48 protein-coding genes and 1 tRNA gene (1 of these 49 running past the window's edge) are annotated in these 48858 nt (G+C 69.4%); 25 read left to right on the forward strand and 24 right to left on the reverse strand.

The annotated features are described in order from the left end of the window. The 7 genes from ACFWBN_RS16170 to rfbB all read right to left on the reverse strand — a co-directional run. A protein-coding gene (locus tag ACFWBN_RS16170; RefSeq protein ID WP_385176885.1) for a hypothetical protein crosses the window boundary here: on the reverse strand, window positions 1-912 show its 5' portion. 225 nt of this gene lie to the left of the window's left edge; the window shows 912 of its 1137 coding nt (coding positions 1-912); it begins with the start codon at window positions 910-912; its stop codon lies beyond the left edge, outside the window. Between the two features lie 120 nt (window positions 913-1032). Next, entirely contained in the window at window positions 1033-2850 is a 1818-nt protein-coding gene (locus ACFWBN_RS16175) for an ArnT family glycosyltransferase (protein ID WP_385176887.1), read from the reverse strand. Between the two features lie 66 nt (window positions 2851-2916). After that, window positions 2917-3801, reverse strand: a complete 885-nt coding sequence (locus ACFWBN_RS16180) for a glycosyltransferase family 2 protein (protein ID WP_385176889.1) — start codon at window positions 3799-3801, stop codon at window positions 2917-2919. Window positions 3802-3810: 9 nt separating this feature from the next. Then, window positions 3811-4617 carry a glycosyltransferase family 2 protein gene (locus ACFWBN_RS16185; protein ID WP_385176892.1) on the reverse strand — a complete coding sequence of 269 codons (807 nt, stop codon included), beginning with the start codon at window positions 4615-4617 and terminating at the stop codon, window positions 3811-3813. Further along, entirely contained in the window at window positions 4614-5015 is a 402-nt protein-coding gene (locus tag ACFWBN_RS16190) for a DUF2304 family protein (protein WP_385176894.1), read from the reverse strand. Before ACFWBN_RS16190 ends, ACFWBN_RS16185 begins: the two co-directional genes overlap by 4 nt. Window positions 5016-5159: 144 nt before the next feature. Continuing rightward, the gene (gene rfbD, locus ACFWBN_RS16195; protein WP_385176896.1) at window positions 5160-6071 is read right to left on the reverse strand and encodes a dTDP-4-dehydrorhamnose reductase; all 912 of its coding nucleotides are present in this window, start codon (window positions 6069-6071) and stop codon (window positions 5160-5162) included. Next, entirely contained in the window at window positions 6068-7045 is a 978-nt protein-coding gene (gene rfbB, locus ACFWBN_RS16200; RefSeq protein WP_385176898.1) for a dTDP-glucose 4,6-dehydratase, read from the reverse strand. Before rfbB ends, rfbD begins: the two co-directional genes overlap by 4 nt. An 82-nt stretch (window positions 7046-7127) precedes the next feature. On the opposite strand from rfbB, the gene rfbA reads away from it, so the two are divergent. Both rfbA and rfbC read left to right on the forward strand, forming a co-directional pair. Beyond that, window positions 7128-8003 carry a glucose-1-phosphate thymidylyltransferase RfbA gene (rfbA, locus tag ACFWBN_RS16205; protein WP_385176900.1) on the forward strand — a complete coding sequence of 292 codons (876 nt, stop codon included), beginning with the start codon at window positions 7128-7130 and terminating at the stop codon, window positions 8001-8003. Next, window positions 8000-8599, forward strand: coding sequence for a dTDP-4-dehydrorhamnose 3,5-epimerase (rfbC, locus tag ACFWBN_RS16210; RefSeq protein ID WP_385176902.1), 600 nt, complete (start codon window positions 8000-8002; stop codon window positions 8597-8599). The genes rfbA and rfbC overlap by 4 nt, the downstream gene beginning before the upstream one ends. A 185-nt stretch (window positions 8600-8784) precedes the next feature. Here rfbC and tuf read toward each other — a convergent pair whose 3' ends face one another. From tuf to ACFWBN_RS16235, 5 genes are all read right to left on the reverse strand, one after another. Continuing rightward, entirely contained in the window at window positions 8785-9978 is a 1194-nt protein-coding gene (gene tuf, locus ACFWBN_RS16215) for an elongation factor Tu (protein WP_362301459.1), read from the reverse strand. Window positions 9979-10127: 149 nt separating this feature from the next. Beyond that, on the reverse strand, window positions 10128-12260 hold the full coding sequence (gene fusA, locus ACFWBN_RS16220) for an elongation factor G (RefSeq protein WP_385176905.1): 2133 nt from the start codon (window positions 12258-12260) through the stop codon (window positions 10128-10130). 39 nt (window positions 12261-12299) lie between these two features. Next, window positions 12300-12770, reverse strand: a complete 471-nt coding sequence (gene rpsG, locus ACFWBN_RS16225; protein ID WP_007265894.1) for a 30S ribosomal protein S7 — start codon at window positions 12768-12770, stop codon at window positions 12300-12302. Window positions 12771-12772: 2 nt separating this feature from the next. Further along, the gene (gene rpsL / locus ACFWBN_RS16230) at window positions 12773-13144 is read right to left on the reverse strand and encodes a 30S ribosomal protein S12 (protein WP_007265893.1); all 372 of its coding nucleotides are present in this window, start codon (window positions 13142-13144) and stop codon (window positions 12773-12775) included. A gap of 310 nt (window positions 13145-13454) precedes the next feature. After that, window positions 13455-13916, reverse strand: a complete 462-nt coding sequence (locus ACFWBN_RS16235; protein ID WP_385176907.1) for a helix-turn-helix domain-containing protein — start codon at window positions 13914-13916, stop codon at window positions 13455-13457. Between the two features lie 202 nt (window positions 13917-14118). On the opposite strand from ACFWBN_RS16235, the gene ACFWBN_RS16240 reads away from it, so the two are divergent. The 7 genes from ACFWBN_RS16240 (at window position 14119) to ACFWBN_RS16270 (ending at window position 17588) form a co-directional block, all read left to right on the forward strand. Then, entirely contained in the window at window positions 14119-14409 is a 291-nt protein-coding gene (locus tag ACFWBN_RS16240) for a WhiB family transcriptional regulator (protein WP_385176909.1), read from the forward strand. After that, window positions 14402-15112: a hypothetical protein gene (locus ACFWBN_RS16245; RefSeq protein ID WP_385176911.1), complete on the forward strand. Its 711-nt coding sequence runs from the start codon at window positions 14402-14404 to the stop codon at window positions 15110-15112. The genes ACFWBN_RS16240 and ACFWBN_RS16245 overlap by 8 nt, the downstream gene beginning before the upstream one ends. Then, window positions 15109-15327, forward strand: coding sequence for a hypothetical protein (locus ACFWBN_RS16250; RefSeq protein WP_385176914.1), 219 nt, complete (start codon window positions 15109-15111; stop codon window positions 15325-15327). The genes ACFWBN_RS16245 and ACFWBN_RS16250 overlap by 4 nt, the downstream gene beginning before the upstream one ends. 336 nt (window positions 15328-15663) lie before the next feature. Beyond that, a complete protein-coding gene (locus ACFWBN_RS16255; RefSeq protein ID WP_385176916.1) occupies window positions 15664-16071 on the forward strand; it encodes a hypothetical protein in 408 nt (135 codons plus the stop codon). Between the two features lie 109 nt (window positions 16072-16180). Then, a complete protein-coding gene (locus ACFWBN_RS16260) occupies window positions 16181-16783 on the forward strand; it encodes a phage tail protein (protein WP_385176918.1) in 603 nt (200 codons plus the stop codon). A gap of 92 nt (window positions 16784-16875) precedes the next feature. Further along, window positions 16876-17166 (forward strand): hypothetical protein, encoded by a 291-nt coding sequence (locus ACFWBN_RS16265; RefSeq protein WP_385176921.1) that lies wholly within the window; start codon window positions 16876-16878, stop codon window positions 17164-17166. A gap of 188 nt (window positions 17167-17354) precedes the next feature. Next, window positions 17355-17588 carry a hypothetical protein gene (locus ACFWBN_RS16270; RefSeq protein ID WP_385176923.1) on the forward strand — a complete coding sequence of 78 codons (234 nt, stop codon included), beginning with the start codon at window positions 17355-17357 and terminating at the stop codon, window positions 17586-17588. A 33-nt stretch (window positions 17589-17621) separates the two neighbouring features. On the opposite strand, the gene ACFWBN_RS16275 is transcribed toward ACFWBN_RS16270, so the two are convergent. After that, window positions 17622-18491: a hypothetical protein gene (locus ACFWBN_RS16275; RefSeq protein WP_385176925.1), complete on the reverse strand. Its 870-nt coding sequence runs from the start codon at window positions 18489-18491 to the stop codon at window positions 17622-17624. Window positions 18492-18848: 357 nt separating this feature from the next. Here ACFWBN_RS16275 and ACFWBN_RS16280 point away from each other — a divergent pair, with 357 nt between their 5' ends. The 15 genes from ACFWBN_RS16280 to ACFWBN_RS16350 all read left to right on the forward strand — a co-directional run bounded on the left by ACFWBN_RS16280 (window position 18849) and on the right by ACFWBN_RS16350 (window position 32810). Then, entirely contained in the window at window positions 18849-19043 is a 195-nt protein-coding gene (locus ACFWBN_RS16280; RefSeq protein WP_385176927.1) for a hypothetical protein, read from the forward strand. 107 nt (window positions 19044-19150) lie between these two features. Further along, window positions 19151-19759, forward strand: a complete 609-nt coding sequence (locus ACFWBN_RS16285) for a hypothetical protein (protein WP_385176929.1) — start codon at window positions 19151-19153, stop codon at window positions 19757-19759. 49 nt (window positions 19760-19808) lie between these two features. Continuing rightward, complete coding sequence (locus ACFWBN_RS16290; protein WP_385176931.1) at window positions 19809-21008, forward strand: phage tail protein; 1200 nt, start codon at window positions 19809-19811, stop codon at window positions 21006-21008. Next, window positions 21005-22264: a tape-measure protein gene (locus ACFWBN_RS16295; RefSeq protein ID WP_385176933.1), complete on the forward strand. Its 1260-nt coding sequence runs from the start codon at window positions 21005-21007 to the stop codon at window positions 22262-22264. Before ACFWBN_RS16290 ends, ACFWBN_RS16295 begins: the two co-directional genes overlap by 4 nt. 38 nt (window positions 22265-22302) lie before the next feature. Further along, on the forward strand, window positions 22303-23214 hold the full coding sequence (locus ACFWBN_RS16300) for a phage distal tail protein (protein WP_385176935.1): 912 nt from the start codon (window positions 22303-22305) through the stop codon (window positions 23212-23214). 51 nt (window positions 23215-23265) lie between these two features. Next, the gene (locus ACFWBN_RS16305) at window positions 23266-24450 is read left to right on the forward strand and encodes a hypothetical protein (RefSeq protein ID WP_385176937.1); all 1185 of its coding nucleotides are present in this window, start codon (window positions 23266-23268) and stop codon (window positions 24448-24450) included. Window positions 24451-24562: 112 nt separating this feature from the next. Continuing rightward, window positions 24563-25660, forward strand: a complete 1098-nt coding sequence (locus ACFWBN_RS16310) for a hypothetical protein (protein ID WP_385176939.1) — start codon at window positions 24563-24565, stop codon at window positions 25658-25660. Beyond that, window positions 25657-26763, forward strand: coding sequence for a hypothetical protein (locus tag ACFWBN_RS16315; protein ID WP_385176941.1), 1107 nt, complete (start codon window positions 25657-25659; stop codon window positions 26761-26763). The genes ACFWBN_RS16310 and ACFWBN_RS16315 overlap by 4 nt, the downstream gene beginning before the upstream one ends. Further along, window positions 26763-27479 carry a hypothetical protein gene (locus ACFWBN_RS16320; RefSeq protein WP_385176943.1) on the forward strand — a complete coding sequence of 239 codons (717 nt, stop codon included), beginning with the start codon at window positions 26763-26765 and terminating at the stop codon, window positions 27477-27479. Before ACFWBN_RS16315 ends, ACFWBN_RS16320 begins: the two co-directional genes overlap by 1 nt. A gap of 20 nt (window positions 27480-27499) precedes the next feature. Next, window positions 27500-27886 (forward strand): ATP-binding protein, encoded by a 387-nt coding sequence (locus tag ACFWBN_RS16325; protein ID WP_385176945.1) that lies wholly within the window; start codon window positions 27500-27502, stop codon window positions 27884-27886. A 173-nt stretch (window positions 27887-28059) separates the two neighbouring features. After that, entirely contained in the window at window positions 28060-28953 is an 894-nt protein-coding gene (locus tag ACFWBN_RS16330) for a peptidoglycan-binding protein (RefSeq protein WP_385176947.1), read from the forward strand. Window positions 28954-29011: 58 nt separating this feature from the next. After that, a complete protein-coding gene (locus tag ACFWBN_RS16335; protein ID WP_385176949.1) occupies window positions 29012-29293 on the forward strand; it encodes a hypothetical protein in 282 nt (93 codons plus the stop codon). Beyond that, window positions 29290-29553, forward strand: coding sequence for a hypothetical protein (locus ACFWBN_RS16340; RefSeq protein ID WP_385176951.1), 264 nt, complete (start codon window positions 29290-29292; stop codon window positions 29551-29553). The genes ACFWBN_RS16335 and ACFWBN_RS16340 overlap by 4 nt, the downstream gene beginning before the upstream one ends. Window positions 29554-29679: 126 nt before the next feature. After that, window positions 29680-32136, forward strand: coding sequence for a YfhO family protein (locus ACFWBN_RS16345; RefSeq protein WP_385176953.1), 2457 nt, complete (start codon window positions 29680-29682; stop codon window positions 32134-32136). A gap of 203 nt (window positions 32137-32339) precedes the next feature. Then, window positions 32340-32810, forward strand: a complete 471-nt coding sequence (locus ACFWBN_RS16350; protein ID WP_385176956.1) for a hypothetical protein — start codon at window positions 32340-32342, stop codon at window positions 32808-32810. Window positions 32811-32950: 140 nt separating this feature from the next. Here ACFWBN_RS16350 and ACFWBN_RS16355 read toward each other — a convergent pair whose 3' ends face one another. The 11 genes from ACFWBN_RS16355 to ACFWBN_RS16405 form a co-directional block, all read right to left on the reverse strand. Next, entirely contained in the window at window positions 32951-36850 is a 3900-nt protein-coding gene (locus ACFWBN_RS16355) for a DNA-directed RNA polymerase subunit beta' (protein WP_385176958.1), read from the reverse strand. A gap of 97 nt (window positions 36851-36947) precedes the next feature. Next, complete coding sequence (gene rpoB / locus ACFWBN_RS16360) at window positions 36948-40430, reverse strand: DNA-directed RNA polymerase subunit beta (RefSeq protein ID WP_385176960.1); 3483 nt, start codon at window positions 40428-40430, stop codon at window positions 36948-36950. 555 nt (window positions 40431-40985) lie between these two features. Beyond that, window positions 40986-41366, reverse strand: coding sequence for a 50S ribosomal protein L7/L12 (rplL, locus tag ACFWBN_RS16365; RefSeq protein ID WP_385176962.1), 381 nt, complete (start codon window positions 41364-41366; stop codon window positions 40986-40988). Window positions 41367-41476: 110 nt separating this feature from the next. After that, a complete protein-coding gene (rplJ, locus tag ACFWBN_RS16370; protein WP_385176964.1) occupies window positions 41477-42007 on the reverse strand; it encodes a 50S ribosomal protein L10 in 531 nt (176 codons plus the stop codon). Between the two features lie 262 nt (window positions 42008-42269). Further along, complete coding sequence (locus ACFWBN_RS16375; RefSeq protein ID WP_385176967.1) at window positions 42270-43181, reverse strand: hypothetical protein; 912 nt, start codon at window positions 43179-43181, stop codon at window positions 42270-42272. A gap of 49 nt (window positions 43182-43230) precedes the next feature. Then, the gene (locus tag ACFWBN_RS16380; RefSeq protein ID WP_385176969.1) at window positions 43231-44118 is read right to left on the reverse strand and encodes an LppX_LprAFG lipoprotein; all 888 of its coding nucleotides are present in this window, start codon (window positions 44116-44118) and stop codon (window positions 43231-43233) included. A 200-nt stretch (window positions 44119-44318) separates the two neighbouring features. Then, entirely contained in the window at window positions 44319-45047 is a 729-nt protein-coding gene (rplA, locus tag ACFWBN_RS16385; protein WP_266996557.1) for a 50S ribosomal protein L1, read from the reverse strand. Between the two features lie 89 nt (window positions 45048-45136). Next, a complete protein-coding gene (rplK, locus tag ACFWBN_RS16390; RefSeq protein WP_266905484.1) occupies window positions 45137-45571 on the reverse strand; it encodes a 50S ribosomal protein L11 in 435 nt (144 codons plus the stop codon). 170 nt (window positions 45572-45741) lie between these two features. Beyond that, window positions 45742-46659, reverse strand: a complete 918-nt coding sequence (gene nusG / locus ACFWBN_RS16395; RefSeq protein ID WP_385176972.1) for a transcription termination/antitermination protein NusG — start codon at window positions 46657-46659, stop codon at window positions 45742-45744. A gap of 85 nt (window positions 46660-46744) precedes the next feature. Further along, window positions 46745-47026 carry a preprotein translocase subunit SecE gene (secE, locus tag ACFWBN_RS16400; protein WP_030825982.1) on the reverse strand — a complete coding sequence of 94 codons (282 nt, stop codon included), beginning with the start codon at window positions 47024-47026 and terminating at the stop codon, window positions 46745-46747. Window positions 47027-47132: 106 nt separating this feature from the next. Continuing rightward, window positions 47133-47205 (reverse strand) — tRNA-Trp (locus ACFWBN_RS16405). Window positions 47206-47398: 193 nt separating this feature from the next. On the opposite strand from ACFWBN_RS16405, the gene ACFWBN_RS16410 reads away from it, so the two are divergent. Further along, on the forward strand, window positions 47399-48625 hold the full coding sequence (locus ACFWBN_RS16410; protein WP_385176974.1) for a pyridoxal phosphate-dependent aminotransferase: 1227 nt from the start codon (window positions 47399-47401) through the stop codon (window positions 48623-48625). Window positions 48626-48858 lie beyond the last annotated feature (233 nt).

Consider the following 48858-nt stretch of genomic DNA (forward strand, 5'->3'; position numbering starts at 1 on the left):
ATCGGCGACGGAGAAGGTGGCCTCGCGGCGCACGATGGTCCGCGACACCTCCTGGGAGCCCCCCTTGACCTTCGTGAACGGGTAGACGAAGGAGTAGTCCACCTTCACGTTGGCCCGCCCGGCGCTCTCGCCCGGCTCCACCCACATCCGGCCCCGCACCTTGACCGCGTCGCCCACGAGCTTCAGGTCGGCCGGGTCGTACCGGGTGAACAGGCTCAGCGGGTCCAGTTCGAAGGTGGGCCGCTCGAAAGAGGTGGCTATGTCCTTCGGGGTCTTGTCGTCCTTGGGGTCCAGCAGGGCCAGGGCCGCCGCCGGGCGCTCGCCGCGCAGGGTCGCGGGGTCCAGATTGGCCGCGATCAGGAACTGCTTCGTCTTCTCCAGCGCGTCCGCGACCTGCGCCTTGGTCATCCCGCCGACGGCGGTGGCCTCGGGCAGCTCGATGCCGGCCGCGCCGTCGGCCCACTGGAGCGCCGGGGAGCCGCGGAAGGGCTCAGCAAGGGTCGGCTGGTCCGGGTGGGCCGCCGAGGGCGGTGCGGTCGGGCGTATCGATTCTGCGGGCAGCGGAGCGGCGTTCTTGGCGTCCTGGCGGGCCTCCGCCTTGCCCGTGATGCGGTCGATCACCAGTTCCGGCCGTACGGCCACCAGCGCGAGCCCCGCGACGAGGAGGACGGCCAGGGCGGCCTTGAGCCGCCGGTTCCTGCCGCGGCCCCGCATCTCCTGCCACGCGGGCCCGGTCCGCCACCCGGGAGGCTCCTGGCCCTGTTCCCGCCGCAACCGCTCGGCCACCATCCGCGCCCGCGCGGACGGCTCCTTCGGCGCGTCCCCCGCCTCCGCGGCGGCCTGCTCCATGAAGCGGGCCCACTCCTCGTCGGAGTGTCCCGCTCTACCGCTGTCGCCGCTGTTCCCGGCCATGTCCCCCACCCCTGACGCCCCCATGCCGAAAGGCCCCGCACCTTGCGGTGCGGAGCCTTTCACGTGCGACGAACACCAGCCAGGCCGCTGACTGAAATGACTGTGATGTCTGCTATGCGATTAGTTGCGGCGCCAGATCACGTAGTCGTCCTCGGGGACGTGCCGGTCGACGTGCCAGCCGGCCGGGGCCCTGCGCCAGCTGTCGGTGGGCGGGGCCGCGTCGTCGAAGAGGGCGAACACGGCGACGTTGGCCTCGTCCGGCGGCGTCTCGTCCTCGATCAGGGCACGGGTCCAGGTGCGGCCGTCGAGCAGCTCGTAGCCCAGGGTCACCCGGGTCTCCCAGCGGAAGGCCCGGTCCATCACCAGCCGGTCGCCGGGCCGCAGGCCGGCCTTGTCGAGGAATCCCGTGCCGTCGCGGTAGCGCCAGCTGGTGTTGGGCACGGTGATGTTGTCGGTGATGGCAACGGTCGCCGTGCCGGCGAAGACCGCCAGCCCCACCCCGACGGCGCCGGTGGCCAGCGCGATCCGGCGGCTGCCGCCGAGCAGGCGCAGGGCCAGCAGGACGGCGAGCACGATCAGGGCGACCGCGGTGGTGCGCAGCGCGTGGAAGCGTTGCCAGTCCCCCGTCCCCAGGCTGGAGAGGAAGGTCGAGTCGGGCAGGCCCCACACGATGAAGTGGGACTTGCTCCACTGGTGCTGGGCCATGTGGAGCAGCACCGCCGTGAACGCCAGCGTCACGCCCACGGTGGCGGCGGCGAGCGCGGTGATCTTCTTCCAGCCGCGGATGTGGTACAGCACGGCCGCCGCGACCACCACGTACACCGCGACCAGCGGGGACAGGTAGCGGGCGTAGGTGATGGTGTCGATCCGGTGGTCGTTGGGCAGGCCGGCGGCCGCCGCGAGGGCGATGCCGCCCAGCAGCGCGACCATCACGAAGGCCACCACGCGGTTGGCCCGGGTGAAGCGCGCGCTGAACACGGCGCACACGCAGACCACCAGGGCCAGCGCGCCCATGCCCCAGGTGCTGGTCAGGAAGTACCAGATGTGCCCGATCGTGCGCATGATCGTGCGCCGCATCAGGCGGGTGTTCTCCAGGGTCTCGAAGACGACGTTGCCGACCTCGCTCGGCTTGGCGCCGTCTATCCGGGCCATCAGCCAGGAGGTCATCAGCTGCTTGGCGAAGAACATGACGGCCAGCACGGCGAGCCCCAGCGCGGAGGCGATCCGCGGTGCCCACTTGAAGACGAGCGTGACCAGCAGCACCAGCCCGGTGAGCGCGATGATCACGCCGCCGCGGTCATGGGTGAGCAGGCAGTAGCCGGCCGCGAAGGAGCCCAGCAGGCCGAAGAGGATCCGGCGGCGCCGGCTGCCCTCGGAGAGCAGGCCGTGCAGGCCGATCAGCCAGGCCAGCACCAGGGCCGGCAGCGGGGTGTCGGCCATCGCGAACTGCGAGTAGAAGACCACCGGCGGCAGCAGCACCGTGGCGCAGCCGACGACGAAGGCGACCGGCCGGGAGACGTCCAGCCGGCGCAGCGCCCAGTAGGCCAGCGGCAGCACCAGGCAGCTGAGCAGGGCGTTGATGCCCATGACCAGGTGGTACGCGAACACCGGGTCCTGGGTGATCCGCATGGCGGGCGAGATGAACAGCGAATAGCCGGCCGGGATGACCTGTTCGTTGGGGATCTCGGTGGTCGGCCGACCCGCCAGGATCCTGGCCATCACCAGGTACATCGACTCGTCAGGGCTGACCGTCGGGTAGTCCTGCTTGGTGACCAGCGACAGCCGGAACAGCACGTTGAGCACGTAGCCGACGGCCAGCGCCAAGGGCACCACCCACCGGGCGTGCCACCACGCTGCCGGGGTACGGCTGTCCGCCGGAGTCCCGGCGGTCCCCTCCGTCTCCGGGTCGACGGGGGGCATGGGGGCCAATCGGGTCATGAGGTCAGGCTTCCTCGAGGTGTCCATGGGGTACCGGTGCGGCGGTACGGGAGCGAAGCGGCACGCTCAGCGCGTGGCGTGGCGGAGCATGGCGCCGACGCCGGGCCGGCCGCCGTACTTGGCCGCGCCGGGCAGCAGGGTCAGCGCGTGCAGCCGGGAGGAGAGGTGCAGTCGGGAGACCTTCGCGGCGCGCGGCCAGCCGTGCCGGTCCAGTCGGTCTGCGGTCTCCAGGAAGAAGCGCTTGGCCTCCGCGAAGCGGTGGCCGGTGTAGCTCTTGGCCGAGGACACGCTCTCGGCGTGCCGGCGGTAGCTGAAGCAGACCTCCGGCGTGGTGGCCAGGGTCTCCCCCGCCACCAGCAGGTCCACGACCAGGGCGAGGTCCTGGATCACGCCCAGGTCGGCGCGGAAGCCGATGCGCTTGACCGGCTCGGTGCGCCAGCAGATCGACGGGAAGTACAGCCAGTTGCCGCGCAGCAGCCCCGCGGCCAGCTCCTCGCCGCCGAGCAGGGCCCGGCCCTGGCCCCTGGGCGCGTACAGCCTGCGCTTGGTCCGGTCGACGAGGGTGTCGAACGGCAGGCCGTCGGTGCCGATCACCTGGACGCCGGGCTGGATCATCGCGGCGGCCGGCTCGCGGTCGGCCGTGGCCCGCACCACCTGGAGGTAGTTCGGGTGCATGAGGTCGTCGCAGCCCATGAGCACCAGGTACTCGTACTCGGCGAGCTCGACGCAGCGGTTGAAGTTGCCGGTGACCCCGAGGTTGCGCTCGTTGCGCAGGTAGCGGACCCGGGGGTCGGCCAGCTGCTCGAACCACTCGGGGACTCCCGGCTCGCGGCCGTCGTCGACCACGGTGAGCCGCCAGTCGTCGCCGTCCTGGGCGAGGATGCTGCGGACCGCGTCCTGCATCAGCGCGACGTCGCCGTAGTACGGCAACAGGATCTCGAAACGCGGCATGCTCTCCGCCTAGGCCTTGGTCAGCTCACGGCCGACCAGCTCGGCGTTGCGCTGCTGGAAGGCGGTGTACGCCGGGGAGCCGGGCGTGAACATCTTGAGCTCCTGGGGCATCCGGCGGATCATCGCGAGGAGCAGCACCAGGCCGGCCCGGGTGAGGTAGACCATCGCCTTGAGCGGCGAGGCGCTCGGACGGCCGGTGGTCCGTTCCCGCATGGCCACGGGGATCTGGCGGACGGTGAAGCCGGAGCGGGCGGCGCCCACCATGGACTCGATGGTGTCGCCGAGGTACTCCACCGGGTACCAGCGGGCGAAGAACTCGATGAGCGGCCGGTTGCAGGCGCGGAAGCCCGAGGTGGTGTCGGTGAGCTTGGTCCGGGTGATGCGCGACAGCACTACGGACAGCAGCGTCATCGCCCACTTGCGCGGGCCGCGCACCTGGTAGTCGCCGTCGCCGGCGAAGCGGGCGCCTATCACCAGGTCGGCGTCGCCGACGGCGAGCCGTTCGAGCAGCGCCGGCACGTAGGACGGGTCGTGCTGGCCGTCGGCGTCCACCTGGATCGCCACGTCGTAGCCGTGCTGCTGCGCGTAGCGGTAGCCGAGGCGCATCGCGCCGCCGACGCCGAGGTTGAACGGCAGCTGGGCGACGGCCGATCCGGCCGCGCGGGCCACCTCGGCGGTGTCGTCGGACGAGCCGTCATCGACGACGAGGGTGTCGACGTAGGGCAGTTGCTTCTGGATCTCGCGCAGGACGGAGGGCAGGCCCTCTTCCTCGTTCCACGCCGGAAGAATGATCAGAACGCGACGACCGTCGTTCACGATTTCACCTGTGCCTCGATGGCGCCGGAGTCCTCCGTGCGCGGCGAAGTGCTGGGGTATCCGCCCTGCTGGACGAGGTGCGCGCGGATCAGCGCGACGTCCTCCGCGAGGGTGCGGGTCTCCGCCTCCAGCCGGCTGGTCTCCCAGCTGAGGTGCAGGCTGACCAGCAGGACCAGCACGAAGCCGACGAACAGCACCAGGCTCACGCCGGATGCCACGCCGAGGCTTCTGGCGACCGGGTCCAGCAGATCGGGCACGAAGCCGAGCGGGGCGACCAGCAGACCGATCGCGAGCCATATCGCCGCGTACTTCTCCCGCAGTTGCTGGCGGCGCAGCAGCTCGAGGATGTACCCCAGCACCAGCAGACCGGTGATGGAAGTCAGGACGGAGAGTTGCACAGCGGACGGCGCCTTTCGCGCGAAGGGGCCAGCGTCTTTTATGGAGGAAGCATATGGCACGGCTGATGACGCCAACGGGGCCCGGAAGGTTTCATCTCGGAACCCTCCGACAACGTTCGCGTGAAGGCGATCAGCCCTGCCCGCTCAACCCTTCGAGGGGAGTCTGAGCAGGTCAGCGAAGGCCGGGCGGTTGATCGCCTCGGCGAGCTGGACCCGCCAGTCGGACAGCGGCTCCATCCCGGCCGCCGACCAGCGGTCGTGACCAAGGACACTGTAGGCCGGGCGGACCGCGGGGCGGACGAAAGCCTCCGAGGTCGTCGGCCGGATCCGCTCGGGGTCCAGGCCGCTCAGCCGGTAGGCCTCGCGGGCCAGCCCGAACCAGGTGGTCCGGCCGCTCGCGGTGCCGTGGTAGATCCCCGCGGGGGCGCGGCCGGCCAGTGCGGCCCGGCCGAGCTCGACGAGCCGGCCGGCGAGGGCGTAGGACCAGGTGGGCTGGCCGATCTGGTCGTCGACGACTTCCAGGGTGTCCCGCTGGGCGGCCAGCTTGAGCATGGTGGCGACGAAGTTCGTGCCGTGCTCTCCGTACAGCCAGGCGGTGCGCACCACGTAGCCGTCCCGCGGCAGCAGTTCGGCCACGGCCCGCTCGCCGACCAGCTTGCTGCGCCCGTAGGCGTTGACCGGGCCGGTCTCGGCGTCCTCGCGGTACGGCTCGGAGGCGTCCCCGGGCAGCACGTAGTCGGTGGACAGGTGCAGCAGGCGCGCGCCGGCGGCGGCGCAGGCCCCGGCGAGGACGCGTACGCCGGTGCCGTTGACGGCGGTGGCGGCCTCCTCTGCCGTCTCCGCGCCGTCCACGTCGGTCCAGGCGGCGCAGTTGACGACGATGTCCATGCCCTCGACGGCGGCCCGGACCGCGGCCGGGTCGGTGAGGTCGAGGTCGGCGCGGCCGAGGCCCACGGTCTCGATGCCCGCGTCCTTCAGGACGGCCAGGACGTCCTGGCCGAGCATCCCGGCGGCGCCGGTGACGAGCCACCGGGCGGCCACGGCGTCCGCGGTCACTTCTGCAGCGCTGCCTTGGCCTTGAGCGGCTCCCACCAGGCGCGGTTCTCGCGGTACCAGTCGATGGTGGCCTTGATGCCGTCCTCGAAGGTGACCTGCGGGGCGTAGCCGAGCTCGGTGCCGATCTTGCTGATGTCGATGGAGTAGCGGAGGTCGTGTCCCTTGCGGTCCTCGACCTGCTCGACCATCTCCCAGCCCAGGCCCGCGGCCTCCAGCAGGACGCCGGTGAGCTCCTTGTTGGTGAGCTCGGTGCCGCCGCCGATGTTGTAGACCTCGCCGGCGCGGCCCTTGCGCATGGCCAGGTCGATGCCGCGGCAATGGTCGGAGACGTGCAGCCAGTCGCGGACGTTGCCGCCGTTGCCGTAGAGCGGGACCTTCTTGCCGTCCATCAGGTTCGAGACGAACAGCGGGATGACCTTCTCCGGGAACTGGTAGTGCCCGTAGTTGTTGGAGCAGCGGGTGACCACCACGTCCATGCCGTGGGTGCGCGCGTACGCCAGCGCCAGCAGGTCGGAGGAGGCCTTCGAGGCGGAGTACGGGGAGTTCGGCACCAGCGGCCACTCCTCCGTCCAGGAGCCCTCGGCGATCGATCCGTAGACCTCGTCGGTGGAGATGTGGACGAAGCGGCCGACCCCGTGCTTGCGGGCGGCGTCCAGGAGGATCTGGGTGCCCACGACGTTGGTCATCACGAAGGGGCCGGCGCCCGCGATCGAGCGGTCCACGTGGGACTCCGCGGCGAAGTGCACGACGACGTCGTGGCCGGCCATGACCTGGTCGACGGCCTCCGCGTCGCAGATGTCGCCCTTGACGAAGCGGTAGCCCGGGTGGTCCGCGACCGGCGCGAGGTTCGCTTCGACGCCGGAGTAGGTCAGCTTGTCGAAGACCGTGATCTGCGCCGTCGCATCTGCACCGAGCTGCCGGCGCACGAATTCTGAACCGATGAAGCCGGCGCCGCCGGTCACGAGGATGCGCATAGTGCGAGGAGTCTAGCTCCCCGCCGAACGTCACAGGCCCTGAACTCGGATCGCCCTTCTCCTCTCGCATAGGGTGCTTCCCATGCGTGGAATCCTCTTGGCCGGTGGCACCGGATCACGACTCTGGCCGCTGACCCGGGCAGTCTCGAAGCAGCTGCTGCCCGTCTTCGACAAGCCGATGATCTACTACCCCCTCTCCACCCTGGTGATGGCGGGTATCAGCGAGATCCTGGTCATCACCACCCCGGAAGACCGCGACCAGTTCGAGCGGCTGCTGGGCGACGGTTCCCAGTTCGGCCTGCGCCTGGAGTACGCCGTCCAGGAGCGCCCCGAGGGCATCGCCCAGGCCTTCGTGCTCGGCGCCGACTTCATCGGTGACGAGTCCGTCGCGCTGATCCTCGGCGACAACATCTTCCACGGCAGCGGCCTCGGTACCCGCCTCGCCCAGCACACCGACTCCAAGGGTGGCCGGGTCTTCGCTTACCCGGTGGCCGACCCGACCGCGTACGGCGTGGTCGAGTTCGACGAGAACGGCCAGGCCATCTCCATCGAGGAGAAGCCGGTCAAGCCCAAGTCGCGCTACGCGGTGCCGGGCCTGTACTTCTACGACAACCGGGTCGTCGAGATCGCCCGCGGCCTGAAGCCGAGCGCCCGCGGCGAGCTGGAGATCACCGCCGTCAACGACGCGTACCTCCAGGCCGGCGAGCTCAACGTCACCATCCTCGACCGCGGTACCGCGTGGCTGGACACCGGCACCTTCGTCTCGATGGTGCAGGCCTCCGAGTTCGTCCGCGTGATCGAGGAGCGCCAGGGCTTCAAGATCGGCTGCATCGAGGAGGCGGCCTGGCGGGCCGGCCTGATCGACTCCGCGCAGCTGCGCGCGCTCGCCGAGCCCCTCACCAAGAGCGGCTACGGCAACTACCTGCTGACCCTGCTCGACGAGGAAGACGCCCGATGAAGTTCCGCGAGCTCTCCATAGAGGGCGCCTTCGAGATCACCCCGCAGCTGCACGGGGACCCGCGCGGCCTGTTCACCGAGTGGTACCGCTTCGACCGGCTCGCCGAGGTGGTCGGCCACCCGCTGAACCTGGCGCAGGCGAACCTCTCGGTCTCCTCCACCGGCGTGGTCCGCGGCATCCACTTCGCCGACGTGCCGCGCGGCCAGGCCAAGTACGTGACCTGCGTGCGCGGCGCCGTGCTCGACGTCATCGTCGACCTGCGGGTCGGCTCCCCCACCTTCGGCCAGTGGGAGGGCGTCCGCCTGGACGACGTGGACCGCCGTGCGGTCTACATCCCCGAGGGCCTGGGCCACGGCTTCTGCGCGCTGAGCGACGACGCCACGCTGTCGTACCTCTGCTCGGAGACGTACAACCCGACGGGCGAGCACTCGGTCCACCCGCTCGACGCCGACCTGGGCATCGAGTGGCCGGCCGACGTCCCGCTGCTGTCCGCCCGCGACGAGGCCGCCCCGTCGCTGGCCGACGCCATCGCGTCCGGTCTGCTGCCGGACTACGCCGTCTGCAAGGAGTTCACCGAGTCGCTCCGCACGAGCTGACCGGCCTCCGCCGCCGTACGAGTAAGGGCCGCACCCCGTCGGGGTGCGGCCCTTACTCGTACCCGGGGCAGCCGGGGGAACCCGGTAACGCCGAAGGGCCCCGTCCCTCCGCCGGAGCGGTGGGACGGGGCCCTTCAGTGGAACTTGGTGCTCGCGTCAGCGAGCCACCAGGTCAGAGCACGAAATTACTTCGTGATCTTGGTGACCTGGCCGGCGCCCACGGTACGACCACCCTCACGGATGGCGAACTTCAGGCCCTCCTCCATGGCGACCGGCTGGATCAGCGCGACCGTCATCTCGGTGTTGTCGCCCGGCATGACCATCTCCGTGCCGGCCGGCAGGGTGACGACACCCGTGACGTCCGTGGTACGGAAGTAGAACTGCGGACGGTAGTTGTTGAAGAACGGGGTGTGACGGCCACCCTCGTCCTTCGACAGGATGTAGGCCTGGGCCTCGAACTCGGTGTGCGGCGTGACCGAACCCGGCTTGATGATGACCTGGCCGCGCTCGACGTCCTCGCGCTTGATGCCACGGAGGAGCAGACCGACGTTCTCACCGGCCTGGCCCTCGTCGAGCAGCTTGCGGAACATCTCGATACCGGTGACCGTGGTGGTGGTCTTCTCTTCCTTGATACCGATGATGTCGACGGTCTCGTTGACCTTCAGGACACCACGCTCGATACGGCCGGTGACGACCGTACCGCGACCGGTGATCGTGAAGACGTCCTCGACGGGCATGAGGAACGGCATCTCGGTGTCACGCGGCGGGGTCGGGATGGCCTCGTCGACGGCGTCCATGAGGCCGATGAGCTTGTCGCCCCACTCCTTGTCGCCCTCGAGCGCCTTCAGCGCGGAGACGCGGACGACCGGCAGGTCGTCGCCCGGGAAGTCGTACTCGGAGAGCAGCTCGCGGACCTCGAGCTCGACGAGCTCCAGGATCTCCTCGTCGTCCACCATGTCGGCCTTGTTCAGGGCGACGACGATGTACGGAACGCCGACCTGGCGGGCCAGGAGCACGTGCTCCTTGGTCTGCGGCATCGGGCCGTCGGTGGCGGCGACCACGAGGATCGCGCCGTCCATCTGCGCGGCACCGGTGATCATGTTCTTGATGTAGTCCGCGTGACCCGGGCAGTCGACGTGGGCGTAGTGACGCGCCTCGGTCTGGTACTCGACGTGCGCGATGGAGATGGTGATACCGCGCTGGCGCTCCTCAGGAGCCTTGTCGATCTGATCGAAGGCCGAGGCCGCGTTCAGGTCCGGGTACTTGTCGTGCAGCACCTTGGTAATGGCGGCCGTGAGGGTCGTCTTACCGTGGTCAATGTGACCGATGGTGCCGATGTTGACGTGCGGCTTAGTCCGCTCGAACTTCGCCTTCGCCACGGGGGTCCTCCTGAGAGTGGTTCTGTACGCCTTACAGATCGGCGCCAGGTGATCTTTGCTGGATAGCCGGCTCCCCCGGGGCAACGGGAGTTTTGCTCCTGTTGCCCCAGAGGCTCCGGTGGCAAGCCTAAAGCGTGAACTCGGAAGAGTTACTCGCCCTTGGCCTTCGCGATGATCTCCTCAGCGACGTTCCGGGGAACCTCGGCGTAGGAGTCGAACTGCATCGAGTAGCTGGCGCGACCCGAGGTCTTGCTGCGGAGGTCTCCGACGTAGCCGAACATCTCCGAGAGGGGCACGAGGCCCTTCACGACGCGAGCGCCGTGACGCTCCTCCATGGCCTGGATCTGGCCACGGCGGGAGTTGATGTCGCCGATGACGTCACCCATGTAGTCCTCGGGCGTGGTGACCTCTACGGCCATCATCGGCTCGAGCAGCACGGGAGAAGCCTTGCGCGCGGCCTCCTTGAAGGCCTGCGAACCGGCGATCTTGAACGCGAGCTCGGAGGAGTCGACCTCGTGGTAGCCACCGTCGAGAAGAATGACGCGGACGCCAGTCATCTCGTAGCCCGCCAGGATGCCGAACTGCATGGCCTCCTGCGCACCCGCGTCGACCGAAGGGATGTACTCCTTCGGGATGCGGCCACCGGTGACCTTGTTCACGAACTCGTACGCCGGACCGTCGGTCTCGGTGATCGGCTCGATCGCGATCTGCACCTTGGCGAACTGACCGGTACCACCGGTCTGCTTCTTGTGGGTGTAGTCGTGACGCTCGACGCCCTTGCGGATCGTCTCGCGGTACGCGACCTGCGGCTTGCCGACGTTGGCCTCGACCTTGAACTCGCGCTTCATACGGTCGACCAGCACCTCGAGGTGCAGCTCGCCCATACCGCCGAGGATGGTCTGGCCCGTCTCCTCGTCCGAGTGAACGTGGAAGGAGGGGTCCTCCTCCGCGAGACGCTGGATGGCGACACCCAGCTTCTCCTGGTCACCCTTGGACTTGGGCTCGATGGCGACCTGGATGACCGGAGCCGGGAAGTCCATGGACTCCAGGATCACGGGTGCCTTGTCGTCACACAGCGTCTCACCGGTGGTGGTCTGCTTCAGGCCCATGACGGCGACGATGTCACCGGCGCCCACCGCGGCGATCTCTTCACGCTTGTTGGCGTGCATGCGGTAGATCTTGCCGATGCGCTCCTTCTTGCCCTTGACGGAGTTCAGCACCGCAGTGCCGGCCTCCAGGCGGCCCGAGTAAACCCGGACGAAGGTGAGCTTGCCGAGGTGCGGGTCGCTCATGATCTTGAACGCGAGCGCGGCGAGGGGCTCCTCGTCGGACGGCTTGCGCTTCACGACGACCTCGGCGTCGCGGACGTCGTGGCCCTCGATGGCCTCGATGTCCAGCGGCGACGGCAGGTAGCGGACGACGGCGTCGAGCAGGGGCTGAACGCCCTTGTTCTTGAACGCCGTGCCACAGAACACCGCGGTGATCGTGGGCTCGCCCTTGCCCTTGCCGGAGCCGAGGATGATGCGACGGACGGCGGCGTGCAGCTGCTCCACGGACGGCTCGTCGCCGTTCAGGAAGAGCTCCATGATCTCGTCGTCGTTCTCGGCGACGGTCTCGACCAGCTTGCCGCGCCACTCTTCAGCAGCCTCGGTGTGCGTGGCCGGGATGTCGACGATGTCGTACATCTCGCCCTTGGTCGCCTCGGCGGACCAGACGAACGCCTTCATGGTGACCAGGTCGACAACGCCCTGGAAGTCCATCTCGGCACCGATGGGGAGCTGCATGACGATCGGAACCGCACCGAGGCGGTCCTTGATCATGTCGACGCAGCGGTGGAACTCGGCACCCGTACGGTCGAGCTTGTTGACGAAGCAGATGCGCGGCACGCCGTAGCGGTCCGCCTGACGCCAAACGGTCTCGGACTGCGGCTCCACACCGGCGACACCGTCGAACACGGTGACGGCACCGTCGAGGACGCGGAGCGAACGCTCCACCTCGACCGTGAAGTCAACGTGACCCGGGGTGTCGATGATGTTGATGGTGTGGTCGACGTCCTCGAGCGGCCAGTGGCAGGTCGTCGCGGCGGACGTGATCGTGATGCCGCGCTCCTGCTCCTGCTCCATCCAGTCCATCGTGGCAGCGCCGTCGTGGACTTCACCGATCTTGTAAGACACACCGGTGTAGAACAGGATGCGCTCGGTGGTGGTCGTCTTGCCCGCGTCGATGTGGGCCATGATGCCGATGTTGCGCACCTTGGCCAGGTCAAGCGAAGTGGTAGCCATATCGGCTCAGTCTTCTCTCGGTCTCGATGTGGGTTGGGACTACCAGCGGTAGTGCGCGAAGGCCTTGTTGGACTCGGCCATCTTGTGCGTGTCCTCGCGCTTCTTGACGGCAGCGCCAAGACCGTTGGAGGCGTCGAGCAGCTCGTTCATGAGGCGCTCGGTCATGGTCTTCTCACGACGGGCGCGGGAGTAACCCACGAGCCAGCGGAGGGCCAGGGTCGACTGGCGACCCGGCTTGACCTCGACGGGGACCTGGTAGGTCGCGCCACCGACACGGCGGGACTTGACCTCGAGGGACGGCTTGACGTTCTCGAGCGCGCGCTTCAGCGTGATGACCGGGTCGTTGCCGGTCTTCTCGCGGAGGCCTTCCATGGCGCCGTAAACGATGCGCTCGGCGGTGGAGCGCTTGCCGTTCAGGAGGATCTTGTTGATGAGCGAGGTCACCAGAGGAGATGCGTAGACCGGGTCGATGATGACCGGGCGCTTCGGGGCGGGGCCCTTACGAGGCATTCTTACTTCTCCTTCTTGGCGCCGTAGCGGCTGCGGGCCTGCTTGCGGTTCTTGACAGCCTGGGTGTCAAGCGCACCGCGGATGATCTTGTAACGAACACCCGGCAGGTCCTTCACACGGCCACCACGCACGAGCACGATCGAGTGCTCCTGCAGGTTGTGTCCCTCACCCGGAATGTAAGCGGTGACCTCGATGCCAGAGGTCAGACGCACACGCGCGACCTTACGCAGCGCCGAGTTCGGCTTCTTCGGGGTGGTCGTGAACACACGCGTGCAGACGCCGCGACGCTGGGGCGAAGCCTCAAGCGCGGGGGTCTTTGTCTTCTCGACCTTGTCCTGCCGGCCCTTACGGACCAGCTGCTGGATCGTAGGCACTACTTCTCCGGTTTCTGTGTGCCGTGTAGTGAAGCTAACCTGGAACATTTGCCGACCCACGCGGTCGGGTGTGTCGGATCCGGCGGACCTCCGCGCAAGCACGGAAACGCATGGATCGCGGTGGCCGACTCGGCTCACATGCGGTTGATGGACACGCACGGGAGCCTAGGCACACCCCAGGCACAAGGTCAGAGCGTACCTACCTCACAGAGGTAGGTCAAAACAAATGCCCAGCACGAAAACACACCGGGCGCAAGTGGTGGTACCCGACCGAGGCCGGTGCCGCCCGGCCGCGAGAAGGCCGGATCGGTCAGTCCTGCGCCCGGCGGCGCGGCTCCGCGGCGGTCGGCGCCTCGGCGGGAACCTCGCCCGGGGCCGCGTCGGGCTCCAGGAACTGGCTGACGACCTTGACGAAGACCTCGCGGCGCCCCTCGGGGACACCCAGCCACCGGGCGAAGTCCTCGATGGTGGGCGTACGGCCGCCCGGCGGCAGGTCCTGCGCGGCCAGCGGGAGCTCTTCGGGGGCGACCCGGCCGGAGCGGATCAGCATGTCGCGCACGGAGACGCCGAGCAGCGGGGCGATCCGGCGCATGGTCTCCAGGTCGGGCATGCTCTGGCGCTGGAGCAGCCGGGTGACGGCGGCGCGGTGCACCCCGGCCTCGTCCGCGATCCTCGACTTGCCGCCGCCTCGCGGGCTGTCGATGTCGTACCCGCGCTGCCGCATGAGGGTTTCCACCCAGGCCGCGAACGCGTCCAGTTCGAGAGTGCTCATGTGCCGCTCCTCAGTCCGCCGTTCGCAATCCGCACCATGACAGCACACTTTAGCGTGCTTGCGCGCACGGAATTACGACCTCCATAAATAAAGCACAACTTAGGTCAAGGGGAGGCAATGGCCTCTTGATTGCGCGCTCGCACGCAACGTGTCACAGTGGGACGGCCGTGAGCCACGGCCGTCCCACCCCCGCGGAGTCACCATGCCCCTTGCCCTGTCCCCAGCCCCGCCCGCCCCCGCGCCCACCGCCGCCCCCTGGCCCTGGCAGGCCTCCGCCGCGTGCGCCGACCTCCCGCCCGGCGTCGTCTTCGCCCGCCGCGCCAAGGACGCGGCGCCGGCCCTGCGCGCCTGCGCCGTCTGCCCGGTCCGGCGCCAGTGCGAACAAGCCGTCGCTCCGGCCGAGAGCTGGTTCGACGGAGTGTGCGCCGGCCGGCTGTGGCGCAACGGCCGCCCCGCCGCCCACACCTCGCCCTCCGGGAGCTCCCGTGCCTGACCGCCCCACCAGCGACACCGCGCTGTGGATCGCCTCGCTGATCCGCACCTTCCCCGAGCTCTGCGAAGAGCTGGCGCCCGGGCGCGCCGCGGCCTTCTCCGCGCACGTGCCCGCCCCGCGCGGCCCGCGCGACGACGAGCTCGTCCGCGTGGAGCGGCGCGAGGCCCTGCTCCTCCAGCAGGAGCACGGCCTGACCGCCCCCGGCCACGGCGCTGCCCCGATCCGGCTGCACGTCTCCGACACCATCCGGGACGTCACCGACGGCGTGGTCGAGCTGGAGGAGGCGGTGTGCGCCCGGATCGGCATCCCCCGCCCCCGCCGCGCCCCGGTCCCGGAGCGGCTGCGCCGGCTCGCCGGACTGCTGGACGGGATCGAGGCCCATCCGGTGCTCGCGCGGCACGTGCGCGACGAGCTGCGCCGGATGGCCCGCCGCTGCGCCCGCGTGCTCGGCGACACCGAGCAGGTGGTGCGGGTCTCCGGGCGCTGCCCGTGGTGCGACTCGGTGTCGCTGCGCGCCTTCCCCGACCGGCGGGCCGTGCTGTGCGTGAACCCGGCCTGCCGCTGCACCGCCGAGGACTGCGGCTGCCACGACGATCCCGCCTACCGGCACCTGTGGCCCGAGGGCGAGTGGGCCGCGCTGGCCGCCGAGGCGGGCTGCCGTACCGACGAACTCGACTCCGCGATGGAAGGCCCGCACCAGTGACCACTCCGCTCCCCGCCCTCATTCCCGGCCCGGTGGCCGCCCAGGAGGCCGGGGTCGCCCCCGCCACCATCCGCAAGTGGGTCCAGCTCGGCCGGCTGACGGCGGTGGCCAAGGCCGGCCGCGCCCAGCTGTTCCGGCTGGAGGACGTGTTCGCGGCCGAGCGCGCCGCCAGCCGCCGTCCGCCGGTCCCGCGGTCCGGGGGCCCGGCCGCCTGACCGGCCTCCCCGCCCCCACTTCCTCCCCCGCACACCCCGGATGCCCGGCTCCTCTTACGGAGGGCCGGGCATCCGGCGTTTCGGGGCTCGGGGGCTCGGGGGCCCGGAGCCCGGGTGCCACGGGCCCGGCGGCCGCCCGCAGGGGCGCCTCCTCAAAGAGGCCACACGAACTTGTTGCGTGCGCGCGCGCAACGTGTCACAGTTGGTGCAGCGGCAGAGCTGCGCCCGCAGGACGGGCGCCGGCCGGCCGCTCCCCCCGCCGGGCGGTGCCCGTCCCCCGTCCCCCTTCGGGCACCGCCCGGCATCCCCGCCACCCACCAGCTGAGGTGATCCGTCGTGACCACTCCCCCGAGTGCCTTCCCCGACGTCGAGGCCCTGGTCGTCGACGTCCTCAAGGCCGATTCCGCCCTGTCCTCGGCCGCCGTCGCCGTCGGCCCGCCCGCCGGGTTCGACGGCACGCAGCGGGCCGTCCTGGTCAACCGCCGCGGCGGCGCCTGGACCGGCGACCTGCACGTCGACGAACCGCTCATCGAGCTGGAGGTGTACGGCCCGACCAAGGCCGCCGCCCACACCCTGGCCAACGCCGCGCGGCGGGCCCTGCTCGCCACGCTCGGCAAGACGATCGGTTCCAACACCTTCACCGACGTCGAGGAGCAGGACGGGCCGCGCTGGCTGCCGGACTACCTGTACCGCGGCGCGAACCGCTACGTCTGCGTGATCAAGGTGTCCCTCAGCGTCTTCTGACGCACCCACAGACCAAGGCCCTGCCGTCCGGCGGGGCCTTTGCCGTACCCGGACCCGGCCACCTCCGCGGTCCGGAACGGCAGACCCCTATATAAGGAGAAGCATCACCATGGCAGGAAACTCGTCCGAGATCCGCGTGGCCGGCAGCGGTCGCCTCTTCGTCGCCGCCGCCGGTACGGCCCTTCCGACCGCCTTCACCGGCAAGCCGGACACCGACTGGGGCGCCAACTGGAAGGACCTCGGCTACACCACCTCCGACGGCGTCACCTTCTCCAAGAAGGACAAGCTGGAGCCCGTCGACTCGTGGCAGGCCGTCAGCCCGGTCCACTTCACGTACTCCGACCGGGACCTGAGCCTGAAGTTCTCGCTGCTCCAGTTCAACGAGCTGACGCTGCCGTTCTTCATGGGCGGCGGCGCGGTGGCCGACGAGGCCACCCCGTCCAACGGCATCTACCGCTACGACATCGCGGACTCGCCGAAGTCGGACGCCCGCGCCCTCGGCCTGGAGTTCACCGACACCAAGGCCAGTGACGGCTCGGTCGTGACCTACCGCTTCTACATCCCGCGCGGCCAGGTCACCGCCTCCGACGACATCAAGCTGGCCCGCAAGGCGGCCTCCACGCTCGGTGTCACCTTCACCGCGCTGGCCGCGGGCGACGACAAGCCGCTGGCGAGCTTCGTCATGAAGGACGGCGCGTACGCCGCCGGCTGATCCGGCCCCTGACGGGGGCGGGGCGGCCTCCGGGCCGGCCCGCCCCCACCCCCTCTTCCGCTTCACCTTCATCCAGAGGAGAACCCATCACCATGGCAGGCTTCGACGTCAACGCGGCTCGCGCCCAGCGCCAGGAGGCCCTCGGGCGCGCCTGGTCCTTCGAGCTGGACGGCGAGACGTACACGCTCCCCACCGAACTCTCCCGCGCCACCGCCAAGGGCCTGCGCAAGCTCGACGACAACGACGTGGACGGTCTGCTGCGGCTCCTCCTGGGTGAGCAGCAGTTCGCCCGCTTCGAAGAGCACGACATCACGATGCAGGACATCGCGGCGCTCCTGGAGGCCTACGGCAAGGAGACCGGGCTCGGCCTGGGGGAAGGCTGAGCCTCGTCGAGTTCGTCGACGAACACGCCGAGGCCCTCGAAGCGGACCTGCTCCGCTACTACGGCAAGGACCTGCTGGACTGGCACCGCGGGGAGCTCTCCTCGCGGCGCCTGCAGGTCCTGCTCAAGCACCTGCCGCGGGACAGCTCCGTCAACCGGGAGCTGTTCGGTGAGGCCGCCGACTGGTCGGTGACCGACCACCTGCTGGCGGCGACCGTGGACCATCTGGCGGCCGCCAACTGGATGTTCGCCTGCGTCAACACCGCGGAGGACGACGATCCGCCGGAGGCGCCGCAGCCGGTGCCGAGGCCGGACGGCAGGCCGCACGGCAGCGCGGACCCGGAGTCGGGCCCCGACTCGGGCTCCGAGCCGGCCCGCGCCGAGGCGGTGTCCCCGGAGACGCTGGTCCGCTTCTTCGGCTGACGGGGCGTCCCGGCCGGCAGTCAGCGGCTGCGATCAGCGGCCGCGGTCCGGAGCCTCGGGCCGGCCGGTGGCGCCGCCCTGGGACTCCATTCCCTCCGCCAGGGCACGCGCCCTGGCGGCCAGGCTCCGCTTGCCCGGCTCACCCGCCGCCCCCGGCCCGTCCGCCGGGGGGTCGGCGGGGGCGCCGTGCGTGCGGGGCTGTACGGGTACGGAGTCCAGCGGCGGCACGATGGGCCGCCCGTTGCGCCGTACGACCTTCCGGCCGACCGGGGGCGTGCGCTTCTCGCGCGCGTCCGCGGGCGCGCGGGGGACGGGAGCGGTGGTCGCACGGCCCGGCGGGACGGGTTCCCCGGATGGCTCGGTGCCCTGCGGCCGCTCGGCCCCGTCCGAACCGGGCGCATCCGGTCCGGTCCCGTCGTGCCCGGCCTCGTCGTGCGGGCGCGGCTGCCCGGCCTCCGGGTCCGCGTCGGCCTCGGCGTCCGCGGTCTGCGCGTGGTCGCTGTCGGTGCCGGCGCCGGTGTCGGACCGCCGGTCCAGGATCTCCTGGGCTCGGCGCATCCTTTCCTCGGTCTCCACCACGAGGGGCGACGGTTCGAGCAGCGTGGCGAACGGCAGGCGGATCACGGTGGCTCCATGGCCTTCGCCGGGGGTGCGCCGGGCGGCGGCCGTACCGCCTCCGCGTCCGCCACCCGCGGCGTACGCCTCGGCGACCCGCTTCTCGTACTCGCGGCGGATCCGCGGCAGTTCCTCGGACATCGCCTCGGCCCATCCGGCGGTGAAGGCGGCCGTCTCGCGGCGGTCCATCTCGGCCCGGGGTATCAGGACGAGGTCCTCGGGCGCGTAGCCCGCCGCGTGAACCAGTTCCGACAGCCGGGCGAACAAATGGGGCAGGTCAGGGGCCATTTCAAGCCAGTCGATGGCATGGTTACGCCCTCTGGCGCCCGCTTCCCTGTCCATGCGTCAGCACTGCCTTCCCGCCCCCAGGATCCCCTCGCGCCCCGCGTGACACGCGCGTTCCTGGGCGGGGAACAGTGATCCAGCGTACCCGGTCGTCCGGAAACTCCCTGTTCCGAAACTGTGCGTCCCAAGCAGCGGACCACCCACCGGACCCCGGGACGCGCCGAGGGGACTTTCCGGCTCGACAAACGTCGAACGAATGTTCCAAACTCTGTTCGCACACACATTCGACAACCGGTGCCCCCGCTCCCGATCCGCGGCGCCACCACGCAGCAAGGGCAAGCAACTGGAAGGCAGGCGTCCATGACCCAGCAGGCCGAGGGATCACCGCAGATCACGCTTCACGACCGCCTCAGCCAGCTCTTGGACGGACCCGCCCCCCTCGACAAGAGGGCTCTGCTCGGCTCCCTGTACGCCGAGATCACCAGCCGCGAGACCCGCGCCTACACGGCCGGCTGGAACGACGCCCTCTCCGAGTCCGGACGCACCCGGCGGTAGCGCCCGCCCCTGCCCTTCGCACGACCGAGCCCCTGCCGCGTTCCATCCGGCGGGGGCTTTTCGGCACTCAGTCGCCGAACGACACCCCACTCCGCCTAGGAGGGCAGATGACCGACAAAACGCCTGCAGAACTGCAAGAGGAGATCAACGGGCTGCGCGAGCTGGTCAACGGCAAGCTCGACAGCAGCGCCGAGGCCAACCTGGTGAAGCGGTCCCAGCTGGAAGCCACCGTTTTCAGCTCCGATGCGGAGACGGTGGCCACCCAGAAGTGGGTGAAGGACAACCCTCCCGAGAGCAGCTGGTGGGAGAAGCACAAGGAGGAGGTCATCGGCGCCGCCTTCGCCTTGACCATCCTCAAGTTCGAGGTGATGCCCTTCATCAACATCGACCCCGCGATCGAACGCTGGTTCAACACGAAGGGCTGGGAGCGGAACCGGTTCGGAGTCATGTGGAAGGTCTCCCAGGAGGAGATCGCCAAGCGCAAGGAAGAGGCGCTGAGCCACCAGAAGATGATCATCAAGGCCTTCGACAAGATCCGGAACTCCAACATCCGGATTCAGGCCCTCGAGCGCAAGGTCGGAGCGCTCACCACCCGTTCGAACGTCTCCCGCCAGCAGGTCCGCCACATGGAATCCTCACCGGCGCTCCAGGGCACGTCGAGCCAGGTCCAGCTCCTGGAACGGCGCGTCGCCCTGCTCACCGCCGCCCTTTCCTGAGCCCGCGTCCCCGGACGACATCATCAGCCAGCAATAGAGGTGGACGGGCATGTCCCTCGTACGTTCCCTGAAGACCGCATCCGGATCGCTCCAGCAGTTCCGATCCGCATCGAGCACCGCCGACCGCGCGGCCGCCGGCCTCGGCCAGCGGGCCACCACGGCCGGCCGCAACATCAACACGATCAAGGGAGCCGCCCAGGGCTCCACCAGCCAGCTCAAGAACCTCAAGACCGCCGCCGACCAGGCCGAGCGGGCGATGTCCAAGGCCGGCCAGACCGGTCAGCGCGCCGGCACCCAGCTGGGCAGGTTCAAGACCGGCGCCGACCGCGCCGCTTCGGGCCAGGACAAGCTCAACAAGTCCATGAAGGGCAACTTCCTCGCCCGCCTGCTCGAACTGTTCATGCCGCTCATCGAGAAGATCGTCGAAATGGCGAGCCGCTCGAAGGTCATGCAGACCGTGATCCGGACCGCGTTCAACGCCATCCGGACCGTGATCTCCACGGTCATCAAGGTCATCGGCCCGATCATCCGCGGCGCCGGAAACCTGATCAAGTCGGTGTGGAACAGCGTCAAGAGCGCCGTCATGCCGATCGTTTCGGCCATCGGCAACGCCGTGAAGTCCGCCTTCAACGGCATCAAGTCGGTCATCACCACCGTCATGAACGCCGTCCGCTCGGTCATCAGCAGCGTGTGGAACGGCATCAAGGCCGTCATCATGCCGGTGGTCAACTGGATCAAGTCGGCCGTCCCGAGCGCCTTCAACGCCGTCAAGGACCGGATGTCCAGCGCCTGGAACGGGCTCAGGGGCATCGCCGCGGGCGCGTTCGGCGCCATCGTCGGCGCGGTCAAGTCCCCCATCAACTCCGTCATCGGCCTGATCAACTCCATGATCGGCCGGATCAACCGGATCCGCGTCAGCGTCCCCGGCTGGGTGCCCTTCGTCGGCGGCAAGAGCTTCGGCGTCAGCCTGCCCACCATCCCCATGCTCGCCACCGGCGGTGTGGTCATGCCGCGCAGCGGCGGTGTCCCGGCGATCCTCGCCGAGGCGGGCGAGGCCGAAGCCGTGCTGCCGCTGTCCAAGCTCGACCGCCTGCTCGCCCGTACGGCCGCCCGCGCCCGGATGACCTCCGCCGCCCCGGGCTCCGGTGACGGCTCCGCCCTGCACATCGAGCACTACTACGCCGCCCAGAACACCGACCCGCAGCGCACCGCCGACGCGCTGATGTACCTGGCGAAGGCGCGCGGATGAGTACGGCCCTCCCCGCCAACTACTTCGCCGGGTGGCAGCCGGCCCTGGGCGGCCTGCGCACCCAGGCCGCCCAGGCGGCCCGTGCCGTGGAACGGCAGGCCGCCTCGATCCGCAAGGCCGCGACCGGGGCGACCCGGCTGTCCTCCGAGGCCCGACAGACCGGCAAGGTGCTGGCCGGGCTCAGGACCCAGGCCGGCACGGCCGCGCAGTCCGCGGCCAGGCTCGGCCAGTCCGCGACCCGCGCGTCCACCGGCACCAGGCGGGTGGAGTCCGGGGCCCGCGGGGTCGTGGCCTCAATGCGGAAACTGGGCGGGAAGACCGGCGGCGTCCTCGCGATCATGGGCGGCCTCGTCGGCGTCACCGGCATCGTCGGCAACCTGATGAGCACCTTCGGCATCGCCATGACCGTGGGCTCCGTCGTGATGACCGCGGTCAACGTGGCCATGCGGGCCAACCCGCTCGGCTTCGTGCTCGGCATCCTGATCCCGCTCGGCGCCTGGCTCATCGAGCTCGCCATGAACTCCGAGACCGGGCAGCGCCTGATCGAGCAGACGTTCACCGTGGTGCTCAAGGTGTTCGAGGAGTCCCTGAAGTTCCTCACCCCGCTGCTCGCGACCGTCGGCACGATCGTGACCACGTACTTCAAGACGTACTTCGAGGTCGTCTCGGCGGTGGTGGGCGGTCTGCGCGGAGCCGTCAACGGCTTCTCCCAGACCGGAAGTTCCGCCCGCTCGGCGAGCAGCGCGCTGCGCGGCATCGCCTCCGGCGCCTTCAACGCGATCATGGCCCCGATCCGCCCGGTGATCACCTTCCTGACCGGCACCCTGCCCGGGGCCTTCTCCCGGGTGAGCTCGTCGCTGTCCGGTTCCCTCAGCGGTATCGGCCGCTTCGTCACCACCGGCCTGCAAGCCGTACTCGCCGCGGTCACCGGCCCGTTCAACGGCATGATCGCCTTCGCCAACTGGATCATCGACGGCCTGGAGGACCTCAGCTTCGAGATCCTCGGCAAGAAGTTCGGCGTCGACCTCGACAAGATCCCGATGCTCGCCGAAGGCGGCGTCGTCTGGCCGATGTCCATGGGCTCGGCCCCCCGGATCAACCCCGTCTCCGACCTCGACCACCGCCGCGTCGTACCCGCCGCTCCGCACTCCCCGGGCCAGGACCCCCACCGCGTACGGGAGTACCGGGAGGCGGCCGGCGCGGGCCCCCGATCCACCGCCGAGGACCTGCTCTTCCTCGCCGCCGCCCACGCGTGAACCACGCCCCATCCCCGAGAGCGAGGTGACGGCCCGCCATGGCCGACAACACCACAACCGCATACACCGCCGACCACGCACCCGGCTCACTCATCACCCAGGACGGGCAGATGCAGTGGGCCGGACTGCTTCTCGGACCCGGTACCCCCTTCACCGTCGACAAGGCGGGACTGACCGGCTGGGAGGACCTGCCGGAGTTCGACAGCTCCGACGCCGAACGCCCCACCAGCCACGGCTCCTGGCCCGGCGCCCGCTACGCCAAGCCCCGCAAGGTCGGCGGCACGGTGTGGATGCTGCCGGAGCGGGGCGCCTCGCTGGCCACGGTCCGCCTGCTGCGCCAGGCGATGGCCCTGGGCGACGAGGAGCGCTGGCTGGCCGTCCGGCTGCACGGCGAGGTGCTCGCCGTACGGGCCCGGATCAGCCAGCGCGTGCTGCCCGCCGACCGGGTGTACGCGACCCAGGGCGCGGCCAAGGCCTCCGTCCAGTGGACGGCCACCGACCCGCGCCGCTACCTGATCGGCGAACAGTCCGCGATCGTCCCGGCCCCGGAGCCGGAGAGCGGCCTGACCTGGCCGCTGGTCTGGCCCCTCACCTGGGGCCAGGCGGCCAAGACCGGCGACGCGGCGGCCGAGAACACCGGTTCCGCGCCCACCCACCCGGTGATCACCTTCCGCGGCCCCTGCGGCACCCCGTCGGTGACCGAGCGGACCACCCGCCGCCGCCTTCGGTACGCCATCGACCTCACCGCCGGCGACGAGCTGGTCGTCGACACCGCGGCCGGCACGGTCACCCTCAACGGCACCGCGTCCCGCCGCCACACGGCCACCGCGGACAGCAGCCCCGAGGAGCTGTTCGCCTTCGAGCCGGGCAGCTCGGAGCTGTCCTTCCGCCCGGACAGCGCCGCGCCGGGCGCCCTGATGTCCGTGCGCTGGCGCAGCGCGGAGTGGTAGCCGGCACCGCCCCGCCCGCCCGATCCACCCCCCGATGAACGGAGTTACCCCATGACCCTGCACTCCAGCTGGGTGGCCCTGACCGGCCAGACCCGCGAGAACACCCGGCTCACCCAGATCGGCGCGACCACCCCCGCCAATCCGCTCCAGGCCCGCTCCGGCATCCTGCCCGGCTCGTACGACGGCCAGTACCGGGTCTCCGGCTTCTGGCTGGAGGGCACCTCCGCCATGGCCGCCACCCTCCACGAGGGCCGCGCCGTCATCCAGGGGCTGAGCAACCAGGGCGTGTACCCGGTGACCCTGGACGCGACCGTGGTGCTCACCTTCGCCGACGGCGACGCCCTGTCGAACCGCATCGACCTGGTGGTCCTGCGCATCTACGACGGCTCCTACGACACCTCCGGCAAGTACGAGGCCGCCGTCGAGATCGTCCGCGGCACCCCGGCCGCCACCCCGGTCGCCCCGGCGGCTCCCCCGCTCTCCCTCCCCCTCTACAAGGTCGCCGTCCCGGCCGGCACCAGCGCCGGCAAGGGCGGCATCAACTGGGCGACGGCCATGACCGACCTGCGCGTCCCCACCGTGGCCGTCGGCGGGATCCTGCCGACCCTCGGCGAGATCGCGCCCGGCGCCTACCCGGGCCAGTACCAGGACTCCAACGGCTCCCTCCAGCGCTGGGACGGCTCCGCGTGGGTCCCGTACCCGGCCGCGCTGGGCGGCATCGCCCCCAAGGGCACGCTGACGACGGCCAGTTACGTGGGCCAGTACCGGGACACCCCGCAGCGGGTCCTCCAGCGCTGGAACGGCACCGCCTGGCTGCCGGCCGTCCCCGGCCCGCTCTTCGCCGAGAACCTCGACTCCGGCTCCACGACCTCCGTCACCTACACCCGCACCCTGGAGGAGACCGCCGTCCCGCAGGTGCAGGTCACCTTCACGGCGCCTGTCTCGGGTGCCGTACTGCTCACCTACGGGGCCCGCATGGCGCCGGTCGGCAACGCCGGGGCCGCGGCGTTCACGACCGTACGGGTGACCCAGGGGGGCACCGAGATCTGGGCACCGGACGACGAGCGCGCCGTCATCGCCGCCGGCGACCCCGGCACCTCGGCGTCGACCACCACACGCCTCGCGAACCTGACCGCCGACCTCCCGTACTCGGTCACCCTGATGCACCGCGTCAGCATCCCGGGCGTCAAGACCTGGTTCGACAACCTCTTCCTGCGCGTCGAGCCGCTGCTCTGAGGCCCGGCGGCCCCAGCCGCCCTGGCAGCCCGCCGCTCCGCAGGCCCGCCCCTCCCCGTCCCTGCCCTTCCCCGTTCCACCCCGAAAACCCCGAGAACCCCAGGAGTACTCCGTGAACATCCGATCCGCCTGGCTCCCGGTCACCGGCCAGACCCGCTCCGACACCCGCGTCGCCTCCCTCGGCGCCCTCACCCCCACCTCCCCGGTGGCCACCCGGTCCGGGATCCTGCCCGGCTCCGCCGACGGCAAGTGGCGGATCACCGGATTCACCGTCACCGGCACCACCGCGATGGGCGCGACCGTCTACCCGGGCCGCGCCGTCCTCCAGGGCACCGACGCCCAGGGCGCCTACCCGGTCGCGCTCACCCAGACCCAGTCCCTGACCTTCGCCGACGGGCACGCCCAGTACGGCCGCATCGACCTGGTCGTCATACGGGTCTACGACGACGAGCACGACGCCTCCGGCCGCACCGAGGCCGTCGTCGAGATCGTCAAGGGCACCCCGACCCCGACACCGGTCGCCCCCGCGGCCCCCGGGCTCTCCCTCCCGCTCTACACGGTCGCCGTCCCGGCCGGCACCAGCGCGGGCAACGGCGGCATCGCCTGGGCCACCGCACTCGTCGGCCTGCGGACGGCCACGGTCGCCGTCGGCGGCATCCTGCCGGTGACCACCGACGTCTCCATCGGCGCCTACCCGGGCCAGTACCGCGACATCGACGGCAGCCTCCAGCGCTGGGACGGCGCCGCCTGGCAGCCGTACCCGCCGAAGCCCGGCTGGCAGAACTGGACGCCGGTGTGGACCACCTTCACCGGCACCGCCACGCCCTCCTTCGGCAACGCCGAGATCACCGCCCGCTGGATCCAGCAGGGCCCGACCGTGCACATGAACTTCGCCCTCACCTTCGGCACCACCACCAACTTCGGCGCCGGCGCCACCTCCGCCGACAACTGGCGGTTCACCCTGCCGGTCAAGGCCGCCTCCGCGATCAAGTGCATCGGCTTCGCCGACCTGACGATGGGCACGCGGGAGCGCTCCGTCGCCCGGATCCGCTGCACCTCGACCACCTTCTTCGAACTGGAGATCGCCTCCGGCATGCCGTCCGGCGATCCCGTCACGGTCTCCGGCATCGCGGACGGCGTCACCCCGTGGACCTGGGCCGCGGGCCACACCATCCACGGCAGCGCCACCTACGAGGCGGCCACCCAGTGAGCACGGACACCCCGTACCGCGCGATCTTCTGCGATCTGCGCACCGACCGGACCATCGACATCCTGCCCCTGCGGGACGTCTCCATCGACGACTACATCGGCAAGCCGGGCGCCCTGTCCGGCACCATCCCGATCCCGGACTCCGCCATCGCCGCCCGGGTCGCCCGGATCGAGGAAGGCCGCACCTCCGTCTACCTGGAGCGCGGCGGCGACCTGTGGTGGGGCGGGATCATCTGGACCAGCACCCTGCAGAGCAGCGAGCGGGGCGTGGTCTCCCTCTCGATCCAGGCCGCGACCTTCGACTCTTACGCGGGCCGGCGCCGGATCCGCGAGGACATCACCATCCCTCCCTATATGGAGCAGGTGCAGGCCGCCGAGGAGCTGTGGCGCCGGATGCAGGCCTCGGAGGGCGGTGACATCGGCGTCACGTTCGGGCCGCCGGTGATGACCGACCGGTACCGCACGGCGTCCTGGCGGGACGGCGACGAGACCCTGTACTCCGAGGCGATCGAGTTCCTGGCCTCCGGGGAGCACGGCTTCGAGTACTACATCTCCGTCTTCCGCGACCCGGTCAGCGGGGCCCGGACCCGCCTGCTGCGGCTCGGCAGCCCGCGCATCCACACGGGCGTCACCGATCTCGTACTGGACCGGCCCGGCGCGATCCTCTCGTACTCCTTCCCGCGCGACGCCACCCGCGGCGGCACCACTGCCCGGGCCCGGGGCGCCTCGGCCAACACCAACCAGGCCGAGGAGTCGCGGCCGGTGTACTCCCCCGAGCAGGTCGCCCAGGACCTGATCACCGGCGGCTGGCCGCGGATCGACCTGTCCTCGGACCACAACGAGGTCGCCGGCAAGAGCGTGCTGACCTCCCTCGCCAAGGCCGAACTGGCCCGGGCGCGCGGAGCCGTCGTCATCCCCGCGATCACCATCCGCCTGGGCGGGGTGGTCCCCCCGACCCTGCTCGGCCGGACCACCCGCCTCCGGATCACCGACGAGTGGTTCCCCGAGGGCCTCGACGCCCGCTACCGGATCGTCGGCGTCAAGGTCACCCCGCCGGAGCGGGGCCGCCCGGACACCGCCGAGCTCTACCTTGAGGAGGTCTGATGCCCCAGCTGCCCGAGGACATCATCGACCGGCTGACCGCCATGGAACGCCGGATCCAGCAGCTGTCCACGGCCGTCAACAACCGTCCCGCGCTCAACACCGTCTCGGGCGGCGAGGTCAAGATCAGCGACGGCGGCTCGCTGTCCGTGGTGGAGCCGGTGAACGGCACCAAGATCCTCGGTGTCGGGGCCTGGTCCCCGACGGAGTACGGCCTGGAGATCAAGCGCAAGAGCGGCAAGACCGTGCTGAGCGTGCGCAACGTCGTCACCGGCGACTACGACCAGGCCTTCCGGGTGTTCGACTCGTTCAACAACGAGATCGTCGCCGACGACGTGGTCACCGGCGGCCTCGCCCGGCCGTGGCTGTCCATGCTGCCGCCGCAGGACACCAGCACCACCCGATGGCCGCAGACCAACGCGACCGCCTGGACCACCGTCGCCCGCTCGTTCAACCCGCTCTGGCAGCCCAAGATGCGGCTCTACTGCACCACCGCGGCGGCCGCCGGGGTCACCGGCAGGATCCGGGTCCTCGTCGACGGCGAGGTGTGGGGCCCCGAGGTCACCACGCCCAGCGTCTTCGACAACACCGGCAAGGTGGTCGCGGACGTCAACGCCCGCTTCGGCAGCGTGGTCAAGATCGAGATCCAGGCGATGGTCACGGCCGGCACCGGCCTCGTATACGTCCAGCCGATGATGCTCTACGGCACCCAGAGCTAACCCGAATCGAGACGAAACCCATGAACATCGACCCGACCCAGCCCTGGGGCATCGCCATCGACTACGCGGGCCGCGCCACCGTCACCGAGGACGGCCACACCATCCAGGTCCGCGTGTACGACGCCGGCCTCGGCGGCACCCTCGAACCGGACCCGGTCAGCGGCTACCCGGCGGTCTACGTCACCGCCCAGTTCACCGAGAACGGCGACCTCGGCGCCCAACTCCGCGGCTCCGGCCAGGTGATCCTCAACCCCCCGCCCACGGGCCCGGTCCTCCCCGACCAGACCGCCGTCTCCACGGCGATCTCGGCCGCCCTGGCGGACTTCAAAGCCCGCGTAACGGCTTACGCCACCCTCTGCGCGACCTTCACCGCCACGGCCCCGAATTCCAGCCCCGCCGGCGTTTGAGGCGATCTTTCAGCCCCGCCGGCGTTTGAGGCGAGCCTCCAGCCCCGCCGGCGTTTGAGGCGCGGGGTCTGGGGCGGAGCCCCAGCAACGGCGCCGCACCCGCCCGCCCCATCCACACCGAGCCCCGAGCCGAGCCCCCGGCCGGGGCTTTCGCATGCCCGAAGGAGACCCAGATGGCCACCCCACTCACCGCCGACACCCTCCTCGCCGCGCTCCGCGCAGAAGGGGTAACCGTCCAAGAACACCCCGGCTGGCGCACCCACAACCGCAACCACAAGGGCGCCTGGGGCCCGGTCAACGGCATAGTCGTCCACCACACCGTCAGCACCGGCACGACCGGCAGCGTCGCCCTCTGCCGCGACGGCTACGACGAGCTCCCCGGCCCCCTCTGCCACGGCGTCATCGACAAGGCCGGCACCGTCCACCTGATCGGCCACGGCCGCACCAACCACGCCGGCCTCGGCGACGGCGACGTCCTGGACGCCGTCGCCGCCGAGACCTCGCTGCCCGCCCCCCGCCGCAACGACACCGACGGCAACGCCCACTTCTACGGCTTCGAGTGCGTCAACCTCGGCAACGGCAGCGACCCCTGGCCCGACGCCCAGCTCGACGCCATCGAGCGCGCCTCCGCAGCCCTGTGCCGCGCCCACGGATGGCAGGCCGCCTCCGTCATCGGCCACAAGGAGTGGACCAACACCAAGGTCGACCCGCGCGGTTTCACCATGGAGTCGATGCGCTCCCGCGTCGCGGCCCGCCTCTCCGGCGCCCCGGGCCAAGGCGGCGGCTCCACCCCGCCGCCCGCCCCGGACGCACCCCGCCACCAGCCCTTCCCGGGCGCCGGCTTCTTCACCGCGGCCCCGAACTCCCCGATCGTGACCGCCATGGGCCGCCGCCTGGTCGCCGAGGGCTGCTCCGCGTACTCCGTCGGCCCCGGCCCCCAGTGGTCGGAGGCCGACCGCCGCTCGTACGCCCGCTGGCAGCAGAAGCTCGGCTTCCGCGGCGCCGACGCCGACGGCTGGCCCGGCCGTACCTCCTGGGACGCCCTCAAGGTCCCGTACTCCGGCTGACCGGCCCCGCGGCACCACACGAACGCAAGAACGCAAGAACGCACGAAAGAAGGCCCCCATGTCCGAAGCCGGCAAGCGCACCCTGCGCACCGTCCTCCAGACCGCCCTGGCGATAGCCGTCCTGCTGCCCGCCGCCGTGGACGCCTCCGGCATCCCCGCGACCCTCCCCTGGGCGGCCGCCGCACTGGCCGCCGCCGGCGCCCTCACCCGGGTGATGGCCGTGCCGGGCGTACAGGCCCTGCTGCCCGGCTGGCTCCGAACCGAGCAGCCCCACGACGCCGATCGCGAGCTGCGCGTCCTGCTCGCCCGCGACCCGCGGGACGAGGAGGACCGTGCATGATCGAGCCCGCCCAGCCCGACCCGCTGTCCGTCGCCGTGGAACTGGAACGGCTCCGCGGCACCATGGAAGCCGGCTTCGCCCGGGTCGACGGCTCGCTCGCGCTGCTGGTGCAGCGCAGTGACCAGACCGACCGCCAGCTCGCCGACCACGAGTCCCGGCTCGACGCCCTGGAGCGCTCCCGCTGGCCACTCGCGAGCGTGACCGCGCTGGCGGCCGTCTCCGCGGTCGCCGTCACCGCTTGGCAGATCAGCGGCCAGTAGCACGTAAGCCCGGGGTTCCCGGGCGGCCCGCCCCCGCGGGCCGCCCGGCCCGGGCGACCTAAACTGGCCGCTTGCCCCGGCGCGGGGGCGAGACGTCGATCAGCAGGGAGCAGGACATTGGGGACCGTGGCACCGGAGCAGACCACAGTCGAAGCTCCTCCCCCCGATCGGGACCGGCCGCCGGTCCCCCGCCGCGCCGCCCGGCTGTACGGACCCCTGCTGGCCTTCCTGATCACCTCGGCCGCCTTCTGCGCGGCCTGGGTGGCCCGCGGCACCTTCCCCTTCGGCAACACCGGCCGGGCCATCAACGACCAGGCCAACCAGTACGTGCCCTTCCACCGCGCGCTCTGGGACCTGGTCCACGGGCAGGCGGCCGGCGACGTGCTCTTCAGCTGGCGCGGCGGCTTCGGCCAGCAGTTCCTGTCCGACTACTACACGTACCTCGGCAACCCCTTCTCCTGGCTGACCGTCCTGGTCCCCCGCGCCCACGTGGACCTGGCCGTCTTCGCGCTGACCCCCCTCACCATGGGCACCGCCGCCGCCCTGATGACGGTGTACCTCGGCAAGCTCCACCCCGGCCCGTGGTGGCAGCGCGGGGTCCTCGGAGCCACGTACGGCCTGTGCGGCTGGGCGCTCAGCGACGCCTCGTACATCCCGATGTGGCTGTGGGGCCTGGTCGCCCTCCCCCTCCTCGGCATCGCCGTCGAGTGGTGCCTGGAGGGGCGCCGCTGGCCGGGCGTGGCCCTGCTGGTCGCGCTCGCCTGGTTCGGGAACTTCTACACCGCGATGATGGCCACGATGGCCGCCTGCATCCTGCTGGCGATCCGCCTGGCCACCCGCGAGATGACGGCCCGCGACCGGCTGCGTGCCCTGTGGCGGGCGGCGACGGCGGCCGGGACCGGGATCCTGCTGACCCTCCCCCTCCTCCTCCCGTCCTTCCTGTCGAGCGGCGCCGCTCAGCCCACCAAGGCCGCCGCCTTCGATCCGGTCCGCATCGAGGTCTTCCTGGCCGGCATGCTCCCGGCCACCCACCTGTGGGGCGGCCGCCCGCGCCTCTACGTGGCCTCGCTGGGCCTGATCCTGGCCGGCAGCTTCCTCCTCAACACCCGGATCGCGAAGCGGACCCGCCTGGTGTGGGCGGCCGCGATCCTCCTCGTCGCCGCCTCCTTCCAGTTCCCGCCCACGCAGTACGTGTGGCACGGGCTGGCGGTGCCGAACGGCAACCCGTACCGCGAGGCCTTCGTCTTCAGCGGCATGGTGGTGATCGTCGCCTGGCTGGCCCTCGCCAACCGCCCGCGCCCGCTCCACCTGGCCCTGGCCGCCGCCCTGCTGGTCGCGGCCACCTTCGTACTGCGCCACACCGACGACTTCGGCGGCTGGACCTGGCCCGCCGTGCTGGGCGGCGGCGCCGTCTCCCTGCTCGCGCTGCTCCTCCTCTCCCTCGGGGAGAAGCGCCGCTACCTGATCCCCGTCGCGGCCGTCCTCATGGTCGGCGTCGTCTTCGCCGAGTCCACGGTCGCCGCGGCCGGCGCGGACGCCCGCCGGGCCCGCGAGCGCTGGGCGAAGCCGACCGCCACCTCGAACCGGTCGATCACCGACCACTTCGCCGCGGTCCGCGAGGTGTCCGGCTGGCCCGCGTACCGGACCGACTCGGGCGCGCCGCAGACCTCGTACAACGACGCCCTCGCCCTGCAGGCGGAGGGCCCGCAGTACTACAGCAGCTACCTCCCGGAGGCCACCTACCAGGCCCTGGAACCCCTCGGCTTCGGCTTCAAGAACGACGGCCGCACCTTCTTCGGCGCCGACAACCCGGTCCTCGACGCGATCTTCTCGATCGGCGCCCGAGTCCGCCCCGGAACCGCCCCGAACACCTGGACGGCCTCGAAGTTCCCGGCTCCCCCGCTGGTCACGGTCCGCTCGGCCCCCTACACCTCGCCCAACCCGGCGGACAGCATCTACGCCCGCCAGGAGAACGTCCTGGGCGCCACCGTCTACCAGGTCCCGCAGGTCACCCGCGGCGGCAGCGCCACCGACCAGACCTACACGGCCCGCTGCACCCCCGGCTCCGAGGCCTACTGGTACTCCCCGGCCCTCTACGGCACCCTCGCCTCCGGCGGCACCGCAAAGCCCCTGGAGGACCTGATGACGGGGGTCACCCCCCTCGGCAAGGTCCCCGCATCGGGCCAGGTCGACGTCACCGTCAACACCCGCACCCAGAGCGCCACGGCCGGCGACCACCCCCTCGGCTGCCTCGACCGCGCGGCCCTGGACCGCACGGTGACCCACCTGACCACCACCGGCGCCACCAAGGTCACAGCGGGCGGCCACACCATCGAGGCCACCCTCCCCGAAGCCACCACGGGCACGGCCGTCTTCGCCATGACGAACATCCCGGGCTGGCAGTGCTCGTCCCCGATCAAGGACTTCCACGGCCTGGTCTCGCTCCCCCTGGAGCCGGGCACCACCAAGGTCTCCTGCACCTTCACCCCCAAGGGCTTCACCGCCGGCCTGTCGGCCGCCGCACTCGGCCTGATGCTCCTCATCGCCGGCGCGGTGGCCGCGGTACGCCGCCGCCCCGCCTGACCCCGACCGCGGCTTCCTCCTGAGAACCCGTGCCAGACGGAACACGGTCCAGCCCGGCCGTTGGGCCCACAACCCAAGCTCGAAGGCGAAGAGCAGTCGCAGGGCCGGTCGGCCGGCGTTGAAGGGAACGCAAGCCCAGGCAACATCCTGACCTCTTCTTTTATCCCTGAGACCGGGCAGCGACCGTCTCCTATGCTCTGGCCGTGGATGGATATCAGGGCCTGACTGCATTGATCGAATCGGCCTGGGAGGAGCTGAACAGCTCCGATGCGGGCCGCCGGGACCTGTGCCTCGATGTCGTCAGCGACGTCCTGGAGACAGGCCGTCTGGCGCAGAACGACGTCGAGCGGGCCGTCGAGCGTCTCGCCACCGTCGCGCTCTCCGGCGAGAGCTACGAAGTGCGGGAGTCCGCGCTGCACGCAGTCTGCACGGCCTCCACGCACTACGAACTTCCCTACCGAGTGGTGGAGCCGCTCGCAGCCGGGGCAGACGGCTTCGAACCCTTGCTCCTCGCCTACGTCCTGGCCGTCCTCGGCTGCACTCACGACCAGGCAGCGCTGCCGATCGTCGAGCGGTTCCTCCACCACCCCCACTCCGAGGTCCGCCGGGAGGCCTCGGAGGCGGTGACGGAACTCCACTGGCACCGAGAGTCAGCCCAGGACAAGACGGCGTAGTTCCTGCGGCTCAGCGGCTCATGGGTTAAGGCAACTTCATTGGCCGGGGCAGGCCCCCACAACCCCCGCGGGAACGAAGAAGCCCCCCGCCGCTCCTCTCGGAGTGGCGGGGGGCTTCTCACTTACTGCCTTCTGCGACCTCAGCCGTTGTACGGGCCGTAGTCGTAGTCCTCCAGCGGGACGGCCTGGCCGGAGCCGGTGCCGAAGGGCGAGTAGTCGATGTCGTCGTAGCCGACGGCCGAGTACATCGCGGCCTTCGCTTCCTCGGTGGGCTCGACCCGGATGTTGCGGTAGCGGGCGAGGCCCGTACCGGCCGGGATGAGCTTACCGATGATGACGTTCTCCTTGAGGCCGATGAGGCTGTCGGACTTGGCGTTGATCGCCGCATCCGTCAGGACTCGGGTCGTCTCCTGGAAGGAGGCGGCCGACAGCCAGGATTCCGTCGCCAGCGAGGCCTTGGTGATACCCATCAGCTGCGGACGGCCGGAGGCGGGGTGACCGCCCTCGGTGACCACACGACGGTTCTCGGTCTCGAACTTCGACCGCTCGACCAGCTCGCCCGGCAGGAGCTCCGCGTCGCCGGACTCGATGATCGTCACGCGGCGCAGCATCTGCCGGATGATGATCTCGATGTGCTTGTCGTGGATCGACACGCCCTGCGAGTTGTAGACCTTCTGGACTTCGCCGACCAGGTGGACCTGGACGGCACGCTGGCCGAGGATGCGCAGCACGTCGTGCGGGTTGGTGGCACCCATGGTGAGCTTCTGGCCCACCTCGACGTGGTCGCCCTCGTGCACGATGACCTTGGCGCGCTTCGAGATCGGGAACGCCGTCTCGTCGCTGCCGTCGTCGGGCGTGATGACGATCTTCTTCGTCTTCTCGGTCTCCTCGATCCGCACGCGGCCGGCGGCCTCGGAGATCGGGGCGACACCCTTCGGGGTACGGGCCTCGAAGAGCTCGACGACACGCGGCAGACCCTGCGTGATGTCGTCACCGGCCACACCACCGGTGTGGAAGGTACGCATCGTCAGCTGGGTACCGGGCTCACCGATGGACTGGGCGGCGATGATGCCGACCGCCTCACCGATGTCGACCAGCTTGCCGGTGGCGAGCGAGCGTCCGTAGCAGAAGGCACAGGTGCCGACCGCGGACTCACAGGTCAGGACCGAGCGGGTCTTGACCTCCTCGACGCCGTTGGCGACCAGGGCGTCGATGAGCACGTCACCGAGGTCGACGTTGGCCGGCGCGATGACCTTGCCGTCGATGACGACGTCCTCGGCGAGCATGCGGGCGTAGATCGAGGTCTCGACGTCCTCGGCCTTGCGCAGCACGCCGTCCTCGCCGCGAACGGCGATCTTCAGCTTCAGACCGCGCTCGGTGCCGCAGTCCTCCTCGCGGATGATCACGTCCTGCGAGACGTCCACCAGACGACGGGTCAGGTAACCCGAGTCGGCGGTACGCAGGGCGGTGTCCGCCAGACCCTTACGGGCACCGTGCGTGGAGATGAAGTACTCCAGAACGGTGAGGCCCTCACGGAAGGACGCCTTGATCGGACGCGGGATGGTCTCGTTCTTCGCGTTCGACACCAGACCACGCATACCGGCGATCTGTCGCATCTGCATCATGTTTCCTCGGGCACCCGAGTCAACCATCATGAAGATGGGGTTCGTCTTGGGGAAGTTCGCGTTCATCGCCTCGGCAACCTCGTTGGTCGCCTTGGTCCAGATCGCGATGAGCTCCTGCGTGCGCTCGTCCTTGGTGATCAGACCGCGCTCGTACTGCTTCTGGACCTTCTCGTCCAGCTCCTCGTAGCCCTTGACGATGGCCTTCTTGGCCTCGGGCACGACGACGTCGGAGATGGCCACGGTGACGCCCGAACGGGTCGCCCAGTGGAAGCCGGCCGCCTTCAGGTTGTCGAGCGTCGCCGCCACGATGACCTTGGGGTAGCGCTCCGCCAGGTCGTTGACGATCTCGGAGAGCTGCTTCTTGCCCACCGAGTAGTCGACGAACGGGTAGTCCTCGGGCAGCAGCTCGTTGAAGAGCGCGCGGCCCAGGGTGGTGCGCAGACGGAAGCTGTCGCCCGGCTGGAACTCCTGCTCGCCTTCCTCGGCGACCGGCGGCACCCAGCCACGCGGCGGGATGGTGCCCACCGGGAAGCGGATGTCGACGGACGACTGGAGCGCGAGCTCGCCGTTGTCGAACGCCATGGTCGCCTCGGCCGTGGAGCCGAACGCGCGGCCCTCGCCCTTGACGTCACGGAGCTCACCGTCGGTGGTCAGGAAGAACAGACCGAGGACCATGTCCTGGGTCGGCATCGTGACCGGACGGCCGTCGGCCGGCTTGAGGATGTTGTTCGAGGACAGCATCAGGATGCGGGCCTCGGCCTGCGCCTCCGCGGAGAGCGGCAGGTGCACGGCCATCTGGTCACCGTCGAAGTCCGCGTTGAACGCGGTGCAGACGAGCGGGTGGATCTGGATGGCCTTGCCTTCGACCAGCTGGGGCTCGAAGGCCTGGATGCCGAGGCGGTGCAGCGTGGGCGCACGGTTCAGCAGAACCGGGTGCTCGGCGATGACCTCTTCGAGCACGTCGTACACGACCGTGCGGCCGCGCTCGACCATGCGCTTCGCCGACTTGATGTTCTGCGCGTGGTTCAGGTCGACCAGGCGCTTCATCACGAACGGCTTGAAGAGCTCCAGCGCCATGGCCTTGGGCAGACCACACTGGTGCAGCTTCAGCTGGGGACCGACGACGATCACGGAACGCGCGGAGTAGTCCACGCGCTTGCCGAGGAGGTTCTGACGGAATCGACCCTGCTTGCCCTTGAGCATGTCGCTCAGGGACTTCAGCGGACGGTTGCCGGGACCGGTCACCGGACGACCACGACGACCGTTGTCGAAGAGGGCGTCCACGGCCTCCTGAAGCATGCGCTTCTCGTTGTTCACGATGATCTCGGGGGCACCGAGGTCGAGGAGACGCTTCAGACGGTTGTTGCGGTTGATCACGCGGCGGTACAGGTCGTTCAGGTCGGAGGTCGCGAAGCGGCCACCGTCCAGCTGCACCATCGGACGCAGGTCCGGCGGGATCACCGGCACGCAGTCCAGAACCATGCCCTTGGGGCTGTTGCTGGTCTGCAGGAACGCGGAGACGACCTTGAGGCGCTTGAGCGCACGGGTCTTCTTCTGGCCCTTGCCGGTACGGATGATCTCGCGGAGGCGCTCGGCCTCCTCCTCGAGGTCGAAGGACTCCAGGCGCTTCTGCAGCGCCGCGGCACCCATCGAACCGTCGAAGTACGTACCGAAGCGGTCACGCAGCTCGCGGTAGAGCAGCTCGTCGCCCTCGAGGTCCTGGACCTTGAGGTTCTTGAAGCGGTTCCACACCTCGTCGAGGCGGTCGATCTCGCGCTGGGCGCGGTCACGGAGCTGCTTCATCTCGCGCTCGGCGCCTTCGCGCACCTTGCGGCGCACGTCGGCCTTGGCGCCCTCGGCCTCGAGCTCGGCCAGGTCGGTCTCGAGCTTCTTGGCACGGCCTTCGAGGTCCGCGTCACGGCGGTTCTCGATCTGCTGGCGCTCGACGGAGACGTGCGCCTCCAGCGACGGGAGGTCGCGGGTGCGGCGCTCGTCGTCCACGAACGTGATCATGTACGCGGCGAAGTAGATGACCTTCTCGAGGTCCTTCGGCGCGAGGTCCAGCAGGTAGCCAAGGCGCGACGGGACGCCCTTGAAGTACCAGATGTGGGTGACGGGAGCGGCAAGCTCGATGTGGCCCATCCGCTCACGGCGCACCTTGGCGCGCGTGACTTCGACGCCACAGCGCTCACAGATGATGCCCTTGAAGCGGACACGCTTGTACTTGCCGCAGTAGCACTCCCAGTCCCGGGTAGGACCGAAGATCTTCTCGCAGAAGAGTCCGTCCTTCTCGGGCTTGAGGGTGCGGTAGTTGATGGTCTCCGGCTTCTTGACCTCGCCGTGCGACCAGGTTCGGATGTCGTCCGCGGTGGCAAGGCCGATCCGCAGCTCGTCGAAGAAGTTGACGTCGAGCACTGTGCGTCAATCCCTCTTTCGGGGTCGAGTCTCAATCATGGTCTGAACGGTCCCGGGGATGACGGGGGGCTCTCTCAGGAGCCCCCCGTCAGGCCCGTCAGACCTCTTCGACGCTGCTCGGCTCGCGCCGGGACAGGTCGATACCGAGCTCCTCCGCCGCGCGGAAGACGTCCTCGTCGGTGTCGCGCATCTCGATGGACATGCCGTCCGAGGACAGCACCTCCACGTTGAGGCAGAGCGACTGCATTTCCTTGATGAGCACCTTGAAGGACTCGGGAATGCCCGGCTCGGGGATGTTCTCGCCCTTGACGATGGCCTCGTAGACCTTCACGCGGCCGGTCACGTCGTCGGACTTGATCGTCAGCAGTTCCTGGAGGGCGTACGCGGCGCCATAAGCCTCGAGCGCCCACACCTCCATCTCGCCGAATCGCTGACCACCGAACTGCGCCTTACCACCCAGCGGCTGCTGAGTGATCATCGAGTACGGACCGGTCGAACGGGCGTGGAGCTTGTCGTCGACCAGGTGGTGCAGCTTGAGGATGTACATGTAGCCGACCGAGATCGGCTCCGGGAACGGCTCGCCGGAGCGGCCGTCGAACAGGCGCGCCTTACCGGTCGGGAGCACCATGCGCTCGCCGTCGCGGTTCGGGATGGTGTGCTGCAGCAGGCCGGCCAGCTCGTCCTCGCGGGCGCCGTCGAACACCGGGGTGGCGACGTTGGTACCGGGCTCGACCTTGTCGGCGCCGATCACCTGGAGGCGCTGCGCCCACTCGTCCGCCAGACCGGAGACGTCCCAGCCGCGGCTGGCGAGCCAGCCGAGGTGGATCTCCAGGACCTGTCCCGGGTTCATTCGGGACGGGACACCCAGCGGGTTCAGGATGATGTCGACCGGAGTTCCGTCCTCGAGGAACGGCATGTCCTCGATCGGAAGGATCTTCGAAATAACACCCTTGTTGCCGTGACGGCCGGCGAGCTTGTCACCATCGGTGATCTTGCGCTTCTGGGCGACGTAGACGCGGACCAGCTGGTTCACGCCCGGAGGAAGCTCGTCGCCCTCCTCGCGGTCGAAGACGCGGACACCGATGACCTTGCCGATCTCACCGTGAGGAACCTTGAGCGAGGTGTCACGCACCTCGCGGGCCTTCTCACCGAAGATCGCGCGGAGCAGGCGCTCCTCCGGGGTCAGCTCGGTCTCACCCTTGGGCGTGACCTTGCCGACCAGGATGTCGCCGGCGACGACGTCCGCACCGATGCGGATGATGCCGCGCTCGTCGAGGTCCGCGAGGACCTCCTCGGAGACGTTCGGGATGTCCCGGGTGATCTCCTCGGGGCCCAGCTTGGTGTCACGGGCGTCGACCTCGTGCTCCTCGATGTGGATCGAGGAGAGGACGTCGTCCTGCACGAGGCGCTGCGACAGGATGATCGCGTCCTCGTAGTTGTGACCTTCCCACGGCATGAACGCGACGAGCAGGTTCTTGCCGAGGGCCATTTCGCCCTCTTCGGTCGCCGGACCGTCGGCGAGGACCTGGGCCTCGATGATCCGGTCACCCTCGTTGACGATGACCTTCTGGTTGACCGAGGTGCCCTGGTTCGAGCGGGAGAACTTCGACACGCGGTACGTGGTGTACGTGCCGTCGTCGTTGGCGACGGTGATGTAGTCGGCCGAGACCTCCTGGACGACACCGTCCTTCTCCGCCTTGATCGAGTCACCGGCGTCGACCGCACAGCGGTACTCCATGCCGGTGCCGACGAGCGGGGCCTCCGCCTTGATCAGCGGAACGGCCTGGCGCATCATGTTCGCGCCCATGAGGGCACGGTTGGCGTCGTCGTGCTCCAGGAAGGGGATCATCGCGGTCGCGACGGACACCATCTGGCGCGGGGAGACGTCCATGTAGTCGACGTCGTCGCCGGCGATGTAGTCGATCTCGCCACCACGACGGCGAACCAGAACGCGGTTCTCGGTGAAGCGCATGTCGTCGGACAGGCCGGCGTTGGCCTGGGCGATGACGAAGCGGTCTTCCTCGTCGGCCGTGAGGTAGTCGACCTCGTCCGTGACGACACCGTCGATGACCTTGCGGTACGGGGTCTCGATGAAGCCGAACGGGTTGATCCGGCCGTAGGAGGCCAGCGAGCCGATCAGACCGATGTTCGGGCCTTCAGGGGTCTCGATCGGGCACATGCGGCCGTAGTGCGACGGGTGAACGTCACGGACCTCGAAGCCGGCCCGCTCACGGGACAGACCACCCGGGCCGAGGGCGTTCAGACGACGCTTGTGCGTCAGCCCCGACAGCGGGTTGTTCTGGTCCATGAACTGCGACAGCTGGCTGGTGCCGAAGAACTCCTTGATGGAGGCGACGACCGGCCGGATGTTGATCAGGGTCTGCGGCGTGATCGCCTCGACGTCCTGGGTCGTCATGCGCTCGCGCACGACGCGCTCCATACGGGCGAGACCCGTACGGACCTGGTTCTGGATGAGCTCACCGACGTTGCGGATACGACGGTTGCCGAAGTGGTCGATGTCGTCGGTCTCGACGACGATCTCCCGGCCCGACTCGCCGACCGTCTCGGTCTCACCGGCGTGCAGCTTGACCAGGTACTTGATGGTCGCGATGACGTCGTCGGTGGTGAGCACACCGGCGTCGAGCGGCTCGTCGGCGCCGAGCTTCTTGTTCACCTTGTAGCGGCCGACCTTCGCGAGGTCGTAGCGCTTCGGGTTGAAGTAGAGGTTCTCGAGCAGCGTCTGAGCGGCCTCGCGGGTCGGCGGTTCGCCCGGACGCAGCTTGCGGTAGATGTCGAGCAGCGCGTCGTCCTGACCCTGGGTGTGGTCCTTCTCCAGGGTGGCGCGCATGGACTCGTACTCGCCGAACTCCTCGAGGATCTGCTCGGTGGTCCAGCCGAGAGCCTTCAGGAGGACGGTGACGGACTGCTTGCGCTTGCGGTCGATGCGGACACCGACCATGTCGCGCTTGTCGATCTCCATCTCCAGCCAGGCACCCCGGGACGGGATGATCTTGGCGGAGAAGATGTCCTTGTCGGACGTCTTGTCGATGGAGGAGTCGAAGTAGACACCGGGGGAGCGGACAAGCTGCGACACGACGACACGCTCGGTGCCGTTGATGACGAAGGTGCCCTTGTTGGTCATGAGCGGGAAGTCGCCCATGAAGACCGTCTGAGACTTGATCTCTCCGGTCTCGTTGTTCGTGAACTCGGCCGTGACGAACAGCGGAGCCGCGTACGTGAAGTCGCGCTCCTTGCACTCGTCGACAGAGTTCTTCGCCGGCTCGAAACGGTGGTCGCGGAAGGTCAGCGACATCGACCCGGAGAAGTCCTCGATCGGCGAGATCTCCTCGAAGATCTCTTCCAGACCGGACTTGGTGGGGACGTCCTGTCCACTCTCAAGCGCCGACTCGACGCGAGACTTCCAGGCTGCATTGCCGAGCAGCCAGTCAAAGCTCTCGGTCTGCAGCGCCAGGAGGTTCGGAACCTCGAGGGGCTCCTTGATCTTTGCAAAGGAGATGCGCAGCGGGGCGGTGCTGGCACCGGTGTTCGTATTGGTCGAGGCGTTGCGCGAGGCGGCCAAGAGGGGGTCCTTCCGAGGGCTCGGACTCACTACGCGCGTACCGGTCCCAGCCGACACAGAAGACAGACGCTCCCGTTCTGGCCGAAAGACCAGGTCAGGGCGGATCAATCAGGTGTGCTCGAGCGTGGGCATGACCCTGGCGACGGGCAGGGGTCAGCTAACAGGCAGCGCAAAGGGTCAGTGTAGCCACTTGGCTCACTGATGTCCAGACCAGGTTTCCGGAAACCGGCAACAGGCCTTCCCCTTGTAGTCCAACACGTGCGGCCCTCGTACACAGAGCGCGTATCAGTACTGCCCTCTTCGTAGTCGATCCATGCCTCGGATCTCGGATCGAGGTGGTCGAGCTTGCGACGGGTCTGAGAATTGCGCGCCCGGTCCCGTTCGTCAAGGCCCCCTGCTCCGAGCGGATCATCTGCGGACCCTGCTTCGAGGCAACGAAGATCACCCTACTCCCCAACGAGAGCAGGGCAAGTCAGGCACTGCGGGTACGCCAAAGGGCGACCACCCTTACGGGTGATCGCCCCTGGTTGGGGCCTCAGAGAGGCCCCAGAGGTGTTACTTGACCTCGACGGCCGCACCGGCGCCCTTGAGGGACTCGGCAGCCTTCTCGGCGGCCTCCTTGGTGACCTTCTCGAGAACGGGCTTCGGGGCGCCGTCCACGAGGTCCTTGGCCTCCTTGAGGCCCAGGGAGGTCAGCTCACGCACGACCTTGATGACCTGGATCTTCTTGTCGCCGGCGCCGGTGAGGATGACGTCGAACTCGTCCTGCTCCTCAGCAGCCTCGGTGACGGCCGGGCCGGCCGGGCCGGCAACGGCGACGGCCGCGGCGGCGGTGACGTCGAACTTCTCCTCGAAGGCCTTCACGAACTCGGAGAGCTCGATGAGGGTCATCTCCTCGAACTGGGCGAGGAGGTCGTCCTGAGAGAGCTTCGCCATGATGGGCGATCCTTCCACTAATTCGGCAGGTGCCGGATGTATAGAGAGGCGGGCGTAACGGCCCGCTACGACCCACGCACTAGGCGGCGTGGATCAGTGCGCGAGCCGAATTACTCGGCACCGCCCTGCTCGGCGAGCTTGACGCGAAGCGCTTCCGCAGTGCGGACGAACTTCGACGGCAGCGCCTGGAAGAGCGAGGCAGCCTGAGACTGCTTGCCCTTGAACGCGCCGGCCAGCTTGCTGAGCAGAACCTCGCGGGACTCGAGGTCCGCAAGCTTCTTGATGTCATCGGCGGAGAGCGCCTTACCATCAAGGACACCCGCCTTGATGATCAGGTTGGGGTTGTCCTTGGCGAAGTCACGCAGGCTCTTCGCCGACTCCACCGGGTCACCGGTGATGAAGGCGACCGCGGTCGGACCAGCGAAGTGCTCGTCCAGCGCGGTGATCCCGGCCTGGTTGGCCGCAATCTTGGTCAGCGTGTTCTTCACCACGGCGTACTGGGCGTTCTCACCGAGCGAACGACGCAGCGTCTTGAGCTGCGCCACGGTGAGACCCCGGTACTCGGTCAGCACGGCGGCGTTCGAGCTCTGGAACGCGTCCTTGAGCTCGGCTACCGCGGCAGCCTTGTTGGGCGTCGGCATAGTGCGTCAGCCTCCTTCCGGGTGATGAGGACCGCTCAGAAGGGGCTGAAATACGAAACGCCCCGGCGCAGGCGCCAGGGCGTAGCTCAACCGGAACGAATCCCGGGAACTTTCCACAGTCACCTGCGCAGGACGTCCGCACTCAGCGGATCCTTCGGCCACCGCTCCCTTGCGGGCACGGCAACGACCAGCGGTCTTTGGCTTCCGGGGAAGCATACGTGAAGCGGTCGAGCCAAGGCAAATCGTCCCTCTCGGGACCCCCTCAGGACCGCTTCAGACCGCCCAGTCCGGCGTCCTTGAGCGTCTGATCGGCCTCGTCCAGCTTCCGGTCGGTCTCCTTGAGGCTCTCGTCGATGCCCTTCATGACCTCGTCGAAGTCGGCCACCTGGTCCGCGGGCGGCGCCACGACCGGCAGGGCCGTGCCGTAGTCGGAGAACTTGGCCGAGATCTTCGTCGCGCCCGTGACCTTGGCGATCGTCCGCACCGCGTCGACGCGGACGGGGTAGCCGGCCTTGCCGATCCACAGGTCCACTTCCAGGCCGGCGACGTCCTTCACCGCCTCGCGGAGGTACTGGCGGTTCGCCTCCTCCATCACCTTGGTGGACTCGTCCGCCTTGAGCAGGTCCGCATGGGTGAAGGTGCCCTTGAAGTGCTGGGCCTCGGCGCCGTCGATCTGCTCCGCGCCGACGAGCGTGAGCTTCTCCTGGCCCAGCAGCAGCGCGAGGTACTCGGCCGGGTCGTCGTTGAGCTGGTACCGGGGCTTGCCGTCCTTGTTCAGGTTCATCTTCATCCAGGACTTGCCCTGTACCGGCTTGTCCGTGTGGGTGTAGATGCTGTCGCCGATCATGAGCTGGTTCCCGGACTCCGAGCCCTTGCCGTCGATGCCGGTGGTGGACGGGTACCAGCCCTTCGTCCCGGTGATGTGGTCCGGCTTGCCGTCGCTGCCGGTGATGGTCATGTCCATCGCAGCGACCCTGGCGGGCACCGTCTTCAGGTACGACGCCTTCACCGCGTCCGCGGGCGTCGGGGTCTTGGCCTCCGCGGCCTTGGCCCCGTCCGCGCCGCCCTTGGCGTCCCCGCCGGCCTTGTCGCCCCCGCAGGCCGTGAGGCCGCCCACGAGCAGTGCGGCCCCCGCCGCGGCGACGCCGGCCCGGGTCAGGACAGCCTTGTTCATTCGTTCTCCCCCATGTGCCGATCTCCGTACTGCGGTGGTGCTGCGCCGATCAGGCGGCGCCCTCGCCCGAGTCCTTCACCATCTCGGCCAGGTCGATGACCTGCTCGGCCGGCGGCGCGGTGATCTCGACCGGCTTGTTGATGTCCAGGAACTTGATGGTCATGTCCATCGGGCCGGAGCTGCCCGCGGCCCGGGTGCGGACCTGCTTGGCCTGGCCGACCTCGTCGATCCAGATGTCCATGGTCAGGGACTTGATGCCCTCGTCCTCCAGCGACTTGACGCTCTTCTCCCGGCGCTCCTTGGCCTCGGGGGTGGAGGCGGCGCTGGCGGCCCGCAGCTCGTCGATCGTGACGGTGCCTGCGAGGTGCGTCGTCTTCTGGCCGTCGACGGTCTCCTCGCCGACCGTCTTGAGGTCCTTGGCGGTGCTCAGGCCCGCGGCCGCGTCGCCCGGGTTCTGGCCCTGCTGGGCCGAGCCGAGCGCGTCCAGCTCCTTGGCCTGCTCGGGGGCCAGGGTCTTGAGGTCGAACTTCAGCCACTTGCCGTCGGAGCCCAGGTACATGGCACCGTCGATCAGGCGGATGCCGACCTTCTCGCCCGGCTTCTCGGGCGAGTCCATCGTCATCGCCATGGCCACGGACGGCTTGAGCCGCATGGAGACCTCGCCGGTGACCTTCTGTCCCGCGGCTTCGCCGACCATGGCGTAGCGGAGGGAGGTGATCTCCTCCGACTTCTTCTTGGTGCCCTCCAGGAGGGCGACCGGGCTCGCCTCGGCGGCGCCCTTGGCAGCCGGCGCGGACGGCGAAGCGGTTGCACCGGCCCCGGCCCCCGCCGCCTTGCCCGAGTCTTCCTTCTTGCCGTTCTCACACGCCGTGGCCCCGCCCACGAGCAGTACGGCGGCCAGCGCGGCGCCGACGGTCTTCTTCCGGTACACAGACACGGAGGTCCCCACCCCTTGATTGATCGACTACGTGAGTCGACCATACGTTCACCGATCATCCACATGCGCGGGTTTTAAGCCCCGATCGAGGGACATGTGGCCCTAAACACGGAAACGGGCCCCCCGCCACCCCGTGAGGGGGGCGAGGGGCCCGTTCAGCCACTCGGTGAGCCTGGACGGCCGGGAAGCCGTCAGAGGGCTCAGACCGCGGCCGGGTCTTCCTCGACGAGGAGGTTCCGGGTGCGGTTCGAGTCCAGCTGGATGCCGGGACCCATCGTGGTGCTCAGGGCGGCCTTCTTGATGTAGCGGCCCTTCGCGGCGGACGGCTTCAGACGAAGGATCTCGTCCAGGGCCGCGCCGTAGTTCTCGACCAGCTGCTCATCGGAGAAGGAGACCTTGCCGATGATGAAGTGCAGGTTCGAGTGCTTGTCGACGCGGAACTCGATCTTGCCACCCTTGATCTCGGTGACAGCCTTCGCGACGTCCATCGTGACGGTGCCGGTCTTCGGGTTCGGCATGAGGCCACGGGGACCGAGCACGCGGCCGAGGCGGCCGACCTTGCCCATGAGGTCCGGGGTGGCCACAACGGCGTCGAACTCGTTCAGGCGGTTGCCCTTGGCGATCTCGTTGATCAGCTCGTCGTCGCCGACAATGTCGGCGCCGGCGGCTTCCGCGGCCGCAGCACGGTCACCGGTCGCGAAGACCAGGACCCGGGCGGTCTTGCCGGTGCCGTGCGGGAGGTTCACGGTGCCACGCACCATCTGGTCGGCCTTGCGCGGGTCGACACCCAGGCGGAAGGCGACCTCGACGGTGCTGTCGAACTTGGTCGCGGAGGTCTCCTTGGCGAGACGGACGGCCTCGAGCGGGGCGTACTGCTTCTCCCGGTCGATCTTGGCGTCCGCAGCGCGGAGAGTCTTGCTGCGCTTCACTTCTGCTCCTGTGTTGTGGCTTCAGGCATGGAGTCGTGGTGCGGACCAGCGCTTGGTCCTACCACTGGTGGTGCTGGAGGGTGGCTGGATCAGCCTTCGACCGTGACGCCCATCGAGCGCGCGGTGCCGGCGATGATCTTCATCGCGGCATCGACGTCGTTGGCGTTCAGGTCGGGCATCTTCAGCTCGGCGATCTCGCGGACCTGGGCGCCGGAAAGCTTGGCGACCTTGGTCTTGTGCGGCTCGCCGGAGCCCTTCTCGATGCCCGCGGCCTTCAGGATGAGGCGCGCGGCCGGCGGAGTCTTGGTGATGAAGGTGAAGGAACGGTCGTCGTAGACCGTGATCTCCACCGGCACGACCATGCCACGCTGCGACTCGGTCGCGGCGTTGTAGGCCTTGCAGAACTCCATGATGTTGACGCCGTGCTGACCGAGCGCGGGGCCGACCGGCGGAGCCGGGTTGGCCGCACCGGCCTTGATCTGGAGCTTGATGAGCCCCGTGATCTTCTTCTTCTTGGGAGGCATTGCTCTCTCCGGGTCCTAGTGAGAGTTTTTCGCCGCCAACCGGTCATCCGGATGGAGGCATACCGCACCACGATAACGGGTATCGGTGCGGGGCTAAAAACCGAGCAGGTCAGACCGCCCTTCGAGGGGCGATCTGACCTGTCCGGAAGCTGTGTCTCAGAAGCGGTGGATCAGTTCTTCTGGATCTGGTCGAAGCTGAGCTCGACCGGGGTCTCGCGGCCGAAGATCTCGACGAGACCCTTGACCTTCTTCGAGTCCGGGTTGATCTCGTTGATCGTGGCCTGCAGCGTCGCGAACGGGCCGTCGGTGACGGTGACCGAGTCGCCGACCTCGAAGTCCAGGACCTCGATGGTGCGCTTGACGGCGGGAGCCGGCAGACCGGCAGCCTCGGCGGCGGCCTTCTCGGCCTTCTCCTTGGCCTCCGGCGCGAGCATCTTGACGATCTCGTCCAGGGTCAGCGGGTACGGGTCGTACGCGTTGCCCACGAAGCCGGTGACGCCAGGCGTGTTGCGGACGACGCCCCAGGACTCGTTCGTCAGATCCATGCGGACGAGAACGTAACCGGGCAGCTTGTTCTGCCGGACGTTCTTGCGCTCGCCGTTCTTGATCTGGACGATCTCTTCCTCGGGCACCTCGGCCTGGTAGATGAACTCCTCGACGTTCAGCGAGACGGCACGCTGTTCGAGGTTCGCCTTCACGCGCTTCTCGTAGCCGGCGTAGGTGTGGATCACGTACCACTCGCCGGGCAGGAGGCGCAGTTCGTCGCGCAGGGCCTGGATGGGGTCGACGGGCTCGGCGGGCTCGACCTCGGCGGCCTCCTCGTCGGCCGCGGCCTCGACGTCGCCCTCTTCCTCGGCTTCGTCGGCGTCGTCGGCAGCCGCCTCGACCTCGGCGTCGTCCTCGATCTCGGCGTCAGCCTCGGTCTCGTCCTCGACGTGCAGCGCAGCCTCTTCGGCGGCGACCCCCGCCTCGGCGTCGGCGAGCTCGGCCTCATCGGGCTCCACAGCGTCTGCCGCCTCGACGATGTCGAGCTCGTCCTCGACGGACTCGACGGAGTCGTGGCTCACGTTCAGGTTCGGGTCAGACACGGTGGCTGCTTCTTCCTGGAATACAAAAGGTGGTGGAACATGCGAAAACGGGCGGCACCCATCAAGGCGCCGCCCTCCGCGGGGATCAGCCGAAGACGAACTTGATGGCTTCCTGGAACCCATAGTCAATCACGGTCACCAGACCGATCATGATGACCACGAAGACAATCACCACGGTGGTGTACGTCGTGAGCTGGTTGCGAGTGGGCCATACAACCTTGCGGAGTTCCGCGACGATCTGGCGGTAGAACAGCGCGAGCCGGCCCAGAGGACCCTTCTTGCCGCGCTTGCCGCCCTTGCGGGCCTTCTTCTCGCGAGTCTCGTCCTCGGCGTCAGGCATGTCGATGGAGCCCAGGGCGTCCGTCACGTCTCTCACCTGAATCCGGGTCGTGGCCGTACCGCGCCCGGTTGCGCCGCACGGCGTTGCATCGAAGTACGTACCTGCGCACACACATCCGAGAAGGAGTGTGGAGCAGGGCCGGAGGGACTCGAACCCCCAACCGCTGGTTTTGGAGACCAGTGCTCTACCAATTGAGCTACGACCCTTTGCGTCCCCCAACCTACCGCATCCGGGCGAGTGCACGGAGTGCTCACGCTCTGGAGCGGCTGGCGAGGTCCAACGACAGGTGAGTGTACGTGAACCGGGCCCTGACGTCGAACAGAACCCGACCCGGTATCCGCCGGTCCGGTAACTGAAACGGTGTGCGGCGCTTCTGGGCCGTCTGGGACGATTGCTCGCATGACCTCTGCAACGCCTTCCTCCGAGCGCCGGGTGTCCGCCCGTATCGGCGCCATTTCCGAGTCCGCCACCCTCGCCGTCGACGCCAAGGCCAAGGCCCTCAAGGCCGCCGGGCGCCCGGTGATCGGCTTCGGCGCGGGCGAGCCCGACTTCCCGACCCCGGACTACATCGTCGAGGCCGCGGTCGAGGCCTGCCGCAACCCGAAGTACCACCGCTACACGCCGGCCGGCGGCCTGCCCGAGCTCAAGGCCGCGATCGCCGCGAAGACGCTGCGCGACTCCGGCTACGAGGTCGACGCGTCGCAGGTCCTGGTCACCAACGGCGGCAAGCAGGCGATCTACGAGGCCTTCGCCGCCATCCTGGACCCGGGCGACGAGGTCATCGTCCCGGCTCCGTACTGGACCACCTACCCCGAGTCGATCCGCCTCGCCGGCGGTGTCCCGGTCGAGGTCGTCGCCGACGAGACCACCGGCTACCGCGTCTCCGTGGAGCAGCTGGAAGCGGCCCGCACCGAGCGCACGAAGGTCGTCCTCTTCGTCTCCCCGTCCAACCCGACGGGCGCCGTCTACACCGAGGCCGACGCCGAGGCGATCGGCCGCTGGGCCGCCGAGAAGGGCCTGTGGGTCCTCACGGACGAGATCTACGAGCACCTCGTCTACGGCGACGCGAAGTTCGTCTCGCTCCCCGCGATCGTCCCCGAGCTGGCCGACAAGTGCATCGTCGTCAACGGAGTCGCCAAGACGTACGCGATGACCGGCTGGCGGGTGGGCTGGATCATCGGCCCCAAGGACGTGGTCAAGGCCGCGACGAACCTGCAGTCGCACGCCACCTCCAACGTCTCCAACGTGGCCCAGGTCGCGGCGCTCGCCGCCGTCTCCGGCAACCTGGACGCCGTCCACGAGATGCGCACCGCCTTCGACCGCCGCCGCCAGACGATCGTGCGGATGCTGAACGAGATCGACGGCGTCGTCTGCCCGACCCCCGAGGGCGCGTTCTACGTGTACCCGTCGGTCAAGGCCCTCCTCGGCAAGGAGATCCGCGGCAAGCGCCCGCAGACCTCCGTCGAGCTCGCGGCCCTGATCCTCGACGAGGTCGAGGTCGCGGTCGTCCCGGGCGAGGCCTTCGGCACCCCGGGCTACCTCCGCCTCTCGTACGCCCTGGGCGACGAGGACCTGGTGGAGGGCGTGTCCCGCGTCCAGAAGCTCCTGGCCGAGGCCAAGGCCTAGCCCTAGCGCGGCCCGCAGCCAAACCTGAGCGGCGTCTCCCCGAAGGGGGCGGCGCCGCTCAGGCATGTTCGGGATGCGGAGGGCGGCCGCTGCGCGGGGCTCCCGAGCTCTGCCCGGACCCGCGCCTCAAACGCCGGCGAGGCTGAAGATGCCCGGCGGCATCAGCCGAATCCAGCCCCGCCGGCGTTTGAGGCGCGGGGTCTGGGGCGGAGCCCCAGGGAACGGTGGAAGGG

Origin of the sequence: Streptomyces sp. NPDC059989 (assembly GCF_042736975.1) — a bacterium.
GTDB lineage: Bacteria > Actinomycetota > Actinomycetes > Streptomycetales > Streptomycetaceae > Streptomyces.

Bases quoted from the DNA above. Each gene is read 5' to 3' on its own strand.
- fusA (WP_385176905.1), bottom strand. From the start codon at position 12,260: ATGGCTACCACTTCGCTTGACCTGGCCAAGGTGCGCAACATCGGCATC.
- ACFWBN_RS16180 (WP_385176889.1), bottom strand. From the start codon at position 3,801: ATGCCGCGTTTCGAGATCCTGTTGCCGTACTACGGCGACGTCGCGCTG.
- ACFWBN_RS16280 (WP_385176927.1), top strand. From the start codon at position 18,849: ATGACCCAGCAGGCCGAGGGATCACCGCAGATCACGCTTCACGACCGC.
- ACFWBN_RS16330 (WP_385176947.1), top strand. From the start codon at position 28,060: ATGGCCACCCCACTCACCGCCGACACCCTCCTCGCCGCGCTCCGCGCA.
- ACFWBN_RS16295 (WP_385176933.1), top strand. From the start codon at position 21,005: ATGAGTACGGCCCTCCCCGCCAACTACTTCGCCGGGTGGCAGCCGGCC.
- rplK (WP_266905484.1), bottom strand. From the start codon at position 45,571: ATGCCTCCCAAGAAGAAGAAGATCACGGGGCTCATCAAGCTCCAGATC.
- ACFWBN_RS16265 (WP_385176921.1), top strand. From the start codon at position 16,876: ATGGCAGGCTTCGACGTCAACGCGGCTCGCGCCCAGCGCCAGGAGGCC.
- ACFWBN_RS16290 (WP_385176931.1), top strand. From the start codon at position 19,809: ATGTCCCTCGTACGTTCCCTGAAGACCGCATCCGGATCGCTCCAGCAG.
- ACFWBN_RS16340 (WP_385176951.1), top strand. From the start codon at position 29,290: ATGATCGAGCCCGCCCAGCCCGACCCGCTGTCCGTCGCCGTGGAACTG.
- ACFWBN_RS16305 (WP_385176937.1), top strand. From the start codon at position 23,266: ATGACCCTGCACTCCAGCTGGGTGGCCCTGACCGGCCAGACCCGCGAG.
- ACFWBN_RS16300 (WP_385176935.1), top strand. From the start codon at position 22,303: ATGGCCGACAACACCACAACCGCATACACCGCCGACCACGCACCCGGC.
- rfbB (WP_385176898.1), bottom strand. From the start codon at position 7,045: ATGCGCATCCTCGTGACCGGCGGCGCCGGCTTCATCGGTTCAGAATTC.
- ACFWBN_RS16175 (WP_385176887.1), bottom strand. From the start codon at position 2,850: ATGACCCGATTGGCCCCCATGCCCCCCGTCGACCCGGAGACGGAGGGG.
- ACFWBN_RS16240 (WP_385176909.1), top strand. From the start codon at position 14,119: ATGCCCCTTGCCCTGTCCCCAGCCCCGCCCGCCCCCGCGCCCACCGCC.
- ACFWBN_RS16235 (WP_385176907.1), bottom strand. From the start codon at position 13,916: ATGAGCACTCTCGAACTGGACGCGTTCGCGGCCTGGGTGGAAACCCTC.
- ACFWBN_RS16275 (WP_385176925.1), bottom strand. From the start codon at position 18,491: ATGGCCCCTGACCTGCCCCATTTGTTCGCCCGGCTGTCGGAACTGGTT.
- rplJ (WP_385176964.1), bottom strand. From the start codon at position 42,007: ATGCCGACGCCCAACAAGGCTGCCGCGGTAGCCGAGCTCAAGGACGCG.
- rfbC (WP_385176902.1), top strand. From the start codon at position 8,000: ATGAAGTTCCGCGAGCTCTCCATAGAGGGCGCCTTCGAGATCACCCCG.
- ACFWBN_RS16335 (WP_385176949.1), top strand. From the start codon at position 29,012: ATGTCCGAAGCCGGCAAGCGCACCCTGCGCACCGTCCTCCAGACCGCC.
- ACFWBN_RS16260 (WP_385176918.1), top strand. From the start codon at position 16,181: ATGGCAGGAAACTCGTCCGAGATCCGCGTGGCCGGCAGCGGTCGCCTC.
- ACFWBN_RS16320 (WP_385176943.1), top strand. From the start codon at position 26,763: ATGCCCCAGCTGCCCGAGGACATCATCGACCGGCTGACCGCCATGGAA.
- rplL (WP_385176962.1), bottom strand. From the start codon at position 41,366: ATGGCGAAGCTCTCTCAGGACGACCTCCTCGCCCAGTTCGAGGAGATG.
- ACFWBN_RS16375 (WP_385176967.1), bottom strand. From the start codon at position 43,181: ATGAACAAGGCTGTCCTGACCCGGGCCGGCGTCGCCGCGGCGGGGGCC.
- ACFWBN_RS16285 (WP_385176929.1), top strand. From the start codon at position 19,151: ATGACCGACAAAACGCCTGCAGAACTGCAAGAGGAGATCAACGGGCTG.
- rfbA (WP_385176900.1), top strand. From the start codon at position 7,128: ATGCGTGGAATCCTCTTGGCCGGTGGCACCGGATCACGACTCTGGCCG.
- ACFWBN_RS16325 (WP_385176945.1), top strand. From the start codon at position 27,500: ATGAACATCGACCCGACCCAGCCCTGGGGCATCGCCATCGACTACGCG.
- ACFWBN_RS16410 (WP_385176974.1), top strand. From the start codon at position 47,399: ATGACCTCTGCAACGCCTTCCTCCGAGCGCCGGGTGTCCGCCCGTATC.
- rpsG (WP_007265894.1), bottom strand. From the start codon at position 12,770: ATGCCTCGTAAGGGCCCCGCCCCGAAGCGCCCGGTCATCATCGACCCG.